Origin of the sequence: Thermosinus carboxydivorans Nor1, assembly GCF_000169155.1 — a bacterium.
Taxonomy (GTDB): domain Bacteria; phylum Bacillota; class Negativicutes; order Sporomusales; family Thermosinaceae; genus Thermosinus; species Thermosinus carboxydivorans.
The window spans coordinates 171,334-229,004 of record NZ_AAWL01000003.1 but is presented as its reverse complement, the minus strand read 5'-3'; the positions used below and the strand labels follow the sequence as shown (position 1 = coordinate 229,004).

Genomic DNA, 57,671 nt, shown 5'->3' with positions numbered 1-57,671 from the left:
CATAATTCGCCTCCCGCTATGCTGGTTTTGTCATGGATATAAGTTTTGCCCAATGTTCTAACTTTTAAGTTTATTCTCTTCAAAATATATTCACCAAAAGTTGGAAAAATACTTTTATCCTTGAGGAAAACCGGCATCTAAAAATATGTTAAATATGTTCAATATTAAAAAAAACCACAAAGTCCACGGAGAGATAATTATCTCTGGCGCGATGAATCTCGCATCCTCCGCGTCCTCTGCGGTTCAAAAGCGTCGTCATAAATTATTTGCCTTACAGCCGGTCCAAAGTTAGCTAAAGGGCTCAGCATCAAAGAGTATGGTCGACATGACATTTATCTTTCATAGCCATTAACTAGAACGGATAATTCGCCGGTATTCGGTTCAAAAATCAGGCCATGAACAGGAATATCAGCTGGAATCAACGGGTTGTTTTTGATTTTTTCAACTACTTGTTTTACGTTCTCATGGGGGCGGTGGAAATTATCCAGCCATAATTCAAATTCCTCTTTTATCATTTTAATCGCGTCATGTGATATGCCTCTTCGCAGCATTTTATCAATAATTGCCTGCGAAGTAGAATGAGCAACCCCACAATCTTCATGGCCTATTACCATAATCTCCTTAATATCAAGCTCAAAGATGGCGATTACAAGGCTTCTGATTGTAGCTTCAAAGCTGCCGGTAATAGAATTGCCGGCGTTTTTGATAACTACCGCTTCCTGCCTTTTGATGCCTAGCGCCGGTTCTAAAAAATCAACAAGCCGCGTATCCATGCAGGTAAATATGGCTAATTTTTTTTGTGGAAACTTACTGACCTTGGGCGCGGTTTGTTTAAATTCTTCTGATACATTTTGAACAAAAGATTGGTTTACCGCCAATATTTGTTCCAAAAGCGTCATAATTCGCCTCCTACGGTAATTGTTTTATTACATATTATGGTTTAAACGCGCGAAGCATTCAAGAACAGGACGTTTGTCAGGTCAACGCCAATGATGTTATTTAATAAAGAGCAGGAGGCCACCACCTTCCCGCTCTTTATTGTTAATATAATATCATATATGCTCTATGACTGGCAGTATTTATGGCAACAATAAATGATTAATCTTTAACGTTTGCTAAACTACTTTCCATTATTACCATTAGCGAATTTAAAATCATTTTTTTCTAATAATAGCGAAGTTAAAACCCCAAAAATAATAGCCCAGAAAGGAGCACCAATATTCAAGATCGACAAATTGGTAATAGCGACGAAAAAGGCTACAACCGCACCCGACCGGAACTGACCGGAGAAGGCGCCTTTAAAGGCGCTGCCAAACACGTCAAACATTGCAAGTCCTGCCAATACGGCGGTAAATTCAGACGGAACAAGTTTGACCGCGTCTATAGCCACTTTTGCGGAAAGCGCAAATAAAAACCAGAATACCCCCTCAAAAAATGCCGCAATAAACCGCATATCTTTTCTTTCCCCAGCGGCCGAGCTGGAACAAATTGCTGTACTTGGCCCGGCAGTAACAGCCGGATGAGCACCAACCAAACCATTGATAAAAGCACCGATACTGGGAACCAAATACATGGCATTGATCGGCGGTTTATAGCCTTCTGCCATAAGCACGCCAACCGCTTGAATGTTCTGCACGCCAATAACCAGGAAAAATAAGGGAACACTAATGTTCAATATGGCTTTAAGGCTAATGTCAGGAATAACAAAGACAGGTTTAGCCAATTGCAAATTTAATGATACCGGCTTAACCAGGCCGAAAGAAGTCAACAAAATGGCGCCGGCAATCATGGCGATCATAATGGGCGGTATTTTCTGCGAAAAACGCCGGAACGTCATAGTGATAAAAAAGACTACCAGCATGACGCCATAAATCGAAGGGGTTTTAATTGCCGCGGAAAACATGCTAACACCGAAACTTAACAGCACGCCACCGACCATGCCAAGCATTATCGGAACCGGTATATGGTCAACAACCTTTTTAATGGCTCCTGTGGCAGTAAGAGTAAATGTTGCCAAGCCAACGAGCATATAAGCTCCGACAGCTTCATTAAGCGTAAATTGTGGCAATACTTTGCCTAAAAGCACTGCACCAGGTATACTATAAGCAATAACGACTGGAATACGATACCGCAAAGACATAAACATCGTTGAAAGACCGCCGAAAACATAAATACCAAACAACCACGAAACCGCCTGGGCATCTGTCAGTCCGCCCTGTTTGGCGGCATTCATCACGATTACACCGGGCCCAAGAGTGCTGAATAAAGTAGCTACCAGACCCGTTCCCACACCAGCTGCACTAATATTCGCCCATAATATTTGCAAGCTTTCTCTTAAGCTGTAGCCTTTTTCCATTATCATGCTAAATCCCTCCCTGCAACGAGTTATTAAGTTTGAATTAAGTCCCTTGGGTATTGTGTTAAAATCTCATTGTTTTTCGCACCGATAAAAATGCAGTCCGTAACTCTTGGGCCACCAATGCCTTTTTTGTATATTGTTGGCAACAATACATCCACTACCATTCCCGCTTCAAGCAGGTCAGCTCTACCTTTCCCAATAATGGGATAAAATTCAGACTGCCTTAAGCCAACACCATATCCAATAATATCCAAATAATAATTTCCAAAACCTGCCTCTTCGATAACCGCCCGAGCAACAGCATCAACCTCGGCAGCAGTAACCCCTGGTTTAAGGGCATTTATTGCAGCATCTTGGGCTTTTAGTAGCAATTGATATACATCCCTATAACCAGTAGCAACACTACCAACCGCTACGGTCCGGCACATTTTAGCACAGTACCCTTCATATGTTGCCCCTAAGTGGACGACAACAATTTCACCTTCGTTAATAACTTTATTGCTCGCGCACGGATGGGTCAACAACGCCCGTTCTCCGGAAACTACTTGCGGGCGAAAAGGCGAACCGCCGGAACCGGCCTTTAACATAGCGTATTCAGCCTCGGCCAGGACTTCCACTTCCCGTATCCCTGGTCTTATCGACCTCACGGCAGCTTCCATCCCGGCACATACAAAACTGCTTGCTTTTCGGATTTTCGCTACCTCTGACGCTTCCTTTACAGCCCTAATCCTGTAGAAAAGCTCACTTGCATCCACGAAGCTATTTTCTGAAAACGCTTTCCGCAAACCATCGTAAACCGCAAACGGCACAAAATACCGTTCAAAACCTATCCTTGCCGGCCTAGGAGTTACGGCCTTGATAACTTCCACGCATTTTTCCGCAAGGTTTTGCCGCGGGAAATGATAGCCATATGTTTTCAGCCCCGTTTCTTGCCTCACGTATTCCGCGTCAAGCCAAAGCGTAACTGCACACGGCTCGCCTTGTTGCGGTATTATGACTGCCAGACATTCAATTTGGGTAAGCCCGGTGTAATAAATAAGGTTTTCCCGGTTATTGACAAATAAGATGTCAATATTACAGTCGGCCATCATTTTTTGGGTTTTTTCAAATCTATGCACGTATTCCGGCGGCATCGCAAATCACCCTAGACAGTCCGCGCTTTCTTATTTGCCAACTCTATGGCCACATCAATTATCAGATCTTCCTGACCACCAACGGTCTTAAGTCGTCCCAATTCAATCAAAATATCCCTAGCATCGACTCCAAATTTCTCCGCTGCACGGTATGCATGCAATAGGAAGCTGCTGTATGCTCCTGCATAGCCTATAGCCAACGCTTCCCTATTTATAATCTGCGGCCGTTGCATTAGCGGCGCTAAAACGTCCTCGCTTAGGTCCATTACCTTATAAAGATCTATTCCGGTTTCATATCCCATGCGATTGAGAACAGCTACCAAAACCTCCAATTGGGCATTCCCCGCGCCAGCGCCTAAACCGCGAACCGTGCCGTCCAGTATCGTTGCCCCAGCCTCAATCGCTGCAAGATTATTCCCAATCGCAAGACCCAGGTTATTATGAGCGTGAAAACCTACGGGAAGCGATACAGCAGATTTTACGGCAGTAATTCGAGCCTTGACATCTTCCGGCACCATTGCTCCAGCAGAATCGGCTATATAAACAACATCTGCCCCATAGCTTTCAAATAGTTTAGCCTGTTCAGCCACTTTTTCCGGAGACGCCATATGCGACATCATTAAAAAACCGATAGCTTCAAGCCCATTCTTTTTGGCAAAAGCAATGTGCTGCTCGCCAACATCAGCTTCTGTTACATGAGTTGCGACCCGAACAGTCTTCACCCCATATTCCATTGCAACCTTCAAATCTTCAATCGTACCGATTCCCGGAATTAGCAATACATCAAGCCGCGCTTGCTTTACCGCTTGCGATACAGCCTTAAAATATTCCCGATCTGCCGCCTTGGCAAAACCATATTGCATTGAGGATCCACCAATACCATCGCCATGGCCAAATTCAATTGTCCCCACGCCGGCTTCATCCAAACGCGAAGCAATCAAGGCCATCTGCTCCGGCGTTAATTGGTGGCTAACAGCATGCATCCCATCCCGTAATGTAGTGTCAATTATTCTAATCCGCTTCACCTAAAACACCGCCTTTTGCTTAAACTGAGCATAACGCTCCCCAACTGCGACGGCAGCTGCAGTAATAATATCAAGATTGCCAGAATAAGTTGGCAAATAATCACCAGCCCCTGTAACTTCAATCATTGCTACCACCCGTTCGCCATCGGCATAAGGGGGAACTTTGAGCCGATATCCTGGTACATAACGTTGAACTTTCGCAACAATTTCATTTACACTTTTCACAATATCGTCAATCCGTCGTGTATCACACTTGGCATAGATGGTATTGCGCATCAAGATCGGCGGTTCTGCCGGGTTCAGAATAATTATCGCCTTAGCGTCTTTGGCACCACCGACGGAGATTAGGCCCCGCCGGGTCGTTTGCGTAAATTCGTCAATATTTTTCCGCGTGCCAGGTCCAGCACTTCGACTACTGATAGTCGCCACTATTTCCGCATATTCTACCTCGGTCACCCGGCTGATACCGTACACGATCGGGATCGTCGCCTGTCCGCCGCAGGTTATTAAGTTGACATTTATGGCACTGTTTAGGTGCTGATCCAAGTTTACGGCCGGAACGACATAAGGCCCCACCGCCGCCGGGGTAAGGTCTACCGTGAACAGACCGGCCTCCTTTAAAAGCGGCGCATGCTTGAGGTGTGGCTTAGCTCCAGTAGCATCAAAAACGATGTCCAGCTGATCCTTTATCGCCAATACGCCGTCAATCCCCTCCAGGGAAGTAGGAATCCCTTTGGAAGCGGCGATTTTCAACCCTTCTGACTGCGGATCAATTCCTGATACCAACGCCACTTCATGATAAGGACTCCTTAAAAGTTTTAACATTAAATCAATGCCGATATTTCCCGGCCCCAGCACCGCTGCTCTCAGTTTTTTCTGCATCTTTTGGTCCTCCTTTTAGATAAACCGGGCACTGACGCTGCCGATATGGTCGAACGTCGCCCTGATGTTGTCCCCCGCGGCTACCGGACAGGCGGCGGTTAGTGATCCGGACATGATTATATCTCCAGCTTTGAGGATAATTCCGTACTGGGAAAGTTTATTAGCCAACCAGGCCACGGCATTTGCCGGATGCCCAAGTACGGCCGCGCCAGCCCCGGTAGCAACGATTTCGCCGTTTTTCTCCAGTACCATCCCCATGTAGCGCATATCTAGCGCCCCGACAGGCAGCAACTTGCCACTGAGGATGACTTTGCCAATGGAAGCGCCGTCGGCAATGGTGTCCTGAATTTTAATCTTCCAGTCTTTTATGCGGGTATCAATAATTTCCAGCGCCGGCATAATTCCTGCCGTAGCCTCAAGCACCTGCGCCACGGTGACGCCGGGACCGGCCAAGTCGCGCTTCAGCACGAAAGCAATTTCCGCCTCCACTTTTGGGGCGATGAGCTCGTTCATGCTGACCGCATCGCCCTCCAGCGCCATCATGCGGTCAGTGATGTAGCCATAATCCGGTTCAAACACGCCGAGAGCGGCTTGCATGGCCTTGCTGGTCAGGCCAATTTTACGGCCTACGACAACATGCCCATCGCTTTCCCGCAATTTTTGGCCTACAAGCTGTACCTGATAGGCATCTTCGTTAGTGATGTCCGGATAACGCGCCGTTAGCGCTTCAATAGGTGTCCGCGTCGTTTCCGCTTGGTAAAGTTCTTTAGCTAGTTGTTCTATGATGGTTTTTTCCATGATCTTCCTCCCCGCTAGTTTGATGGGTATGATGCTGCCAGTGCTTACCGCTTAGCTTCTGGCGTAAGATTTGCGCAATTTCTTCCGCCAGCGCGACTTTATCAATCCGCCCCGTCCGGCAATATCGCCTCAAGACAGCGCTGCTCGCCACCACCTCGTCGTGGGGGCCGGGAAGATTAATAATTGTGGCGATACCGCACTGTCCTACACCAATGCGTACCCCGGCTTTAACATGCCGGCCGCTGCCTTGCTGAAACTTGACAATCCACGGGGTTGCCGCCGCCGGATCAATCGCAGTTGTTGCCTCAACGCTGAAGTCTTTGTCTTCGGCACCGACACCGCCCGTGGTAATTATCAAACCAAAGCCACGGTCAATAGCATCCTCAATTTTTCTTTTAATTACTACAGCATCGTCATCAAGGATACCGCCAAACTCAACGTTGTAGCCTTGTTCGGTTAAGAAGCGCATGAGATAAGGTGAATTGGTATCTTCAATCATTCGCTCTTTCACTTCAAATCCGGTGGCAAACACTATTGCGCGTCGTAGTACCGCCTGCTCAATCTCGGTAGCCAGCTGTTCCGTACGCGCAATAAGTTCGCTGGCCTGCTGTTCATCAAAGGCGATAAGTCCCATTATACCTGACGAATCCACATAGGCGTCAGCGGTAACGGTAAGCCCGGGCACTGTGGCTAGTTTGGCAAGAATAGCCTGCTCCTTGCCGGCAATTTGGCTCATGTCCAAACTCTTTTCGAGGATGTCTAGGCAAATATGGTCAGGCCTTACATCTACCACCAGCACGCTGGCCGGGGGGATAGCTAACGCCTCAGCCACTTTCTCCGCTGCGAGACTTAAATTGGTATTATCCAAAACAAGTCCAAAAATACGCAGCTCAGTTTTTTCGAGCAAATTCAGCTGCATGCCGCTGCCTCCCCACAAACCTCGAGCTTCATATCAAGAAGCGGGGCATCAATAATGGCGACGCCAATGTCCAGAATATCAATGCCCCGGCCTTTTAGTTCAGAAATGGCTTCTATCTTGATGCCTTTTGCAAAAGCAATTTGGACTCTGTCGCGCCAACCTTTGGCCATGAGCGCCTCGTGCACCGCTGTTACGTCCTCCAGCCGCCCGGTATCCACCATAATGATGTCCGCGCCGCATTTCACCGCCGTGAGTGCTTCCTCGACGACAGGGCCATAATACCCTTTAAGCTGGATGACTTTTTGTTTGTCATCCATGTCTCTCACGGCGGTGAGGGTAGCTTCAATGCCACCTAACATGCGAACAAAGTTTTTATCCAAGTAGAGAAACGGCTGGTCGGAAATCCGGAAAGCGGCCTGGCCGCAGGCCACCGCTTCCCGGACAATATGTTTAATCTCGGGGGGCATTTTTTTCCATGCTCCGCAAACAATGCGGAGGTCAGGCCCGGCCGCTTGAACGGCCTTTTGCGCTGCCGTTGCTATCCCAGATGGTTTAGCCATTATACCGATGACGATTTCTTCGGCCATGGCAATCTGTTTGGCCTGACCCGTAATGGTGGCTATTACTGCGCCCGCGTCAACGGCGGCGCCGTCGCCTAGCAGCTGGTTGACGGTGACGCCAAGGGACATTAAGGCCTCGGCCAGCCGCTTGCTCCCTGCGATGATGCCGCTCGATTCGGTGATAACTTTGGCCATAAACGTGCGATTGCCAACCGAAGCAAAGATGGCATCTCTTATATCGGGTGGCGTCTGAATTTTTTGCTGCATTTTGCCTTCCTCCGCTTTTTCGAAACCTTACAGAGAAACACCGCGCTGCTTAAGCCACTTGGGCATTAGTTCCTGATCGACCCGGGCCGATACTTCGGGAGCCTTACGTATCAGCAACTCAGCCAATGATTTACTTACATTTATACCGCCCATGGCGCCGTCAAAGATAATAACCTTGTCAGTCTTGGCCGCTTTGTAGGCAAAGTGCATCGCCTCGTCCAATTCATTGGCCACAACCGCATATTTCATGTACGACAAATTTTGCGGGTCGGAATTGAACAAGTCTGCTTGCTCCTGGCCAACCACGATGGTGGGCACATGCTCGGAGAAGAAAGCACTTGGATAACCGCCCCACGCGTAGTTGTGCACAACCATTTTAATCGCCGGATTGACGGGTAGCACACCGTCAATCAAGGGTTTGCCGTCTTTACGATAGAAAGCCTCGGTATACCAGGTATATGGCGGCAGCCCTTTGTCGAGGTCAAACAAGTCTTGATTCGCACCGGCAAAGTTGGCATAAATCACGCCAGCAGCGAACACATAGGGCACCGGGCAGGGGAAGTCGAGACCGACGATACACTCATCAATTTCGCCCAGCAGCGTCATAATTTTGCCATAATATTTGAGACCTTCGACCGTTATCTGGTCATTGAGAACATAGAGGTCATTTTCGGCGCTTACGCCAACTACGCCGCTCGGCGACATATTCAAAAAGGCAGCGAAAGCAAATTTATTTTTAACAAACTCCGACTCAAAGATGGCGCGGGCAGTAAAATTCGCTCCCCGCGGGCCCATGTTCCAATGATAGGTAGAGCGGGTTTCAATCCGCGCGTAGGACATACCAAAAGGTTTAACCGCCCGGTCGACCTGACGGTGGAAATGCACTTCCCGCACATCACTGTTATGCACATGGACAATCCAGTCGGCATCATAAACGGCTTTGATACCATATAAGGTGCCAATTTCAGTCTGAATGGCCACCCCTTCATCAATAGGAGCTATGCCACGCGCCTTACCTTTATAATGCTCGTCAAGCCCATACCGCTTAATATACTCTTCCGTCTCACGGAACCGTAGACCTACGCCCGCCCGCAACCGGATATCCGATGCACCGGTTCGTTCAGCAATAATATCGCGCACCGCCCGGAGCAGTTCAGCATAAGGCTCACCGCCAAGAAGAGTAAAACCGTGGTGGGAGGCGAGCACATTTACCGAATCCCCTGGTTTAATCATGGACATATCGACCTTACGGAGCGCAGCTTCCGCCGCTTGGCGAATAGCGGCTATGCCATTCTCACTGGGGTAGATGACGTCCGGCGTATCTTCAAAGAGGTCTTTAATCAGCAGGGACGTCATTTCCGGGTATTCGGCCATCCGCTTTTTCACGAGTTCCGGGGCAATGCCATACTGCGAGGCCCGCGGAGCCATGGGAGTAATTGGTTTACGCATCATTCGGAATCCCTCCCGCTCGGTTTAGCTTCAACGACTTTGTCCAAAAGTTTTATATCTTCATCGAAGTAGAAGCCGCGACTATTGTACTTGGCTTTAACTTCTTCCGGAATATCCCAAACGGTTGGCGTAAGACCATACCACTGGTAGCCGGACGGGCGCTCAGGCGTAATGCCGGCTGCCTTGAGCAGTCGAAGTACTGGCTGAATGCATTCCACTTTGCAACCCATGCGGATGCCGGTCTGGCGGGAAATCTCCTCCGGTGTCTTAGCCCCTTTGAGGATAGCGCCGGCTACTTCCTCCGCCCTGGTTGCCGTACAGTAACAAATAATTTGCTCTGGATTAAGTTTAGCTTTGGTACACAGAGCAGAAATCTCGTTATAATCAAGATCGGTAATATCCACCTTCACCGTGTACGGTTTTTCCAGTTTTTCCATGGTAATCGCATAAACGGGACACCGTTGATTGCATGCGCCGCAACCACGACAATTATTAAGGTCAATTTCTGCTTTGCGCTCTTTAATCGTAATTGTTTCAGCAGGGCAAACTTTGGAACAAACGCCGCAGCCAATACATTTGTCCTTGTCCACAACAGGTTTCAGGGATACAAGTTTCACACTTTAAACCTCCTTTTCTACCTTTCATCTTGGTAAAAATCAATAAAATTAAGAAGCAATAATTTATATACACCTCCCCTATTGTCCTATATTATCGGACAGTGTTCATATTTTATGTTTTAGCAATCATATGGTAATATGTTTAAACTTTTTTTATTCTTTGCAACCAAATTCAGCCGAAATAGTGCGGGACATTTCTACCACATCGCGAATAATCATATTTAATTTTTCGTTCATCCGCATCGTCGGCCCCGAAATACTAAAAGCAGCAATAACCAGTCCCCGGTGATTTTTAATTGGCGCCGCTACGCAAGTGAGACCAATTTCAAATTCTTCTTTATCTAAGGCATAGCCACACTGGCGAATTTCAAGCAAATGTTGTTTTAATTGTTCATAACTGGTAATGGTATTGGAAGTAAATTTATGCAAAACCCGTCCGGCCATCACTTTTTCAAGCTCAGTATCGCTTAGCCAGGCAAGCAACACTTTACCTACGCCAGTACAATAAGCCGGGTTACGCCCACCAATTTGTGATGCAATACGAATTGAATGTGGACTATCCACTTTGTCAATATATATTACTTCTCCTTTGGATAATACGGCTATATGCGCCGTTTCGCCATATTTTTCCACAAGCTTCCGGAGATGAGGAATTGTAAGTCTTCGAATATCCATACTCGAATAAACGACTTGTCCTAATTCAAAAAGCTTCATCCCTAAAGAATATCGGCCTGTCGACTGATCTTGGTGCACATACCCCAGTTGTTCCAGTGTAGAAATTAGACTATGCGTAGTGCTTTTACTAAGACCGATGGCACGGCTAATATTACTAAGACTGTCTTCATTACCGGACGCAGCTAGATGTTCAAGTATTTTAACCGCTCTAGCCACAGATTGAATCTGGCGACCAGAGTTACTTTCTGACAGCATTACATCACCTCTTTGAATTATCAAAAAACAAACCAGTCTTAGCAGTATTTTAGATATCCCCTATAACAACTCGTCGGTGAACATTTTGCATCTTCCTAACACATAAGCATGAATAGCTTTTAGAGGGATATTATGCTTTTCGGCAATCATACGGCAATCCTCATATTCGGGAGCTACATTAATTATTTGCTCATCCATTTTGCCGATTTTTACGCGCACCTCTCCCCAGGGCGTATCAACTTTAACTATTTCCCGTGCAACATGAAATGAATCACACTCAAAAACACGAACTCCCAGGGTGCTAGTTTCTGTTAAAATTATGCGAATAATTTCATTCAACTTATCAGCCGCTGTTATCACTGTTAGCTTAGTCCCTGGCCGGTTCTTCTTCATGTTTACGGGCGTAAGGTATACATCGTAGGCCCCAACGGCAAACAACCGCTCCATGACATAGCCATAAAGCTGCGGGTTAAGATCATCTATATTTGTCTCCACTAACTTTGCCTTTTGCCCTTGCGCTAGCATCTGGACTGTACCAACATAGACACGCAGCACGTTGGGAATATCGAGATCCATGCTCCCCGCGCCATACGCAACACGCTCTGTTTTCATATATACTGGCAACGTACCAAATTCCTGGACTAAGCTAGCAACTAAAGCCGCTCCAGTAGGCGTGACCAATTCGCCTTTGATTTTATCACTATAAAACGGAATTCCTTGGAGAAGTTCAGCGGTGGCAGGTGCTGGGACAGGCATTAATCCATGATCGCACTTTACATAGCCAGAACCAACATGTAATGCCGAAGCAAACACATGTTTAATTCCAAGATATTCAAGACCAATAACTGTGCCTACAACATCAATTATCGAATCTATTGCTCCCACTTCGTGGAAATGCACCTTATCAACCGAAGTGCCATGAACTTTGGCTTCAGCCTCAGCTAAACGAGCAAAAATCGCCTCTGCCTGTTCCTTTATCGATGTAGCTAAGCTACTTTTTTTAATGATTTTCTGAATATCGCCAAAATTACGCGAAGGTTGAAACCATTGACGAAATTCCACATTGAAGTATCGAGCCCTTATACCCTTCTTGACTATATCTTTATTAATTAGCTTATAGCCAGAAATATCTAATTTTGCTAACTCTGTCTGCAAATGCTCGATTGGTAATCCGGCATCAAGCAGGGCGCCAATCATCATGTTACCACTAATGCCGGAGAAACAGTCAAGATAGATGGCTTTCACTTGTTCACCTCTAAGTTAATCCGATATAATCGGATGGCGTTCGTAAAATTCCATAAACCAACTAAATTGATATGCTGATATTATAATTTTGATATTTTTTTGTTTTTTCCTGCTGCTATTTTTAAAAATTTTTAATTCCAAATTCTTTTTTCAAAAATAAAAAAATCCTTGCTCTATACAAAAAGCAAGGATTTTTAACAAGCTATATACTTACCAGCAAGTAATCGGCTCGATATCGGCCATTGTTCTGAGGCCCGGCCGGGCTTTGGCGACCACCGGAATGGCGTTGACAAGAATGGCGCAGGTGGCTACGTCGCCATTAACGCCGCCATTGATGCAACTATCAATCGCCGGCTCGCCGTCAATGACAATACGGTCGCGCGCACCGGGCTCACCGATCGCGGCGCGGAAGATAAGGGAAATGACCTCTTCCCCGCCCATGACGCCGCGGCCTAACTGCTGCACGCCGAGAACATTGCCGGGCTCAATGACCATACTGTCGGTTGTTACCCGCCGCTCGGCGATAATGGGCGTGATAATATCTTCGGTTTTATCAAGCTGCCAGCCTAAACGGGCAGCAATCAAGTGCATCGACTCGGTTAGGCCCACATGCCGCAGGGTGCCTTCCTCCACCTTCTTATAAAACTCTTCTACCGTAAGCCCGGCGCCGATTTTCTTTTGGAACGGAATGCGCCGGAACGTGGCGTCCTGAATGCGCTCGACCGTTACCTTGCGCACCTTGCGGCATACGCCGGTCATGGCCGCCGGCAAAAAATCCATGAGAAATCCGGGATTGACGCCGGTCGCGAGTACCGCCGCATTGCTCTTTTTAGCGGCCCGGTCAATGCTGGCCGCCAGTTCAGGCTGGGTTTGCCAGGGATAACTAAGTTCCTCGCAGGAAGAAACAACACTCACGCCGTAAGGCAAGATCCGGAGAAGCTGATCGTGAACTTTCGCCAGGCTGGACGCAGTCGTCAGCACGACAACATCGGCCCTGCCGCCCCCCAGCACCGCATCGATATCAGCCGTTACGGTGACGCCAAGCGGCGCCAGACCGGCCAATACGCCGACGTCTTGTCCCACCTTGGCCGGGTCGGTGTCAATAGCCCCGACAATTTCAAGGCTAGGTCGCTCTGCCAAATACTGCGTCACCTTGTTACCAATCGGACCTAGCCCCATCTGCGCGATTCTCAGTTTTTCCGCCATTTCTCCTCTCTCCTTTGGTTCAGGGTAATGAAAAAATAAAAAGACCAAAGAACAGATGCGCCTGCCTCGCAAGTTCCTTGGTCTTACTTATCTCAGTGGCACGAAGGACGTTCATGCACCAATAAATAAGACAATATTTTATTACTATTTTATTACTTTCATTATAACATAACTGCCGGAAAATTCAACCACCAAGATGCAACTGCTGTTTTTTCACCATCATATATTTATTATGAGCATCCTTTAGGGCAACAATGAGCGCTTTCTGCACCAGGCCGAAAAAGCGACGGCGAATGGCATCGGTCATTTCGCCCACTCCCGCAGCCAAGTTGTGGCCGATGAGCAGTGAACGGATAAAGCCTTCGGTCATCGGACTGGCGGTATTGCAGGCTGCATCGACGATCTGGTCGGTCCGGGCATCTACGACCATGCTTACAAAAAACACCTGATAGATGCTGGCAATCGGGTCGTCTTTGCCCGGTTTGGCTACCCCGGTAACGAAGACGGTACTTGACCCATATCCAGACATCGTGTTAGGCCTCCACCAGCCGGAGGGCCGTACGGACCATAATCTCTACCCCGTACCCCAGGCTGCGTTCATCAATATCGAATTTGGGGTGATGATGGGGATAGACAATCCCCTTTTCTTTGTTGCCAACACCGACGAACATAAAGCACCCCGGCGCTTGCTCTTGGTAATAGGAGAAGTCTTCGCCCACCATTGCTGGGCTTAGCTCAATCACTTTATCGCCGCCCAACACTTCCCGGCCGACGGTGGCAACGACTTTTGCCACCGCGGGGTCGTTGACAACCGGTGGGTAGCCGAAATATTTTTCCAGTGTGAAGCTAGCGCCCGCCGCCGCACAAATGCCTTGGCAAACCTGCTCAATGCGGCTGAAAACTTTTTCCCGCACATGGGACGCAAAAGTACGCACCGTCCCCTTTAGCAACGCCGTGTCGGGAATGATATTGAAGGCGTCGCCGCTCTTAAAGACGCCAATAGACAATACTGCTAGTTCGTTGGCATTAATGTCGTTGCCCGTAATGGTCTTGAGCGCAAGAACAATTTGCGCGCCCACATACAGCGGATCGATCGTCTCATGGGGCATCGAACCATGGCCGCCTCGGCCTTTGATGGTAATGGAAAACTCGTCAGGCGACGCCATCATCGGGCCATAGGTAATGCCCAATGTGCCGACGTCGAGCGGTTGCCAAAGATGGGCGCCAATGACGGCATCCACGCCTGCCATGGCGCCGTCTTTAATCATAGCCAACGCCCCGCCGGGGAACCGTTCTTCACTCGGCTGAAACAGCAAACGGACATTGCCCGGCAGTTCTGCTTGCAGCCTGGTAAACACCTTGGCAACGCCTAGCAGCATGGCCGTATGACCGTCATGGCCGCAGGCATGGCAAACACCGGGTATTTGCGATCGGTACGGCTGCTCAACTTCGTCCTGAATAGGCAAGGCGTCCATGTCGGCGCGGATGGCCACCGTCTTACCTGGTTTGCCGCCTTTAATTTCGGCAATAACGCCAGTGCCCGCTGCCGGCCGGGGCTCAAGCCCCATTGCCTTTAGTTCAGCCATGACTTTTTGCTGGGTCGCAAACTCCTGACCGCCAATTTCGGGATGGGCGTGAAAATGGCGCCGCAACCCGACAATATATTCATGGTTTTCTTTAACCAGCGCATGTATTTTTTGTTCCATATCAATCACCCTTTCATGCATAAACTACTTTTATTGTGTATACCATTCTCTTGTACATACCATTCTCTGCCAAAGCCGCAGTTCCTTCCTGAAAAGCGCCCGTAGTTGTATATTCCTGCCGGCAGTGCTAGTATATATTTAAGATTGGCAACAACCTGGCTCTAGCAGATTGCGGAGGTTAACGTGAACGGATACCGAAAAAAAGACGACCAGTACTATCGCCTTATTACCGAGGCGCGTAAATGCTTTGAGCGGCAGGAGCGGGAGAAAGCCTGTTATTGGTACGCACAGGCCGGCCTCCATCAGCGGCCGGACGCCGAAATGCGCGATTTGGCTGACTTTTTGGTCGTGGCCATCGAATTTCGGCCAGAACTGGCCGGCGACATCGCCCGCCTGCTTTTGGCCAAAAGCGAGCCCCTGCCGCCCCTTTATATCCAAGATCTATTCTTTTGTGCCTTGACCATCGCTGACCACGTTTTGGAACAAGAAGTGACAAAGAGAGTGCTGGCCGGACCGCTTACCCCAAATCTGTGTGTCCGGATCGCCGATATGTATTTTGAATACGCCGCCGACCGGCGCCACCAGGTCAGAGCGGCCCAGTGGATCCGGCGGGCGACCGAAACCGCCCCCCTAACCTTTGACGACTGGGCAGCCAAAGCCTACGCCTTTTATCTTTTGCTCGACGACGAAAAAGCGCCACTGGCCGTTCTCGGCTGCGCGCAAAGGTGCGTGGAATTGGCCGAAACCACGCCAACGATTGACCTTGACGCCCTGCAGGACTTAGTGGAAGCCCTCAGCATCCTTGATGACGGCAGTATCATTACGAAGCATCTCTATGATAAAATCCTGGCCAACAACCTTATTCCCCTGCCGGACAAACACCGCATCTGGCAGGAGATTAAAGGCAATCAGGGCTACTTATAACCCACCCTGAAAATCGGCTATTTTAAGCCAGAATATTAGGAACCACAGAGGACACGGAGGAATATTTTTTCTTTAATATCTTTAGCGCGATGAATATCGCGCCTGGCGTGTTCTCCGTGGTTAAAAATATTTTTCATTATTTGTGGTGCCAAATGTATTGGCATGATTATCTTGGCGAGTTTTTAGTCGCAGCAACGAAAGGGGGACGAATGCCATGAAGGAAAAGCTTAAGCAGTTTTGCCGTTCGCTAGGACTAGACCTCGTCGGCATCGCCCCCCCTGGCCCATATCACGAACTCGCGGCGATACTTTATGACCGCATGGCCAAAGGCCAGAGCACCGCGTTTGACGAGCCCGACATCGCCAAACGCATTGACCCCCGTCACACCATGCCTGATGTCCAGTCCGTGATTGTCTGCCTGTTCCCCTATTACACCGGCGAACAAAGGCCAACCAATCTCGCCAAATACACCCACGGACTTGACTATCACCATATCATCCGCCGCAAGCTGGACGAGATCGGCCACTACCTGCAGGCGAACATTCTGGACTTCGCCTATCAGCCGTTTGTGGATACCGGACCGCTGGTAGACCGCTATTTGGCTTATCTGGCCGGTCTGGGCTTCTATGGCATCAATAGCCACATTATTACTGAAAAATATGGCTCCTATGTGTTTATCGGCTATCTTCTCACCAACTATCCCTTTGCCCCAGACCAGCCGCTAAATCGTACCTGCATCCAATGCGGTCAATGCGTGAGGATGTGCCCCGGCCAAATCATTCTCGGCAATTTTGCCATCGACCCGCGAGGCTGCCGCTCTTATTTGACGCAGAAAAAGGGCGAATTATCCCCGGCCGAAATCAGCATTATTCGAAAGACCAGCCTTGTCTTCGGCTGCGACGTCTGCCAAGATGTTTGCCCCCATAACCAGGGCGTCAACCTAACGCCCCTTGCCGAATTCAAAGACCAACTTCTCCCGTGGCTAGACGAAAATGAAGTCGCCGCCCTATCCAATAAAGAATTTACCCGTCGCTACGGTGACCGCGCCTTCAGCTGGCGAGGAAAGAAAATACTCCTGCGCAATTTTGCGTATACCCAAGGCCAGCAGTGCCGCTAAAAACAATGCCCCCTCCCGACTACAGGAGGGGGTAAAAAATTAGCAGTATAAGTACCGGTTAAGGCATGCGGCCGCACAGCGTTTGCCGCGGCCATCCTGCTGATATTTTGTTTTATAGTAGTCCCGCTTCTTGGCAATTCGCTGCAAACAGTCAATGAGCACATCCACTTCGCGGCAATCGTTGTACAAGCCGAAACTCACCCGCACCAAACCGGGAACAAGAACATCGTCATGAGTCTGATAATAAGCCACCGCCTCGTCGCTTAGATTCAAGAGCTTTTCCACATAGGGGTGAGCGCAGAAGAGGCCGCTGCGGGACGCAATCCCCGCTTCCTGGGCGAGAATGTCGGCGACTACACTGTGGTGCAACCCTTCAAGCGTGAAGGAAATCAAACTCACCCGGTCTTCGCTTTTATCCCGGCGACTATACAGCGTCAGCCCCGGCACTGTGGCCAAACCTTCTATGGCATATTCGATCAATTTTCGTTCGTAGCCGGCAATTGCCTTCATATCCAGGCTCAGAAGCGTCTTAATCGCCGTCGCCAGTGCCAGCACCCCCATCATATTCGGGGTGCCGGCTTCAAAGCGGGCTGGCGGTTCATCCCATTGTACAGACTGAGAGGAAACCAGCCCGACTGCCCCGCCGCCTTTGTAGACCGGTGCGGCATTTTCAAAGGCGTCCCGCGGGCCAATGAGGGCACCGGCGCCGAAGGGGGCATACATCTTATGGCCGGAAAAGGCCAGATAATCAATATGTTCCAGCGAGTTAACCGGCTTCATATCCACCGGAACATGGGAAACAAGTTGCGCGCCATCGACGAAAATTTTGGCGCCATACTTGTGTGCCAGGCGGGCAATCTCATAAATAGGGTTAATATACCCCGTAACATTGGAAGCGCCGGTAACGGCAACCAGTTTAACCCTGCCCTGATACTTAAGCAGTTTGGCCTCCAAATCCGGCAGTGACAGTCGGCCATATTCGTCGATAGCGACATAATCGGTCGTAAACCGCTCCCGCCATGGCAAATCATTGGCCAAATGCTCCATCTGGGTGGAAAGCACGACCTGGTCACAGCCGGCCGCGGCCAAAACATGGGCCAGTATGTTGATTGACTCGGTTGTATTTTTGGTAAAGATGACCACGTCATGGCCAGAGGCGTTGACAAACCGCCGGACAACCTCCCGCGCCGCTTCATAGAGCTTAGAAGTCAAAACCGACTTGTAGCCTTTTCCCCGGTGAACAGACCCATACCAAGGCGCGTAATTCATGATCTCGGTCATCACCGCGCGGAAGGGCGGAGTCGTCGCTGCATTGTCGAAATTAATTGCTGTCACATATTGGCCGTCAGCCAAGGGTACCTTGACGTCCACCCCGGCAACCACGTTCCGTAGATAAAGGCCGATATTCGGACAACGCATTTGAAATCACCACCACACGCCAAATTCTGACGCCGCCGTCTGCAAATCCTTAGTATTATAATGTATGTCGCCGCACGCCGTTTGGCACTCCCTTTGCCGAACGTCAGGTGGTGGGTTAGCGCAAAACAGTTTAACTTACGGTCCGCTCGCGCGCTGCAAGAAACCTCTTGCCGGCAATTCCCGGTCTGGTCATTTCCGCGGGCACTAATATTGCCTCAAGCTGTTCCGCACTCATCAGTTTTTTGGCAAGAATAAGCTGTTTTACTGATTTTCCCGTACTTATAGCTTCCTTGGCGATCAGTGACGCCTGCTCATAGCCGAGATGCGGCAACAAGGCCGTAACGATACCGATGCTGTTATTTACCATATCCTGACAGCGTTCTTTGTTGGCGATAATGCCGACGATGCATTTTTCATTAAAAACTTTTATTACATTAGTGAAAATATTAAAGGAATTAAACAAATTGTACGCAATCACCGGCCCCATTACATTAAGCTCAAACTGCCCGGCCTCGACTGCCAGGCCAATAACATGGTCATTGCCGATTACCTGGAAGGCGACCTGGTTAACCACTTCCGGCATAACCGGGTTTACTTTTCCCGGCATTATTGACGATCCTGGCTGCTGCGCCGGCAGTTGGATTTCATAAAGCCCGCATTTGGGCCCAGAGGCCATAAGCCGTAAATCGTTAGCGATTTTTGACAAGGCCAGCGCCGCGATTTTCAGCATGGCTGACATTTCCGCCAAGTCGTCCGTATTCTGGGTAGCATCTACCAGATTAGCGGCCGAAACAAATTTTTCACCGGTTAACCGGCTAATTTCAGCTACCACCCGCTCAATATATTCCAACTCGGCATTCAGCCCGGTTCCGACTGCCGTTGCGCCCATATTGACGGTGCGCAGCCGCTGCGCGGCGCGTTCAATGCGGCCGGCCGAGCGCTTGACCACGTCGGCATAGGCCTGAAATTCTTGTCCCAACGTAATCGGTACAGCATCTTGCAGATGCGTGCGGCCGATTTTCACCACATCCTCAAACTCTTTAGCCTTGTTTTCCATGCTTTCTGCCAGTCTGGTCATTTCCTGCACCAGCAGCCTGGCTTTTTTTAGGGCGGTAATGCGTATCGCCGTGGGAACAACATCATTGGTCGACTGGGCCATGTTTACATGATTATTCGGGGAAACCAACGAATAATTACCCTTGCGGTTGCCTAGCAGTTCCAAGGCCCGGTTAGCGATCACCTCATTGGCGTTCATATTCATCGACGTTCCGGCGCCGCCCTGAATACAGTCAACAACAAACTGGTCATGCCATTTACCGGCAATTATTTCGTCACAAGCACTAATAATAGCTTTACCTATCCGGCTGTCGAGACGCCCGGTGCTCATATTGGCCACCGCCGCAGCCCGCTTAACTATCGCTAGGGAAATAATAAAATCCGCTTCCAGCCGCTGGCCGGTAATCGGAAAATTGCGTACCGCCCGTAAAGTTTGAACGCCATAGTAATCATGGTCAGCCAACGCTACCTCGCCTAAAAAGTCTTTTTCCAGCCGCACTGTTTTCACCTCGTTTGTGATTTTTTTCACCTAATTGTATTGTATCATGGATTTTGTATTTTGTATACAAAAATTTTGTGAATAATTAGCAAAAATAGCAGTAAACCATAAGTCCTTTGCCATTTCCGGCAAAGATATTCATGCCAATAAATTGGCGCCACAAAAACATGAAAAAATATTTTTTATATTTTCTATTTTAAAGTTATCGGTTTTCGGAGCAGGACTTGTGGGTTATGTTCGCGGCCGGACACGGTGGGTCGGTGTGGCGGCAAGCGGATCGTCGGGCCAGTAGTGCTTCGGGTAACGGCCGAGAAGGTCTTTGCGCACTTCGAAATAAGCGCCGCGCCAGAAGCTGGCTAGATCCCGCGTCACCTGCACCGGCCGATGCGCCGGCGACAATAGGTGCAAGGTAAGCGGCACGCGGCCGCGGGCAATCCGCGGCGTTTCGGTTAGTCCGAACATTTCCTGCAGTCGCACGGCCAGAACCGGGGCGGCCGGATCGCTATAATCAACCGGTATGCGCTGGCCGCTGGGAACAACGATATGGGTCGGAGCACACTCGTCCAGTTCCCGGCGCTGGTCCCAAGTCAGCGTCGATTCAATAATTGTTACAAGGTTCAAGCGTGCGAGACCGTCGCGGCCGCTGATGCCGTAAAGGTAGGGACCAAGCCAACTGTCAAGAGTTTCAATGAGAGCCTCATCACTCATATCAGGCCAGCCTGGCTCCAACCGGTGCATGAAGTTAATGCGCTGCCGCAGCTGGCTGGCCGCCCGCGTCCACGGCAAAATGTCCAGGCCGGCTTCGGCGATGCCGGCAAGCAGCGCTGCCAGCACATCTTCCGGCGCCGGATCGGCCACAGGAACTTCCCTAAGAATCAGCGCACCGAGCCGCTCGTATTTGCGGGCGCGCACGGCCTGCGCCGCCCGGTCCCAAACGACGGTAACCGTTTCTTCAATCTGGTCGGCAAAATGCTGTTTTAAAGTGGCGAAGTCAACCGGCGCCGCCAGTAAAATGCGGCTCTCCGTCCCCTGGTCGTCCAGTTCGGCCGCAACTAAGTACGGCGCGTCGGCCAAAGCCTGCATCCCGGCTACGGCGGCGCCACGGCCGCTCGCCAGGAGAAACCGGCCGTTTTCCCGGCGCTGGCCGATCCGGTCCGGGTAGGCAAACGCGAGCAGTAAGCCACAAGCATTAGTATCGCCCGCTTCTTGCCCGGCTATGCCAAATAAGCGCCGCAAGTAGTCAAGCTCGGCCCGCAGCCGCCGTACCGCCGCCCAATCAACCATATGGGCCGGATTGTCCCGTTCGGCTTGACCGGCAAGGCGGAGGGCTTCGACGCGCAGCCTTAGGTCCGCGTCGGAAGCGCCCCCACTGCTGCGCAGTATGTCCCGTTCGCTTAAAAGTACCGCCAGCTCGCAGGCCAATCCGCCCAAGCCGAGCGGTATGGCCCGGAGAACCATATGCGCCAGCCGGGGATGCAGCCCCATGGCGGCCATACGCCGGCCATGGGGCGTAACAGCGCCGTCCCGCCCCAGCGCGCCGAGTCGCTGCAACAGTTCCCGGGCTTGGGCGAAAGCGGCGGCCGGCGGCGGGTCAAGCCAGGAAAGTTCGGCCGGGTCGGCTACGCCCCAGACGGCCAGTTCAAGCGCCAGCGGCGCCAGATCAGCTTCCAAAATCTCCGGGGTATTGCGCGGAGCCAGCCGTGCATCTTCTTGTTTCGTCCAAAGCCGGTAACACACGCCGGGAGCGAGTCGCCCGGCCCGCCCCCGCCGTTGGTCGGCTACCGCCCGTGATACCATAGCGGTCTCCAGGCGGGTCATGCCCGTCCGCGGCGAAAAACGGGAAACGCGCATAAGCCCGCTGTCAATAACCGTCCGTACTCCCTCAACCGTTAAGCTGGTCTCGGCGATAGACGTGGCCAGCACGACTTTGCGCTGCCCCGGCGGACTAGGCGCAATCGCCAGGTCCTGTGCCGCCAGGGGCAGCATCCCGTAGAGCGGCGCCACGCGCACATTTGCGCCCAGACCGCGCGCGGCTATAGCCGCTTCAACCCGGCGGATTTCCGCCGCACCCGGCAGAAAAACGAGAATATCGCCCGGCGCGGCCGTAAGCGCTTCGATAATTGTATCAACAATGACTGTTTCGCGTCGTCCTTCTTCAACCGGGCGATCGAGGTAGCGGGTCTCGACCGGATAAGCAGCTCCCGTGCCGGTCAAAACCGGCGCGTCGCCTAAAAGCGCCGCCACCGGCGCCGCGTCCAGCGTGGCCGACATAACCAGCAGCCTTAGGTCGGGCCTGAGCACGGCTTGCGCCTGCAGACACATGGTCAGCCCCAGGTCAGCATGGATGTTGCGTTCGTGGAATTCGTCAAAAATCACCAGGCCAACGCCTTCGAGGGCCGGATCGGCCTGCAGCAGACGAGTCAACACCCCTTCGGTGATGACTTCGACACGGGTATTGGCGCCCACCCGGGTATCGAGCCGAACCCGGTACCCTACCGTCTCCCCTACCTGTTCCCCTAGAGACGCGGCCATATAGCGCGCGGCGGCCCGCGCCGCCAAACGGCGAGGCTCCAACATTAGAACGCGCTGTCCGGCCAGCCAGGGTTCGTCCAGTAAGGCCAACGGAATGCGGGTTGTTTTTCCGGAGCCTGGCGGCGCGACCAGTACCGCATTGGTCTGGCGGCGCAGTGCCTCCTTCAAGTCCGGGATGACCGGTTCGATAGGTAGATGCAGCAAAGAAGTCACCTCGTTGCCAGCAATTAACAGCAACCAGCCCTGGCCGCTTAGCCGAAGGCTGGTGCATTGGGGTCACAGCATATTGTTGAGAAAGGCCTGCGTCCTGGGATGGGCCGGACGGCTAAAAATTTCGGCCGGTGTTCCCGCCTCAATAATTTCGCCTTTATCCATGAAAACAACACGGCTCGCGACTTCCCGGGCAAAGGCCATTTCGTGGGTCACGACCAGCATCGTCATATGTTCTTCGGCCAGCTGCCGCATGGCCCGCAGCACTTCGCCGGTCAGTTCGGGATCCAAGGCCGAAGTCGGCTCGTCAAAAAGCATGATGTCCGGTTTCATGGCCAGCGCCCGGGCAATGGCCACCCGCTGCTTTTGGCCGCCGGAGAGCCTAGACGGATAGCTGTCCCGTTTGTCGAGAAGTCCCACCTTGCGCAGCAGTTCTTCCGCTTCCGGCACAATGTCCTCCCGTTTAACCCCTTTTACCACCAGCGGCGCTTCGATGACGTTTTCCAATACCGTCAAATGGGGGAACAAATTAAACTGCTGAAACACCATCCCCATCTTGCGGCAAATCCGCCGTGCCTGTTCTTCCGGTGCGTAGCAGATCTTACCGTCCGGGCCGGGGGCGGCCAGCACTTCCCCTTCGATCTCGATCGTCCCCCGGTCAATGGTTTCTAACCGGTTAAGACAGCGCAGAAAAGTGCTTTTTCCCGAACCGGACGGCCCGATAATGGCGACAACTTCGCCTTTTTGCACTTCCAGCGAAATACCTTTTAATACTTCTAATTTATGAAAACTTTTATGAATGTCGTTGACCTTAATCATCTGCATGGCTGCTAACTCCTATTCATCATATACCGCATACCGCTGCTCCAGTTTCTGGAACAGCCAGGTGAGCACCAGCGTCATAACCAGATAAAACACGGCAGCCACAATAAAGGCCGTTGTATTGAAATCACGCTGAACGATGGACCGAGCGGTTCTGAGCAGGTCATTCATCGCCAGGACGTAAATCAGGGATGTGTCCTTGACCAGGGTAATGGTCTCATTGCTCACCGGCGGCAATACCCGTTTTACTACCTGCGGCAAAATGATGCGGCGCATGGTCTGGACATAGGTCATGCCGAGGGCCTTGGCGGCTTCATACTGTCCGCGATCAATCGATTGGATCCCGGCGCGGAAAATCTCGGCAAAATAGGCGGCATAGTTGAGAACAAAGGCCACCACCGCCGCCGGAAAGTCAGGCAGCCTGACGCCGATATAGGGAATAAAGGGCAAGCCAAAATACACAAACAGCAGCTGGAGCATCAGCGGCGTTCCCCTGAGCAGCCAAATATATACCCCCACCGCCCCCCGCAGCACTCCGAACCGGGAAATACGGGCCAGGGCCAGTAGTAGTCCCAGCGGCAAGGAAAGAACAATGGTCACAAAAAACATCTCAAGCGTCACCGCTGTCCCGGCCAGCATGGGATCCAAAATTTCCATCACATACGTCATCAAAGTCTCTCCTGTCTAAGCTACATGGCATAAATATTACCACAAAATACGAAAACATTGAAGTGTATCCACAGAGCTATCCTTGCCAATAAATTGGCACCACAAACGATGAATAAGATATTGAAGCAGTTCTAGCGCGACAACTGTCGCGCGCGTAGCCTTTTGCGTTCTTTGCGGCCTTCGCGGTTTTGTGCTTTGGAAAGCATAATATCCACGCGGCCATCCTGCATAAGAAAGGCCAATGGCGGGAAACCATCGGCCGTTTTTATCCATAACTATTTTACAATATCAGCGCCAAACCATTGCTTGGAAATTTTTGCCGCCGTACCGTCCTTTTTCATCTCGTCCAGCACTTTTTGCAGCTTATCCAGCAGTTCTTTGTCATCTTTTCTGAGACCTACGCCATACTCTTCCGAGCCAAAGTTGTCAGCAAGGATGGCATATTCGCCCGGCTTCTTGGCGATATAATAGCGACCGACAATTTCATCCACCACGACCGCGTCAAGCCGCCCGGCTTTTAAGTCCATGAGCGCCGCCACATTATCAGGGTACTTTTTCAGCTCTTTAAAGCTCTTAAGGGCAGCCGCATCTTTTTCCACTGCCTCAACGCTGCTGCTGCCGTCCTGCACCCCTACGACCTTGCCGGCCAAATCGGCCTTGCTCTTAATCGGCGAGTTGGCATTTACCACGATAATTTGGCGGTTTTCCATATACGGTTTGGTAAAAGCGATATTTTCTTTCCGTTTCTCGGTAATGGTCAGACCGTTCCACAGCACATCCACCCGTTTGCCGTTCAGCTCGGCTTCCTTGCTGTTCCAGTCAATCGGCTTAAATTCTACTTCCATGCCCAGCCGCTTGGCTGCTTCCTTGGCCATATCCACATCGAAACCAACAATATTGTTTTTGTCATCGCGGAACCCCATCGGCGGGAAGTTGTCATCAAGCCCGACAACAATCTTTTTCTTCGTCGCGCCGCCGCAACCGGCCACAAGCAGGCCAACCAACAGCAGTACAAGCAGGGATTTAACAAGTTTTCGCATTGTTTATTCCTCCACTCCCAAGCAATCTCACGTCCCATTTTACTTTAATATATTAAAATATAGAAGCAATAAAAACTGGCTTCCTGACAAACTAGCCCTGCCGTGTATAAAAAATCGCGCGTTTTCGTCCAAAATCATACGTTTACTTTTCTTAGCCGCGTAGCGGCCGAATTCCTATAAATAAAACTTCGCTGTTCCGGGTTTTATAGCGCTGATGAATTTTCAAAATTTTTTCTTTGAAAAAAGGAATTCTGACAAAAACCACCGAATTGTAGAAATAATTTACAAAATATGACTCTCCGTCAGGAGGTAAACAATGGCGCCGACGGCAAATTGCATATTCACTCGACCGTCTGCGGACAAGGCGATGCTTCGGCAGCAATTTATCGACCGCCTTGCCGCCCTCTATGGAAAAACATTGGACGAAGCCAGTGAACTTGATATTTACAATGTCATTGCTAGCATGGTGCGCGAAGAAATCAACCGCCGCTGGGCAGTGACCAACCGTTACTACAAAGAACGCAAAGTCAAACAGGTTTATTATTTTAGCATGGAGTTTTTAATTGGCCGCCTGCTGACCGCCAACATGTTAAATCTCGGCATTTATGGTCTGTACAAGGAAGCGCTGGCCGAACTCGGCGTTGATATCGACCGTATCGAACAACAGGAACAGGACGCGGGGCTGGGCAACGGCGGATTAGGCAGGCTGGCGGCATGCTTTTTGGATTCGCTCGCCTGCATGAACTACGCCGGTCACGGGTGCGGCATTCGCTACAAATATGGGCTGTTTGAACAAAAAATTATTGACGGTCACCAGTTTGAACTGCCCGACAACTGGCTGAAAGAGGGCTACCCCTGGGAAGTGCGCAAAGCTGACAAAGCGGTCACCGTACGCTTCGGCGGCCAAGTCCGCCTGGAAGAAAGCGGCGGACGGCTTGTTGCCGTACACGAAAACTACGAAGCGGTTAAGGCCGTGCCCTACGACATCCCGGTGGTGGGCTGCAACAACAAAACAGTGAACACCCTGCGGCTGTGGAGCGCCGAAACCGATAAACCCGATTTTGACTTTTCCACTTTTAGCCGTGGCAATTATTTAAAAGCCATGGAATATAAATACGCCGTTGAAGCCATTTCCCAAATCCTTTATCCTGACGACACCTACCAAGAAGGCCGCCTGCTCAGGCTCAAACAGCAATATTTCCTAGTCTCCGCCGGTCTGCAAAGCATCGTGCGACGCTATAAGAAGCTGGGCGAAAACTTGCACTTTTTGCCCGACTATGTCGCCATCCACATCAACGACACCCACCCGGCGCTAGTCGTGCCTGAACTTATGCGCATCCTCATGGATGAGGAAGGTCTCGGCTGGGACGAAGCTTGGCGCATTACCACGGGCTGCGTGTTTTACACCAACCACACTGTTATGCCGGAGGCGCTGGAAAAATGGCCTACGGATATGCTGCGTTCGCTGCTGCCGCGCATTTACATGATTATCGAGGAAATAAACGAGCGCTTTTGCCGCGAACTGTGGCGCAGCTATCCAGGCGACTGGGAACGGATCCGCCGCATGGCAGTCATCGCCGACAATATGGTGCATATGGCCAATCTTGCCGTTGTCGGCAGCGCCAGCGTCAACGGCGTGGCCAAAATTCACACCGAGATCCTCAAAAAAGACGTGTTTAAACTCTTTTATGAATATTGTCCTCATAAGTTCAACAACAAAACCAACGGCGTAACCCACCGGCGCTGGCTGGCCAAAGCCAATCCGCTTTTGGCGCGGCTGCTTGACGAAACCATCGGTCCTGCCTGGCTCAACCATCCCGAGGATTTAGTATTTCTCCATCCGTATGCATCCGACCCTGCCTTTCAGGCCAGGTTCGCCAAGGTCAAACAGTTCAACAAAGAACGGCTCGCTGCATATATCCAAGACCGGTTAGGCTTGGCGATCGACCCCTGTTCAATTTTCGACATCCAAGTCAAACGCATTCACGCTTATAAACGCCAGCTGCTCAATATATTGCACATTCTTCACTTGTATGACCGTCTGACCGCGCAACCGGATCTTGATATAGTGCCGCGCACCTTTATCTTCGCCGGCAAGGCCGCGCCCGGCTACTATTTCGCCAAGCGCATCATCAAGCTTATCAACGATGTGGCCGCGCTGGTCAACAGCGACAAGCGGATTTGCGACAAGCTCAAAGTCGTCTTTCTGGAAAACTACAATGTATCGCTAGCTGAGCTAATTATCCCTGCCGCCGACCTTAGCGAGCAAATTTCCACGGCCAGCCGTGAAGCCTCGGGTACCGGCAACATGAAGTTCATGATGAACGGCGCCATAACCATCGGCACGCTGGACGGCGCCAACATCGAGATTAAAGAGGCGGTCGGCGACGACAACATTATCATCTTTGGCCTGACGGCCGGCGAAGTACTAAACTACTACAAAAACGGCGGCTACAACGCCTGGCAGGAGTATCATGGCGACAAGCGCGTAAAAGCGGTGCTAGACAGACTGCTTACCTGGGAAGATTCGCGGCTAATATACGACACTGTGCTCAACAACAACGACGAATTTTTCGTGCTTAAAGACTTTTCAACATACATCGAAGCCCAAGAACGCGCCGCCAAGTATTATCAGGACAGCGGTAAATGGTGGAACATGGCCATCCATAACGTAGCCTATGCCGGCTATTTTTCCAGCGATCGCACGATCGCCGAATACGCCATCGGGCTCTGGCGCCTCAACCGGGCCGTCATTGTCGACTCAGGGGGGCAGTGACGTGCAAGTATTGCCGCTGGACGACAACAATTTGTATCTATTCAATGAGGGAACGCACCATTTTGCCTACCGCTTGCTTGGGGCCCATCTTGTCGAACAAGACGGTCAGCACGGCGTGCGCTTCGCTGTGTGGGCGCCCGCAGCGCGCGCGGTGAGCGTTATCGGCTCCTTTAACAGCTGGAATGGTGACAAAAATCCGCTTACGCCTGTCGGCAATTCAGGCGTATGGGCCGGCTTTGTCCCTGCCATCGGGCCAGGCGAGCTGTACAAATACCGGATTGTAACCCCGTCAGGCGCGGCCGTATTAAAGGCCGACCCCTACGCCTTTCAGGCGGAGCTTAGACCTAACACGGCTTCGATAGTGTGCGACCTGTCAGGCTACCACTGGCAAGACAGCGACTGGCGCGCCCAGCAAGTCGCCCGACCGCTGTACGATCGGCCGCTTTTGATTTACGAAGTTCACCTCGGCTCTTGGCGGCGAAAAGCAGGCGGCAAATGGCTTAATTATCGCGAACTTGCTCACGAACTGGCCGATTACGCCGCCGGTATGGGCTACACCCATATCGAGCTGCTGCCGCTTGCCGAACACCCATTCGATGGGTCATGGGGCTACCAGGCTACGGGCTACTACGCGGTCACCAGTCGCTACGGCACACCCCACGACTTTATGTACTTCGTTGACTATTGCCACCAAAAAGGCCTAGGCGTCATCATTGACTGGGCGCCAAGCCATTTTTGTATGGACGAGCACGGTCTGGCGGCCTTTGACGGCACTAGGCTGTATGAAGGCGATTGGTGGCGTCGGGAAAATCGCCAGTGGGGCACGGCCAACTTTGACCTGGGCCGGCCGCAGGTAGTAAGTTACCTTATTGCCAATGCCGTATTCTGGTTTGACGTTTATCACGTCGATGGCCTGCGCGTTGACGCTGTCGCCAACATGCTGTATCTGGACTATGGCCGCGGCCATGGCGAATGGCAGCCTAACCGCTACGGCGACAACTGCTACCTTGAGGGAGTGGCGTTTCTCAAAAAACTTAACGAAACAATTTTTCATTATTTCCCTTACGGTCTGATGATTGCCGAAGAATCTACCGCTTGGCCGCTGGTATCGCGGCCGACCTATCTTGGCGGACTAGGTTTTAATTTTAAGTGGAACATGGGTTGGATGAACGATGTCCTAAAATACATGCAGCTAGACCCTATCTTTCGCAAGTACCACCACTACCTGCTTACCTTCTCCTTAATGTATGCTTTTGCCGAAAACTTTATCCTGCCCTTTTCCCACGATGAAGCAGTACATGGCAAAAAGTCGCTCCTTGATAAAATGCCAGGCGACTACTGGCAAAAATTTGCCAACTTGCGTTTGTTATATGCTTATTGGCTGGCTCACCCCGGCAAAAAACTATTATTTATGGGCAGCGAGTTTGGTCAATTCAGCGAATGGAAATATAATGACAGTTTGGACTGGCATCTGCTAGGTTACGATATGCACCGCAAGCTCCATGCTTTTGTGTCCAGGCTCAATTGGTTTTACCGCCAACACCGCGCGCTGTGGGAATGCGACCATGTAATGCAAGGGTTTAAATGGATAGACTGCTGTGACAGCGAACAAAGCGTGCTCGTATTTTTGCGGCAAGACCAGCATGGCGATTTTATCATCATCGCCTGCAATTTTACGCCGGTCGTGCGGTGCAATTACCGTATCGGCGCGCCGGCGCCGGGAATTTATCAGGAAATTTTTAACAGCGATGAAGAAGTGTTTGGCGGTTCAGGGCAGACCAATCCGCCCCTTACGGCTGAGGCACTGCCCTGGCACGGCGAGCCGTACTCGCTGACTGTTACGCTGCCGCCGCTTGCCGCCATTTTTCTAAAACCAGTTCCCGCATAGATATTCATGTCAATAAATTGGCGCCACAAGCACTGGAAAACATTAGTCCTCCACTTTCCGCTCACCACTTTCCTCAGGTAGCCCACAATAACGGGAGGTGTGAATCCATGCGCCGTATAAACTGCGTCGCCATGCTGCTAGCCGGCGGCCAAGGCAGCCGCCTGGGCGTGCTCACCCGCCATCTCGCCAAACCTGCCGTCCCGTTCGGCGGCAAATACCGCATTATTGACTTTACGCTCAGCAATTGTGCCAACTCCGGTATCAAGGTCGTCGGCGTGCTCACTCAGTATAAGCCATTGGCGCTGCACAGCTACATCGGCATTGGCAGCGCCTGGGACTTAGACCGCATGGACGGAGGAGTATTTATCCTGCCGCCATATTACCAGGAAAGCGGCGGCGAGTGGTATAAAGGCACCGCTGACGCCATCTACCAAAATTGGAATTTTATCGAGCACTTTGACCCCTACCTTGTCCTGGTATTATCCGGCGACCATATCTACAAAATGAATTACGCCGACCTTATCGCCTACCACCTGCAAAAAGAAGCAGAAGCGACCATCTCGGTACTTACGGTGCCCTGGCACGAAGCCAGCCGGTTTGGCATCATGACCACGGCAGCTGACGGCCGCATCACCGCTTTCAGCGAAAAACCCGCCCGGCCAGACAGTAACCTGGCATCTATGGGCATATACGTGTTTAATGCCGCCGTGCTAAAAAAACACCTTGACCTCGATGCGCACGACAATACTTCCAGCCATGATTTCGGCAAAGACGTCATCCCGAAAATGCTTGGCGACGGTCGGCGTATGTTTGCTTATCATTTTCACGGCTACTGGAAAGACGTCGGTACGGTGGAAAGCCTGTGGGAAGCCCACATGGACCTGCTGACCGACCGGCCGGCGCTTGATCTTTATGACCCTGCTTGGCGCATTTACGCCAAAACTTCTGTCCGCCCGCCGCATTATCTAGGGCCGGGCGCCCGCGTCAGCCGCTCAATCATTGGCGACGGCTGCCAAATCTTTGGCGAAGTGGAGCAATCGGTTATCTTTCCTGACGTATATATCGCGCCCGGCGCCAAAGTCAGCCAGGCGGTAATCATGCCGAACGTCAAAATTGAAGCAGGCGCCGTCATTACTAAGGCCATCATCGGCCGCAAAGCGATTGTCGGTCAAGACATGATCATCGGCGACGGCCGCACGGTTGCCGTCGTAGCAGAAAATCTAGCGGTGGCGCGTGGTCTGGAAATGATTGCCGCCTCACGGGAAACGGAGGGATAACAATGGCAGACATGGTCGGACTCATTAATCTCCATGAGCCAGAAGAAAAAGCGCTGGCCGAACTGACCGGGCACCGTCCGCTGGCCGCCGTGCCGTTCGGCGGCCGCTACCGCCTGATTGATTTTGCGCTGTCGAACATGGTCAACTCCGGCATCCGCAATGTTGGCATTCTCTTTAAACAAAAATACCGCTCGTTGTTTGACCACCTGCGGTCAGGCAAAGACTGGGACCTTGCGCGCAAGCACGGCGGCCTGATTATGCTGCCGCCGTCTGACCATGCGGACGATCGCGGCGACCTTGGCAATTTTTTTGCTAATCTGGAGTTTATCCGCCGCAGCCATGAGCCTTATGTCGCCGTTTCCGGCACGGCGACAGTATGCAACATCGACTTGCGCGAGGCACTTGCCGTTCATCGCGCCCATAGCGCCGATCTTACCATCGTTTACTGCGAACAACCGCGCCCAAAAGACTGCGCTGATACTACTTACGAACTGACCATTGACGCCGACGGACGCGTAAAAGATGTTGCGCTGGCCACTTCTAGCAGCGGCAAGCGGATCAACATCCCGCTGAACATGTTCATTTTGACGAAAGACGTACTTATCGACTTGGTGACTGCCGGCTCCGCCCGCGGCGATTACTGTTTTTTCCACCATGGCATTATTCAAAAGCTGCCCCGCCTTAAGGCGTATGCCTACCGCTTCTTGGGCCATGTCGCGCACATCAGCGGCATCGCGAGCTATCTTGACCACAATCTGGCGCTGCTTGATCCCGCTATCTGGCACGAATTGTTTTTCGCTTCCGGCGCCATACATACCAAATCTAAGGATGAACCGCCGACTAAGTACATAAACGGTGCCCTTGTCCGCAATTCGCTGGTCGCCAGCGGCTGCCTTATTGCCGGCCGCGTTGAAAGCAGCGTTTTATTCCGCAACGTAAAAATCGGCGCCGGCGCTGCCGTCAGCCGCAGCGTCATCATGCAGCGCTGCGTTATCGAACCAGGCGCCGTACTGGAAAACGTCATCTGCGACAAAGACGTGCACATCACCGCCGGCAAGCTGCTAAAAGGCGAACCTTGTTATCCGCTGGTGATCAAGAAAGGAGTGACTGTTTAGTCATGCTCAAGGTGTTGTTTGTGGCTTCTGAAGCCGCCCCGTTTGCCAAGTCCGGCGGTCTGGGCGACGTCGCCGGATCGCTCCCCAAAGCGCTAAGACGCCTCGGCATCGATGTCCGGCTTATGCTGCCCAAATACGCCGCTTTGCCGGCATCGTGCCGCTGCCAGCTCAACCACCAGGTGAGCTTCACTGTCAATGTGGGCTGGCGCCGCCAGTACTGCGGTCTGGAAACGCTGGATTACGGCGGATTGCCTGTGTATTTACTTGATAACGAATACTATTTTAAACGCCCCTCGCTGTACGGCTATTATGACGAGGCCGAACGCTTCGCTTTCTTTTGCCGGGCGGTTCTGACCAGCGTGCCTTACCTCGGCTTTGCGCCCGACATAATCCACCTCAACGACTGGCATACCGGCATGGTCGCGCCTATGCTGACGCAATACCGGCATGATACTATGCTCAAAAACACGCGCACCATTTTCACCGTCCATAACTTAACCTATCAGGGCATCTTCCCGAAAGAAATCCTTGCCGACTTATTGAACCTTGGGTGGGAGCATTTCACCATAGACGGCGTGGAATATTATGATAAGGTAAATTTTATGAAAGGCGGGTTATGCTATGCCGACTATCTTACCACCGTAAGCCCTACTTATGCCGAAGAAGTCCAGTATCCGTTCTTTGGCGAAGGATTATACGGCGTTATTCGGCGCCGCCGCGACAAATTTGTTGGCATCATTAACGGCATCGACTATGATGAGTACAACCCGGCTACTGATAAAAGTCTTGCTGTTAACTACACCGATGCAACGCCAGAGTTAAAACGCGAAAACAAGGTTCGCCTGCAGCAAATGCTTGGCTTGCCGGTGCGTGGCGACGTGCCGCTAGTGGCTATCGTTTCCCGCTTGGTCGCCGCCAAGGGTTTTGATCTGCTTGGCGCCGTGCTTGACGAACTAATGGCCATGGACATACAGCTTGTCGTCCTTGGCACAGGCGATACGCAGTACGAACATTTGTTTAGCCAGGCCGCCTGGCGCTATCCGGGCAAAGCAGCCGCCCACATCGGCTTTGATGATATTTTAGCCCGCCAGATTTATGCTGCCGCCGACTTGTTGCTCATGCCGTCGCTTGTTGAGCCTTGCGGCATCAGTCAGCTTATTGCGATGCGCTATGGCTGCCTGCCGCTGGTGCGTGAAACAGGCGGTCTGAAAGACACGGTTCAGCCGTACAATGAATATACCGGTGAAGGCTGGGGCTTTAGTTTTACCAATTACAACGCCCATGACATGCTCTATACCATCCGCCGCGCCCTTAATTTCTACCAGAATAAACAAGTGTGGACCAAACTTGTCCGAGCGGCCATGCAGCGCGACTATAGCTGGGATGCTTCCGCTCGCCGGTATACCGAGCTTTACCTGCAAGTTTGCGCGGGAGGCCAGCTATGAGCAGCGAAGCGGTGCTGCACGATTCGCGCGATCCTTTTTTCCGCAGTCCGCGCGGCGCGGTAAGCTGCCAAACGTGCGTCACCCTTCGCCTGGCTGTTTCGCCCGCCGACCAGCCGGACGAAGTGGTCTTGCGGCTGTGGCGCGACCACGGTGGCGAGGAGCTTATCCCCATGGCGCCTGCCGGAACGCGCAATGGATGGCTGATCTATGAAACCAGCATTACCACCCCTTCCTCGCCTGGTATTATCTGGTATTGCTTCCGGCTCGCTTCACCCAGCCGCATCTATTACTACGGCGACAATGCCGCTGCGCTGGGCGGCATCGGCCGCCAATACGACGTGCTGCCGCCGTCTTTTCAGATCACGGTTTACCGCCGCGACTTTTCTGTTCCTGCCTGGTTCAAACACGGCATTATCTATCAAATTTTTCCTGATCGGTTTTATAACGGTAATGCAGACGGCCGCGTGACCGGCGCCAAACCGGGCAGCCTTATCCATGCGCATTGGGACAACACGCCGTTCTACATTCGCGACGTTGGCAGCGGACACATCGTTGCCTATGATTTTTTTGGCGGTAACCTGCTGGGAATAATAAAAAAGCTGCCCTATCTGGCAGAACTTGGCGTAACTGTGCTGTACCTTAATCCAGTGTTTGCTTCGCCGAGCAACCACCGCTACGATGTTGCCGATTACCGTCAGATTGACAGCATGCTTGGCGACAATGACCTGTTCGCCAAGCTGTGCCAGGCCGCCCGCGCCCACGGCATGGCGATCGTACTTGACGGCGTATTCAGCCACACTGGCAGCGACAGCGTTTATTTCAATAAAAATGGTACTTATCCCGGCGTAGGCGCCTACCAATCCCCTGCTTCGCCGTATTTTCGGTGGTACCGCTTTCGCCGGCATCCCGACGACTATGAGTGCTGGTGGGGCATTGATACTCTTCCTAACGTCAACGAGCTTGAGCCGTCCTACCTCGACTTCATGGTAACCGGCGACGACAGCGTCGTCAAATACTGGCTGAAACTGGGCGCCAAAGGCTGGCGGCTAGATGTTGCCGATGAGCTGCCGGATGAGTTTATCAGACAGCTGCGCCAGGCGGTTAAAGCGGTCGATGCCGACGCGGTAATTATTGGCGAAGTGTGGGAGGACGCTTCGCGCAAGATAAGTTACGGCGCCCTGCGCGCCTATTTGAGCGGCGACGAATTGGATTCGGTCATGAACTATCCTTTTCGCGCAGCAGTAATCGGTTTTTTGCTCGGACATTTTACCGCCGCGCAGGCGCAGCAGCAGCTAGCCAGTTTATGGGAAAACTATCCTCCCGAACATTTTTATGCAGCCATGAACTTGCTCGGCAGTCATGATACTCCGCGCATCCTCACCGTTCTTGGGGAAGCGCCGCCGCCAGAAGCAATGTCCGCCGCTGCCCAGGCTAAATACCGCCTGCCGGCAGACAAGCGGCGGTTAGGCATCAGCCGCCTCAAGCTGGCGGTGCTCTGGCAAATGACTTTTCCTGGCATACCGTCGGTTTATTACGGTGATGAGGCAGGGGTTGAGGGCTATGCTGATCCCTTCAATCGCGGCCCCTTTCCATGGGGCCGCGAAGATGGTGAACTGCTTGCCTGGCACCAAAAACTTATTAATCTGCGCCGGCGTCATGCCGTGCTGCAGAGTGGCGAGTGGCTGCCACTTGCTACCGGCAACGACGATGTATATGGTTTTGTCCGCCGCATCACCGGTGGGTGCGATATATTCGGCCGGCCGGCACGCGACAACACAGCTATCGTGCTCATCAACCGCAGTTTATCAGCACCTGCTGACGTAACGCTCCCCGCCGGCCAGTGGACATCGGCCAGCACGCTTGTTGACGTTTTGGCTGGCGAACAAGACCTTCCGCTCACACACGGGGCAACAACCATCCATCTGCCGCCGCTTTCTGGCAAACTGCTCTTGTCCGATCTGGCCGCACCGTTTGAACGGGGCTGCGGCGTCCTGCTGCACATAACGTCCTTGCCGTCCCGCTACGGCATTGGCGACCTGGGACCGACAGCCCACCAATTTGTCGATTTCTTAGCCGATGCAGGACAAAAACTGTGGCAAATACTGCCGCTTAATCCTCCCGGCTATGGATATTCGCCATATCAAGGGACATCAGTTTTTGCCGGCAACCCGCTCCTTATCTCCCCCGATTTATTGGCCGATCAGGGACTAATCACCCAGGCCGAGCTTGATGCTGTCCCGTCGCTGGCTGACGACCGGCCAGACTTTGCCTGGGCTTTTGCGAACAAAGACCGGCTGCTCCGCCGCGCGTTCGCTAGATTTCGTGCGGCCAAACCCACTTTTGACTTCGAAGACTTTCTCGCTGGCAATGCTTTTTGGCTTGAAGATTTTGCTTTGTTTTCCGCCCTCAAGGCCAAATTCGGCGGGACCGCCTGGCATACCTGGCCAAAGCCTATTGCCCGCCGCAATAGGCAGGCGCTGGAGCGCTGCCGTCGCGATCTGGCTGAAGAAATCTCCTTTCACCAGTTTGGCCAATATGTTTTCTGGCAGCAAGCCAAGCTGCTTCGTCATTATGCCAACCAAAAAGGCATTATGCTGATCGGCGACCTTCCGATGTTCGTCGCCCACGATGCAAGCGATGTATGGGCTCAACCTGAGCTCTTTGCGCTTGATACACAGGGGCGGCCGACCAAAGTCGCTGGTGTACCGCCTGATTATTTCAGTGCCGATGGACAGCTATGGGGCAACCCACATTACAATTGGGACGCCATGGCCGTCGACAGCTACCGCTGGTGGCGCCGGCGTGTCCGCCACCTGCTCTCCTTGGTTGATATCATCCGTCTTGACCATTTCCGCGGGTTTGAGGCCTATTGGGAAGTGCCGGCCGACGCCGCCACCGCCCGCGACGGCCGCTGGGTAAAAGGTCCCGGCCATGCCCTATTTACCGCCTTGGCCGACGAACTTGGCGAACTGCCGTTTATCGCCGAAGACCTCGGCGTTATCACACCGTCAGTAATAGCCTTAAAAGAACGATACAACCTGCCCGGAATGAAAGTGCTGCAGTTTGCCTTTGACGGCGACGACAACGGTAAATGCTGGGCCTGTACGACCGAAAAAAATGTCGTTGTCTATACCGGAACGCATGACAACGACACCATTGTCGGCTGGTACCGCTCGCTGGCAGCGTTATCCCCGTCAGTTGCCAGCCACCTCCACCGCTGCCTGGGCCTAAGCGACCAACTTAGCAACAAGGACATCGCCTGGCAGTTTATCGAGCTTGCCTATCGCACCAACGCCAACACCGTAATTGTTCCCCTGCAGGACATTTTCGCGCTGGACAGCCGTGCGCGCATGAACATCCCTGGTACGGTCGACGGCAATTGGCAGTGGCGGTTCAGGCGCGATTGGCTCACGCGAAACCTGGCGCAGCAGTTGGCAGCCTTGGCAGCAAAATACCGTCGCTAGCTGTGCCGGCTTGCAGCCTTCAGCCGGCGCAGCTACTTTTTTTCCCCACAGACCGGACAGCCTTGCAGCCTTAGCGGCTTTTCCAATTGACTGCGCGCGAGCAACGCCTCATCATTAAACACTTCCATGGTAGGACCATCGGCAATAACCTTGCCCTCACTCAGTACGATCGTCCGCTCGCACAGGTCCAGCACCAGATCCAAATCATGGGTAGCGATAATTTTCGTATGATAAAACGACTTGAGGAGATTAATCAGCTGCCGTCTGGCCAGGGGATCGAGGCCGGCGCTTGGCTCGTCCATCACCAGGATATCAGGTTGCATGGCCAAGACGGTCGCGATCGCCACCGACCGTTTCTGGCCACCCGACAGTTTATAGGACGGGCGGTCTTTAAGTTCCACAGCGCCAACCGTTTCAAGCGCGGCGATGACCCGGCTTTCCACTTCCGCAGGCTCCAGTCCCAGGTTTAGCGGCCCAAAGGCAACGTCATCGTATACCGTTGGCATAAACAGCTGGTCGTCGGCGTTTTGGAAAACCAGACCGACACTGCGGCGGATAAACTTCAGGGTCTCTTTATTTACCGGGTAATCGCCAATCCGCACCGTCCCTTTGGTTGGCGCCAGCACCCCCGCCAGGTGCGACAAGAGCGTCGACTTGCCGGCGCCATTCGCGCCAACGATGGCGACCGCTTCGCCGTGGACGATTTTGAAAGTGATGCCGCGCAGCGCCGGCGTGTTATCAGGATAAACGTATTCAAGATCTTTTACTTCCACAATGTGATGGCTCATCAGTTGCCTCCCGTCAGCAAAACACCTAACCAATAAGAAATATTCACCAAGCGAACAGCCAGGAAAAAGGTAATCCAAGCACCGAGAAAAACAAGGTCCCGCAGCCGCAAGGGGTGCGACCGCAGGCCGCGAATTGTCCCGTCAAAGCCCCGGCACAGCATGGCCTGGTAAATGCGTTGGGCCCGGTCAAGGGTACGCAGCAGCAATACCCCGAGCAGCGACCCCCAGACCTTATAACCTACGCCGTTATCGGCCGATGCGCGTAAATTGTGGGCACGCAGCATGCGGATAAACTCATCGGTCAGTACATATAAGTACCGATACACAAATAAAATCTGGACAATAAACACGCGCGGCAGCCGCAGCTGTGCCAGCGCCATACAGATTGCGTCGATGCCGGTCGTGGCAATTAGCAGTAGCACGGCCGCCACGGCCAGGCTAAACCGAAGCAAAATAGAGAGAAAAGAAATCCAACCGCCGGACACGACGAGCGGCCCGGCCTGGACAAGCGGCATTTGGTCAAAGAGCGGATTGAAAATACCGATAAACACCACGAAGGGAAGGGCAAGGAGCAGCCTTTTCAGCAGCAGAATTAGCGGTATGTTACCAAGGCTCATTACAAAGACAGGGTAAAACACCATTGGCGCCAGGCTGGCAATGGCGTATTTAGGAAAAGAGGCAACCGTGACGACAAACACTAAAGCAGTAACCAGCTTGGCGCCAGGGTGAAGCCGGTGAATAAGGGAATCTTGGGCAGCCAGTTCATCCAGATGCCGCAGCTCAAGCCAACGCTTTTCAATGCTCGTCATGTAGCACTCCTACTTCCGCCTGCCCGCCGCCAGCTGCAGCGCCTTGCCAAACATCGCCGCCAGCAGCAGCGTCAACACCGAGCCGGCTACCCCCGCCAGGGAGGCGCCGAGGTCAACAGCCGGCCAGGCGCTCACCGCCTTGGCACTGACAGAGGCATTACCAGCTTCTTTTACGTTATAATCGGGAAACACCGCGATTTTTTGCTGCCACTCGGCAAGGACGCTGTGAATAATCCCCTGGGGCGCCGCCAATTCTTCCTGCCCGGTAGCCTTAAGGATTGACCACTCCAACCCATCCGGGTCGGCGGAAGCAAACCAGGACAATATTCCGCCGGTCACCACGGCCGCGGCAAAAATAGCGATTAGAAGAGGTTTTAGTGAGATGTTGTTCAGCGACTGGGCCTGGACCGCTTTTTGCAGAATTTCCGGCCGCTCCTTGGCAATGAATAAAACGACCGCGGTGGTTATCAGTCCTTCAACAAGACCAATCGCCAGATGAATCGGTTGCATCAACAGGACAAAGGAGGCGAATGGCAGTGCCGAAATCCCCGAAAAAACGGTTTCCAAGACCACGCCAAAGGCGCCGAGCTGGAGACCGATGACTGCCGCAATCATCGTCCCGGCGACAAGGCGCCCCTTGCCCGGATTTGCTCCCACGATTTTCTTGTAAATGAGCGGATAAGCAATATAACAAGGGAAAAACCCTAGATTGAAGATATTTGCGCCTAGAGCCAGCAGCCCACCGTCAGCGAAAAACAGAGCCTGAATGATGAGAATTGACGCCATGGTCAAAAACGCCGCGTGCGGCCCCAGCAAGATGGCGAGCAGCAAGCCGCCGCCCAGATGTCCGCTCGACCCGGTCCCCGGGATCGCAAAGTTTACCATTTGGGCGGCAAACACAAAAGCGCCCAATACCCCCATCAGCGGCACTTTGCTGTCGTCTAAGTCCTTCTGCAGTTTTTTCGCTGCATGGGTCGCCACACCGGCTGTCGTCGCCCACATCACTCCCCCCACCGCCGGGGAAATCAGTGCATCAACCATATGCATTCCGATCACTCTCCTTGTAACACCCAAAAATACCGGTAAAATAAAAAACCACGAAAGTACCCTTATTCGTTAAGGGATATGACCTTCGTAGCCAATTCAATTTAATTCACTTCGCTTGCCTAATTAATTAATACACTGCCGGCCTTCAGACCTGCTCATTTTTATTCGTTTTATTTTTATTCGCGATAAGAAAATACTTTCCTGCCGGCAGAAAAATTATTTTTCGCACATCGCCTCGTAACTAATCGTGGTGATGCCGGTGGAGAAAATTCACTCTGCCAGGCTATCCGACTGGAGCCGGTGTTTCAAGCGATAGGACGGTCCATGGGTATCAATGACGTGCGACTTATGGATCACGCGATCAACTACCGCAGCAGTCAACATTGGGTCACCGAAGATTGTTGCCCACTGGCTCAACTCAAGATTGCTGGTGATAATAAGACTTGCCCGCTCATACCTTGATGCGATAACTTGAAATAATAGTTCGGCGCTAGGCCGGGACAACGTGAGGTATGACAGCTCATCAATAATTAATAAATCGATCTGGCCGAGTAGTTGCGCCAATTTTACATAGCGGCGCTGTTCTTGCGCTACTAAAAGCTTATGTATCAACTCCGAAGCAGTATAAAATTTCACCCTGTAACCCCGGTTACAAGCCAGCAAACCTATAGATATGGCCAGATGGGTTTTCCCTGTTCCCGGATTACCGATCAAAACAATATTCTCTTTACGGGAGATGAAATCACCCTCACCAAGCTGTTCAACCAGAGAGCGGTTAATCCGAGGCGAGTGTTTAAAATCAAAGGTATCTAATGTTTTGATTGCAGGAAATCCAGCTTTACGAATTTGGCGTTTTGGGGGTCGTTCTTTTGCTAAGCTACTTTTATTCCGGCCATTAGCGCCTGATGCTACTAAGTGCAAATTGGCCTTCGCAAGCGCAAGCAGCGCAAAACTGGTATGAACAACTTCAGTGGATTTTTTATCCAATTCACTTGTCCAACGGCCATCAGGTTTTTGGAGAGCTACCAATGTATCGGCCATATCGGTGTACCAGTCATTCGTCCCAATAAAAATAATGTGCGGCTCGATAACGCAACCACTGGCCATACTGTATAAATAATAATAGTACCAACTATCACGAATACCTGGCGATAACTCGATAATGTAGTTGGTATTTAACCAGTCCAAAGCATGGCCAACCAGACTTTTAACCTGCGCCTGGTCATCCGGATCGGCAGCAAGCGCGTTAATCGCTTTAAGGCCTGCTAGCGCCGCGGCCGTCATACTATGCCGAATACCGCCTCTATTGAACCAGGAATAATCACCCAAACCATACGTGTAACTTCCGTCATTATTAATATCATGGTTTCGCTGATACCACCTGACCGCCCTGCTCCACGTTTCCCGCGGCGCCGCTAGCCCCCACGCGGCGGCGGCATATAATGCCAATAGAGCATATTGCGTACTGGAACCGTCGGCCGCTTCTGAAACACTGGTAAAACCCCAGCCGCCATAGGACAATATTTCGTCCGGATTATGGCCCTGCGCCTGAATCAGCCACTCAGTGTCGGATTGTACCCTGCTTACAATATCCGGCGTTTTTTCCCCGTTGGCGACCAGCGCCATAACAGTTAACGAACGGAAATAGCCATTGTCCACCGGGGCAGAATTTAAGATGTAAGCGATCGCCTGTTTAACCGCCGCGTCTTGATTTGCTACATTGTTATAAAGCAGCGCCATTACGGCTAAACAAGTTGAACCGACCCCCCATTTGCCATAACTACCATCGGCGTTTTGCTGCGCCATAAGCCATAGTACGCCATTTTTTATCGCTTTATCTATCTGCTGCCGGGTAGCCATATAACTTCCCCCCTTTTTCGCCCTATTTAAGCTTATGTTTGAAGTAGGAATTTAAGCGAGTGCACCAGCCGCGCTCGCTTTTTTACAGCATAACGTGCCCTGCGGCAAACTTTTTACATTTTCACGCGCTGACACACCTCCACAACAAACAGCATAGTCTGTATTAAGAAAATAACCACCTTATGTTCCAAACAACATGGCCGCAAAAATTCTGCTTTTTTTCGATAGGTTCGCACCTTTCGCGATAATAAGCATATTATGTACTAAGAAAATAACTACCTTATGTACCAACAACATAAAATTTACGATATAACCTCGAGGGAGGGGGGATAACCGGTAACTAAATTCCTTTGCTTACCTAAACCTGAGTGATAAATTAATTAGGAGGTCGTATTATGACAGAAGAATACAAATTAGAAGTACCCGCCTTTGCCAGTCTCAGACCCGATGGTTTACTTTGTGACCCCCTCCTAGGACCTTGCAACGAGTGCTGCGCCAAGAGTCAAAACGCAACTTGCAATATTGCGACAGGAAGGACAGTGCCAGGCAATGTGCCGAACCATCCTGAGACCAATTGCAGCTGCCATGATATTTGCGTCCAGGAAGTCACCCATCTTTGTACCCATGTGGTTAACGTCGACCTTCCCTATCCACCTGTCGGCAGATGCCGGATAAATTTGCCGCCAGGTGTTAACTTTCCGACACTTACCCCAAACCAAGTTTGCCAAGTTGTGCTTACCTGCGCCGAGGAAGAACTGGCTAGCGACTGTAAGTCTGTTAATGTCGAAGTCGGGCTAATGATTATCTGTCCGTCCGGTCAAGGGGCAGTAGCCCTGCCAACCTGTGTCAGGTTTACCTGCGATGCCAGCAACACCTTCAGCTTCGCTACCTGTACCAAAGTTCCCGATGCAGATGCAATGAAAGAAATTATCAGCAAGACCGACGGTTCCTGCATTAAAGTCGTACTACAAGCCAATGTCAACGCCACCGGTGATAAGATCGAGCTCAGAGGCAAAATCATTGACAAACTATGGCGCCACGAAAACCTGTGGGTCATGGCCGTCCAGCCCTATCCTGAAATTCCGAACTTTACACAGTTCACGGTCAAAACTGAGATTACCACCTTCAACCATAACTTTGGGCCTTGTAACAGCGTCACCTGTCCATAGAAAGGTTAGCGCCAAGAGAGTGCAGACTGCAGACTGCGGTCTGCACTCTCTTGTTTTAAGTCGCCTGTCATTAAAATTTCGCCAACCGCGCGAGCTGGGCTTCGATAACCCGGAGGCGCTCTGCTATTTCCTCCAGGAGAGCCTCCTGTTTCTTCTGGTCGGTAGTCATGACCGGTTTTTGCCACAGCCGGTTCTGGCTAAAGTTTTCCGCGCTGCTGCCTGACAATTTGTGTAGGAAGACGTCGACAGCAGCAGTATTGGGCAGCACGTAAACTTCCTCCCCGTATTGCCAAACTACATCAGCATCACCTTGAAACTGCGCCATATCTTTGTCTACGGCGGCTGACGGCACAGGCGAGGCAGCATCGGGCATGGCCTGCAGCCGGGCTGCTATTTCCTGCAACAGGACGTTCTGATCATTTTCGGCCTCCGTGTCCGTCCGCCGCCACACCCGGGTCAGAGTGAATTCGCCCGGTTCAGCGTCAGGAAAGCCACGCAGTAGCTGCTCGCCAGCCTCTGGCGGCAATATATAAATTTTTTGCTCCCCATCCTGCCAAGCCAAATACTCATCCCGCAGCAACTGAGCCTCCAGTTCTTTAGCCGCCGATTCCGGGGAAGGTAGTTCCCGGCTATGATGTTCATCCCCGGATGCCAGTTTGCGAAAAGTTTTACCCTCAGCGCTCATAGCTGATTTAACCTCCTCTGCTTCCGCCTGTTTCAGCATCTGTCAATGGATTATCCCTGTGGTAAAAGGTAATGTAGTATATGCAGCAAGCCGGAAATGGTGTAGCCATTTCCGGCTTGCTGCTTAAAAACCTCCCTGTTCTTTTGGGTCCCGGTACTCATTAACAATTCGGGTTAAGGCTGCCTCAAAGGCCGGCTGGGCCGCGGCGCCATTAAACAGGACGCTTGTGGCCCGCTTGCGTATCTGGTCCCTGACCCGCCGGCGCAGTTCTCCATCTTGGGCAAACCGCACCGCCCAGTCAACATATTCAAGCTCATTGGCGGCAATGCCTTCCTGGATACCCAAAGCCCGCAGCATATGGGCCCCCCAACGGCTGCGAGCCATCTCGCCTTCCTGGGTGACAATCGGCAGACCCATATACAGTGCTTCCATGTTGGTTGTCCAGCCGCCGTAAGGATAAGTATCAAGTTGTACATCGGCAATGGCTAATAGGGCCACTACGTGCTTAAGCGGCGGAATAATAAACAAGCGGTTGTCTACGCCTGCCTCCCGCGCTTTCGCCATAATACGGCTAGTCAACGGATTATCTACATTGGAAACATGATAGGGTTTAAGTACGATACAGGCATTAGGCGCCTTTTTCAGGATATCAAGCAGGAGGGCGTCACGCTGAGGGCCATGCTTGATGCCGTTGGCACAGGAAACAAAAACGACAACCTCCTCGGGGATCTTCCAGTCCTTACGGGTAGGAAGGGGCTCCGGCGTGAACGGCGGCGGATACTGGGCCGCTCCCAAATTGGGCAGTCTTATCAGTGTTTCCCGGTAGTGACTATCGGCATCGGCCGGTTCAAAATCGCCGCTGATATAATATTGAATTGTCGGCATGCCGGTCGTCGTCCCATGGCCTACCATTGCGCACTGAACAGGAGCCAGCTGTAAACCGGCCAGCATGTAGGTAACGGGGTCCATACCAATGTCGGTATAGATCAAAATATCTAGTTGGCTGTCAACAATACTTTGGGCGATGCTTTCAATATCATATATATTGGGAAACCTTTTAAAATAATCGCTATGCTTGACGAATAACTCGCTTATCTCATCATGGCAGCTATCTAGCGCAAATACATATACTTCAAACTTGCTTTTATCATGGTGTATAATCCTGTTCACCATGTAGTAACTAACGGCCTGATGGCGAAACATTCTTGATATATAGCCAATACGAATTTTATCGCCTTTGCGGCGTTTCTTCCGGCTGCGGTCCAACGCTGCATATTGCGGGAAAAACCGCCGCATGTGGCTGGCGATAAAATCGCCAAACGCCGAAAGGGGCGCAACATTGTTGCCGCCGACATAGGAAATACGCCAGAAGCCGTCCATGACCGCACCGACAAAAGGGAGGAAAAACCGGCGTGACATAGACAAGCGGCACAAGTCGGTTGCGTATTGTAAAAACTTTCGCCGGTGTTGTTCTTCAATATTAAAGAACGGCACGTTAAGCAGCCAATAAGTAATGATAGCTTTGACGCAAAAAGGCACTACCGAATGGTTCCACAGCTCGGCCGCAGTAATGGGAACAGGTGGGACGGCAAAGGGATAATCCATACTGGCCACCATCAGCCGTGCATACCAATCAGCCGTACCTCTGGCAGCAACAAAATCTTCGCTACGACCAGGCGCGGCCGAAACATTGGCCTGCAGGTTGAGGGGGGAAAAAGCATCGAAGAATACTTGCCGCCAGATGATAAGGAGCAGCTGCTGCCGCTGTTCGTCTAGTTTGGCTAATTCGGTAAGCGGTGTATGGGTTAAATACTGGCGCATTTTCTCCCGCAAGATCTGGCAAAAAGACAAAAGCACCTGTTGTTCCGCCGGCGGCAACCCATCACAGCAGGACAGCAAGCGATATTTATGCCATCGTTCAATGATCTCCCAGAATACTGAGCTCTGGGCCGCCGCATTTATGAACTGAAGACAGCTGCTAAAGAACTGGTCAATAAAGAGGGCCCGTTGTGGCGCATCCTCTGGCGCAAAGGTATTATGAAGCTTCCGAAACTCCTGCCAGACTTGGTCCCAGCCTTGACTTTGGCTTTTTGCTATCAACCGGGGCAAACGTTCGAGGCCCACAGCTATCAAGTTTGGACCACCGGCAGTCCATAATATTTCTTCATAAAGATCAATATAGTCGTTTACCATGCGCTTAGCGCTGAATTTATCCAGAATTCTTAGCCTCGCCGCCTCGCCAGCGCGCTGTCTGGCAGCGGCATCGTCCAGGAAAAAAGCCATGCCGCGGACAAGGTCGTCACTATCGCCCGGTTCTGCCAGATACCCTGTTTCCCCGTGTACCACAATTTCCGGCGTGTCGCCGACGGCAAAGGCCACAACCGGCGTACCGCAGGCCATGGCCTCACAAATAGTAAGGCTTAAGTTTTCCACTAGGGACGGTGAGACCAAAAGGTCAGCCGCCCCATAGTATTCGGCTAAGAGCCGCGGTTCATTGATGAAGGGAAGGTCTATACGCGGTGTTGGCAGTCCGGTGAGCGCAGAATTATCTATCGTGCCAATATTAAGCAAAAGCAGATCCGGATAGCGGTTATGTAGTTTTTGTAAAGCCTGGCATAAAAAAACGTCGCCCTTCACACTATCGTTACAACCGCCATGGGCGGCAAACATAATGATTTTTTTGTCCGCAGGCAGCCCCAGCTTTTTCCTCAGCTTGGCCCGATCTCCCGGACAAAAATGGTCGGTATCGATGCCGTTGTAAATCAATCTGATGTCATGTCCCTGCAAAATGCTGTCTTTGGCCTGCTTTTCCAGCCACGCTGACGGACAGACCACTGTGAATTTAGCTATTTTATATACCGACGCTTTAATTAGCTGCACTAACTCCCGCTGCCGCGGGTTCTTGCTATTTTCGTCCTGTGGACATTGTGCACACCAGTTCTGCCGCCATCTGTCGCAGGAACCGGAATTCAAACACCCGGCTGTAAAGGCAAGCGGATCATACAATGTCCATACTGTGGGTTTGGCTGTCAGAAACGGCAGCAGCAAAAAGGAAAAATAGCCACCGTTGATACAGTGCAGATGAACAATGTCCGCCTGATCAAACAAAGGGTGATTAAGCACATTGATTAGAGCAGCCGAGTATAAATCAAACATGCCCTCCTGGGATTGCTGCCTAAGCAGCTTTCGTTGCCATTTAGTCTCTGTAAATGGCATTGGTATGACCCGTGGGTCGTTAGTAGTACAGTGGTGGGCAAAAATATGACCATCATAGCCTAAGGCCGTCATGCCATCTATGAGCGTCCAGACAATCCGGGCCGCCCCACCCTGGAAATCAAAACGGTTAACATGGACAACCCGCAAGTTTCTCATCTCCTCACTAAAACAACCTTATCGGCTAATTTGGCTAACCACGCCAGCGGGCGCTGTCCTTGGCCGGGAACAAAAAAAGCGGCAATTCCGCTCTTTTCCGCTAATCTATTTCGTTGCAAACAGTTTTTGCCACCAGGCGGACTGCTGCCCTTCAACTGTTTTCCCCAGCATGGCCCCTATTTCTGCCAGCAACCGGCGGTCCCGCTCAGCCAGTTCTTGCTGCCATTCGACCTCAACTTTTTTTCGCTCGCTTTCTTGGTCCTCCAGTGCCTGGCGCAAAATAGCCACAAAAGAACTCTCCATCAGCTGCATCCTTTCCTCAATAGTCTGGAGATGAACGGTGATTTTCTCCATCGCGCTTATTCGTTCGTTTTCCTGGTCCTCTAATGTCTGGCGCAGAACAGCCGCAAAAGAACCCTCCATCAGCTGCAGCTTTTCCTCAATAGTCTGGAGATGGGCGGTGATTTTCTCCAATATCTCGCTTTGACTTTTAACATTCGTTACCTCAACTGATTCGTGGGCGTATTCATCAAGCGGCTTGTTGCGCAGGTTCCGCACCAACTTGGTCACATCGTCGGAATTAGACAATATGAACATTCCGTTTTGGTACTCTATGTTCTTTGGCCTCATCTTATTTGCCCCCCTTTCAACACCCAGGCTATTACACTATATGTCAAAGAAATCTAAATTGTGAGTTTCAGGTGCAATAAATGTCTTACACGTATTGCTCACCAGTTAAAAAACCAGTGAATACAATACCTAAAAAGGAGGTTTTAAGAACATGGACGGGTATGGCTCGCCTGCAGACCAGCTTCTTTCCAGTGTAGTTCGCTCGCCCAAGGTTTCTGTCATTCTGCCTGTTTATAACTGCCAGGATTATTTGCACAGGGCAATCGACAGCATCCTTGGTCAAACCTTTACTGATTTTGAATTTATAATTATTGACGACGGTTCCAGTGATAATAGTTTAAAGATAATTGAAGCTTACAATGACGCCCGCATTGTACTCATTCGCCATGAAAAGAATATGGGGCTAGTCGCTTCTCTCAACAAAGGGATTGATGCCGCCCAAGGAACGTATATTGCGGTAATGCACGGTGATGGCATTAGCAAACCGGAGCGATTAGCCCGGCAAGTAGAATTTATGGATTGCCATCCGAACATCGCTGTATGCGGGAGCTGGGTAGAAACATTTGGCGAATGTGCTAAGACCGTTTGGGGTTATCCCATTGACCCGGGGTTAGCCAAGTGTTCATTGTTATTTCGCAATATCATCGCCCATCCTTCTGTGCTTATGCGGAGAAATATTCTCATATCAGAAGGAATGCGCTATTTAGACCTTTACCCCCATGCCGAAGATTACGCGTTATGGGTAACAATCGCTAAAAAATATGATATTACCAACCTACCGCAAGTACTGCTTAAGCACCGGATTACCAGTAAATTCAAGCAGCAGCAATTAGCGGCAACGGCCAAAATACAGCTAGAGCAAATTAACGCCCTAGGCATCACGCCAACAGAACAAGAATATTCACTGCATCAAGCCATCAGCCTGGGTAAATTCCCTAAGAGCGACGCTTTTTTCGAAGCGGTATTGCTGTGGTTTACAAAACTAAAACACGCTAACCTGACCCGCGGTTACTATCCAGAGCCGGCTTTTACCTATGTTCTACGTCAATATCTGGCGGTTGTCTGCAAAGCAACAAAGGCCAATGGCTGCGAAAATGCTTTACAGTATCTTTAGCAAGCTAAGAAGTCCCTGGTCGTGCAACCAGCACGCCCAAGGACTTCTGTTTTTTTTATAGAAACCGCCTTTATCGCCACAACAGTCCCCCGTTCGCGTACATGATAATTGAAAAACTCCTTCGCTTGCTCCCCCATTAAGGATCCAGTTCCCCCTTTGTATTCTGGCACCTTGATACTCATAAGCATTATTGTTTATGGTCGTCGACTGACTTATCTGAATTTTTAGCGTTTCTTCGGCAATGGTCTCTGGTACTTACTTGCCTGTTCCCGCTCCGGCGACCGGAAAATGCCTTGAACCATTTAGAGGATAACTTATATAATGTTCCATAGAGGTGTATAAAAATGGCCAAACGGATAGCAATCGTCGATGACGATAAGAAAATCGTTGCCCTTCTTAAAACCTATTTTGAAAAAGAAGGTTTTGTCGTGTATGAAGCACATGATGGGGCCGAAGGCTTGCGACTCATCCAAGATAAAACACCGGATATCGCGGTACTGGATGTAATGCTTCCGCAGCTGGACGGTTTTGAAATATGCAGGAAGCTACGAAAAGAAGGCAATATACCGATAATCATGCTTACGGCAAGGGACGAAGAAACCGATAAGTTGATTGGCCTTGAACTAGGCGCCGACGATTATGTGGTAAAACCGTTCAGCCCCAGAGAAGTGGTAGCCAGAGTGAAGGCTATTCTGCGACGGTCCGGCAAAGGAACAGAAGACACTAGCGACGTCATAACTGCCGGCAGGCTCGCGATTGATAGAACCAGACATGTGGTAAAAATCGACGATATTCCGTTAGAGCTAACGCCCACAGAATTCAAGCTCCTTGCCCTGCTCGCCAGCAATCCCGAGAGGGTTTTTTCCCGCCTTCAGATTATTGAGCATATACAAGGCTACTCGTTTGAAGGGTACGAAAGAACGGTGGATGCGCACGTGAAAAATTTGCGGCGAAAACTCGGCGATGCCCAGTATATCCAAACAGTCTACGGGATTGGCTATAAGTTCCTGCCGGCGGAGGCAGAAAAATGAGTGTTACTAAGAGAATAACCGGTCTTGTGTTCCTCCTCCTTGCCGTAACTGTAGGAGTAATGATATGGCTGACTGACTGGCAGATGACAACGCATTTCCAAGCCTATGTCACTGCCGTGGGCGCCGCCGACCACGAACACATGATGGGCATGTACGGCGTGCACGAGCTGGCTTATCTGTCGTCGGTTCACAGGGGACTAGCCTGGGTAGGCGCCGGTATGCTCATTGTCGGATTGGCTGCCAGTTACGTCCTTGCCAGGGGAATTTCGGAACCGCTCAGGCGGCTCTGCTTCGCTGTGGCGGAAATCCAAGAAGGAAAGTACGGCCAGAAGGTAGAGATCACCACCGGCGGCGAATTGGCAAGTCTGGCCGAGGCTTTCAATAGCATGAGCGACCGGCTGGCCACCAACGAAAAACTGCGCAAACGTCTGCTCGCCGACATCGCCCATGAACTGAGAACCCCGATTACCATAATCCAAGGCAACCTGGAGGGAATGATTGACGGCATCATCGAACCGAATAAAGCACAACTTATTTCGCTATATGAGGAAGCGGTCCACCTTAGCCGGCTGATTAAGGATTTGCGGGATCTCTCGCTGGCCAATGCCGGACATCTGCCGCTGGAAAAAACCAAAGTATCCCTCCTGCAATTGGCAGGCAGAAGCATTGCACTGCTTAACCCTATTGCCGAAGAAAAAGGAATATTGCTCTCTTATTCAGGTTCAGACGCTATCGTCGAAGCTGACCCAGGCCGGACGACGCAGATTATCCAGAACTTATTGTCCAATGCGCTGCGCTACGCGCGAACCCGCGTAACGGTGACCGTAACGGAAGAAGACGAGTGGGCAGAAGTAGCGGTAGCCGATGATGGCCCGGGCATACCGCCGGAACATCTTCCGCACATTTTTGATCAATTTTATCGGATCGATGAAGCACGTGACCGGCAAAGCGGCGGCTCCGGCATTGGCCTCGCAATCGTAAAAAGCCTGGTAGAAGCGCACGGCGGCACAGTGAGCGTCCATAGCGTCCCAGGCGAAGGCACTACCTTTATGGTGCGGTTTAAGAAGTTGTCCGCCTGTTAATGCTGCAAACTAACAATGCAAAAGTATTCATAACATTTGTAAAAATATTGCAACCACAGGCGAAAAATTCGGGAAGGAGTTGGCAGCCATGACGCGACGGATGCAAAAGATTTTGGTTATTGAAGACTCTAATATCATCCGCATGGAAGTCAAGTTAATTCTTGAAAAGCACGGATTTACCGTTTTGGAACTAAACAATGCGGAAGATTTACTTAAACACATATGGCGTTACTATGATGTCGATCTCTTAATTCTCGATATAACTTTGCCGGGAATGGACGGGTTAACTGCGCTCCAGCAGCTGCAGCACGATCAACATTTTGCTTACATACCGGTTATCATTTTGACCGGTCTTTCCGACCGGGATACAGTCCGCCGGGCCATTGCCGCCGGTGCTGTAAATTACATAAAAAAGCCTTTTGCCCGAGAAGAACTGCTTGAGCGCGTACAGCACGCATTAGGAATTTCCCCGCTGGAACAAAACCAGCCTCCCTTAGCAATCGAAGATGTAGTTCGCCTGGAGATTAACCGGGCGCGCAGAGCAAAAACAAAGATTACCCTCCTCGGGTTATACTTGCCGCCTAAATTGCGGTCCATTGACAATTCACCACAACTTTTTGCCGCTAAAGACACGATTAAGTCATTGATCCGGGAGATAGACTCGGTCTTTTTAACCGAGCAACGTAATTTATTGCTTATCTTGCCCTTTACCGGTGTAGAAGGCATAACCGTCGTACTAGATAAACTGAAAAGTCAGCTGCCCATGCTAAAAGATGAAGGCATTTTAACGGTTAGTGCTACCTATCCCGACGACGGGGAAACGGTCCACGATTTGCTGAACGTACTGGAGAAAAAACGCAGTAGCGCGTCAAACACCAGCCTTCCGGATTGACCAGCCCCATTAACCATAGACAAGTTAGCAACCATTCATACCATCCAGGCAGGTTCTTTTGAAAGCAGACGCGCTTTTTAGCAAAACCGCAAAGGGCTACGCGCGCGACAGTTGTCGCGCGAGATTAGTTCAAAAACTTACTTTTCATCGCTTGTGGTGCCAACTATTGGCATGATTATCTTCGCGGTTAAAAAAATATTCTTTCCTGATATAATAACAGAGGCCGGGAGAAAAAGCCCCCGACCTCTGCTTTTATTTTATGCACAAATCCTCGCCATTAAGAATTTTTTTCATATTCTTCATCGGGCACATTTTGCCGCACATGGTACAGGTATCCTCGTGTTCCGGTCTGGACGATTCCCGGTAGCGACGGGCCTTTTCCGGATCAAGGGCCAATTCGATCATGCGCGGGAAATCCACGTTCGCCCGGGCCTCACTCATCGCATTGTCCCAATCACGGGCTCCCGGAATGCCCTTCGCAATATCAGCGGCGTGAGCAGCAATCTTCGCCGCGATTATGCCTTCTTTCATGTCATCAAGATCAGGTAAGCGCAGGTGCTCAGCCGGCGTTACATAGCAGAGAAAATCAGCGCCGTGGGCCGCGGCGATCGCCCCGCCGATGGCGCTCGTAATGTGGTCATAGCCCGGAGCGATATCGGTAACGATCGGGCCTAGGACATAAAACGGAGCGCCATGGCACAGCCGTTTCTGCAGCATCATGTTTCCTGGTATTTCATTGATCGCCATGTGGCCAGGTCCTTCAATCATTACCTGAACGTTTTTCTCCCAAGCTCGTTTGGTTAACTCGCCCAGGACAATCAGTTCTTCGACCTGCGCAGCGTCGGTAGCGTCGTGAATAGAACCGGGGCGGCACGCGTCACCCAAACTTAGCGTAATATCGTACTTAACACAAATATCGAGCAGCCGGTCATAATATTCATAGAAGGGATTCTCTTGATTGTTCAGTTCCATCCAGGCAAAAAGCAGCGAGCCGCCCCGAGAAACAATATTGGTCAACCGTTTATTCCGTTTAACCCTTTCCGCCGTGGCCCGGTTGATCCCGCAGTGAATGGTCATAAAATCGACGCCGTCTTCCGCATGGGTCTCTACGACCTTAAAAAATTCGTCCACCGTTATGTCCTTGAGGTCCTTTTCTAACATCCCCACCGCATCATACATCGGAACGGTGCCAATCATCGCAGGTGACATCTCAACCAACTTTCGCCGAAATTCCCGGGTCTTGCCGTAGCAACTTAAGTCCATGATGGCTTCAGCCTTTAATTCAATTGCCTTTCTTGCTTTTTCCAGTTCCAGTTCAATATTGCAGCAATCCTTAGAAACGCCCAAATTTACATTGATTTTGGTCCGAAGCCCCGCGCCAATGCCTTCAGGATCTAAGTTGCGGTGATTTTTGTTCGCGGGAATTACCACTTGCCCGCTGGCTACCAGTTCTCGCAGCCGGTTTGGATCCATTTTTTCTTTAGCGGCGACGATTTTCATCTGCTCAGTTATTATCCCTTTTCGCGCCGCATCCATTTGGGTAGTGTACGTCACGTTAATCCCAACCTTCCTTATATTAGTGTAAAAAGAAAAAGCAAGCGCAGAAAAGCTTGCTTCGTATTGTTCGATGAAAGCTTCCCTACGGTGGTGCTAACCACATCAGGTTCCAAGGGTCAGACATGCCGTCTTCTCAGCCAACAGGCCCCCCCAGCTCTCTGTCTATTCATCTATTTACATTGTATTCCAGATTAGGAGTAATGTAAAGTATCCCTGTTTAATTCTTTATCCCCAGACTTTTTTGAAGGTACCAAGACGACCGGGATCCCCTCGCTCGCCATTAACCGGCCCCGCGCCCAAACCTGGTTGATGTTCAGATCAGAGGCAAGAACTACAAAGTCCGCGTCAGACCCACTTGGATGCTGCCTTTGTTAGGCCACTGCTTAAGAGCCTTGGCTACGTTGGCGGTGACTACCTGGATCGTCTCCGTCAGCGGCAACCCTTCCTCTTGGACCAGGTCGCGCAGGTTTGCCCGGAATGAGTCTTGATTAGCTACCATGCCAGAGCGCCATAAAAAATCTCATCCCTACGCATTGCGCAAGAATTAAGATTAAAGCTAAAATAAATTTATCGAGGTTTTAGCACAGCGGAGGTGCCGAGTGTATTGGTGCGTTTTTTTAACACTGAACAAGGCGTCTATACTTTGTTGACGATGACGGCAGTACTTTGGGGAGGTAACGCGGTAGCGGCCAAGTATACAGTTGGCGAGTTGCCGCCGGTTACGACCGCATTTTTACGCTTCGCCGCGGTCAGCGTCATTTTAATTGTTCTGGCGTTTTATATTGAAGGTAAAAAATGCCTGCCCCGCCGGGAACAGCTGCCTGGCATCATTGCCATGGGGCTAACCGGGATAGCCCTGTTTAATTTTTTAATTTATAGCGGCGTCAAATTATCGACGGCTACCAACATGAGCCTGCTAAACGCGGTAGGCCCGGTGACTACGGCCTGTCTGGCAGCGCTCCTGCTAAACGAACGCTTAACCTTGCGCCAGTTGGCAGGGGTAGCCATATCTTTTTTCGGGGTTATTATCGTAGTCGCCAAAGGCAGCCTGGCCGTGTTGACCGGGCTTAGCTTTAACATCGGCGACATTATGCTGGCGCTAGCGCAGGTGAGCTGGGCCGTTTACTCCGTCATCGGCCGCAAAGTAATGCGCACCATGTCAGCACTGGCGGCAACCGCCTGGGCGAGTGTAGTGGGCTCGCTCATCCTGTTCATAATTGCGCGCATGGAGGGATTTAACGGCACTATTGCCCTGAGTTTCTTCGGCTGGGTTAGTATGGCATACATGGTACTGGGAAGTGGCTGTTTAGCCTTTTTCTGGTGGAATCATGGAGTATCGGTTCTCGGTCCCCATCGGGCAGCGATATTTATGAATATCGTGCCGGTAGCGGGGACGATCTTGGCCGTCTTGTTGGTAAATGAAGCGGTTTCCTGGCAACAAATTGCCGGCGCTATGTTAATTATCGCCGGGGTTTATCTCACGACCCAGAGCTCTGATTAGTGGAGGAAAAAATAACCAAAGAGCGAACTATACCTTTAAAAACGCAACTAAGCGAAAGGGGTTATTACTATGGCAACCGTACAAACGAAATATCTAGGCGGGCTACGCACCGAGTCGGTACATCTCCAGTCCGGAAGCAAACTAATTACCGACGCCCCCACCGATTATCATGGCAAGGGGGAAGCATTTTCGCCTACTGACCTTCTGGCTACGGCTTATGGGGCCTGCGTGTTAACCATCATTGGCATTGCCGCGCAAACTCACGGCTTTAACATCGATGGCGCAGAGGTGCATACAACGAAAGTAATGGGAACCGATCCCCGCCGGATAGTAGAATTAATTACCGAAATTATTCTGCCCCATAATAATTACAGCGCCAAAGAACGAAAGATCATCGAGCTTGCGGCTAAGGAATGCCCGGTATACAACAGCCTCCACCCTGACATGAAGAAAACGGTGACATTCAAGTACCTTGGCTAACAACTGCCTTGCAAACTCGTTTACTATTGGCGCAGTTTCGTCGAAGTTTTAATTTTCAGATGCGAATTTGTTATTGACACATCCCGATCGGCATAGTATATTTATTGGCAAATAATATTTCTTGGCAATGAAGCCTTCGCACAACGCGAAGGCTTTTATGCTTAATAGGACAATGGCGTCCTAAGGCTTTGGCCTTAGGACGCCTTCCTGTTTTTCACGGCGAAAGGAGGAATACGGCAATAAAATGATTTCTACCATCCATGGAATACCTAATTAACTTAGCAGAAGGAAGGGATAAGGATGAAAAAGTTATGGACCATATTAAGTTTGTGTCTCCTAATGCTATCCATTTTTATGCCGGCGGCGTTTGCCGATGGCGCCACTCCTGAACCAGCCAAAATTGACACCGGTGATACTACCTTTGTCCTAATTAGCGCCGCCCTTGTCATGCTCATGACCCCGGGGCTTGCCTTATTTTACGGCGGCATGGTCCGAACCAAAAATGTATTAAACACCATTATGCAAAGTTTCTTCATTGTCAGTCTGATCTCTGTCCAATGGGTGCTATGGGGTTATTCGCTAGCTTTCGGCCCAGACGTCAACCACATTATCGGTAGTTTGGACTGGATTGGCCTCAAAGGTGTCGGCCAGGAGCCAAACGCCGATTATGCCGCAACCATCCCCCATTTCGCGTTCATGATCTTTCAAGCAATGTTCGCCGTTATTACCCCTGCCCTTATTACCGGCGCATTTGCCGAGCGAATGAAATTTCCGGCATTCGTTGTCTTCACCCTAATTTGGGCCACCGTTGTGTATGACCCGGTTGCCCATTGGGTATGGGGTGTAGGCGGCTGGATGCGTGAGTTAGGCGTCCTTGATTTTGCCGGCGGAACCGTCGTCCATATTCTTTCCGGTGTTTCCGGCTTGGTTATTGCTTTAATGCTTGGCAAGCGCAAAGGTTATGGTTCAGAGGCTATACTGCCCCACCACCTCCCCATGACCGTAATCGGTGCCTCTCTTCTTTGGTTTGGCTGGTTCGGGTTCAATGCCGGCAGCGCCCTTTCGGCCAACGGCCTTGCCGCCAGCGCTTTCACAGTAACAAATACCGCAGCCGCCGCTGCCACCGTTGCATGGGTCTTCACGGAATGGCTGTTTCATGGTAAGCCTACCATATTAGGCGCCGCCAGCGGCTGTATTGCCGGCCTGGTTGCCATCACTCCGGCCGCCGGTTTTGTCGGAACACTACCGTCCGTAATTATTGGCCTGGTTGCCGGTATTTTCTGCTTCTTGGCTGTAAGTGTGGTAAAAACCAAACTTGGTTACGACGACGCGCTTGATGCCTTTGGCGTGCACGGCATTGGCGGCACTTGGGGAGCTATTGCAACCGGCCTTTTTGCCTCCAAAGCAGTAAACCCCGCCGGTGCCGACGGCCTGTTCTTTGGCAACCCTGAGCAATTAACCACACAGCTCATTGGTGTTGCGGCAAGTTGGGCGTTTGCCATTGTCATGACGTTCATTATTCTCAAAGTCATGGGTATGTTTATGCAGCTGCGGGCCAGTGAAAATCAAGAGGTTATGGGCCTCGATCTCACTGAACACGGCGAACGCGGCTATGCTTATCAAGACCTGATTACAGGTTCGCCCATCAGTTATGACTTACCAGCGGGAAAAGCGGTGGCAGCAAATACGTCCATTAGTTTAAATTCGTAAATAAAAAAATTCATATTGTGCCGGAGGAAAACAATGAGAAAGATGACTAAAATTGAAATTATTACCCGTCCGGGCAAACTGGATGAACTCAAGGAGGCGCTAAACGCCATCGGGGTCACCGGCATGACGGTGAGCCAGGTGTTTGGCTGCGGACTACAAAAGGGATATACCGAAATATATAGGGGAAAAGAATATAATATTAATCTTTTACCCAAAATTAAAGTAGAAATTGTCGTATGCGAGGTACCGGTAGAAAAGGTGCTGGAAACCGCTAAACAGGTGTGTAGAACAGGCAATATCGGTGATGGCAAGATCTTTGTCTATCCTATAGAAAACGCCGTGCGAATTCGCACCGGCGAAGAAGGCGACATCGCAATCATGGATCCAAAGGACGTACCAAAATAAGGAATATTTAATAAAATAAGGCTAATTGTATATTTAATCTTAAATTCAAGCTTACAATTTTGTTATTAAAAGGGTGGGTTTTTATAGCTAACTGTTACAAAAATCCAAGGAGGAGGTCTGCTAATGAAACAGTATCAAAAGCTTTTATTGGGCTTTATCTTAGGCATTGTTGTTGGCTTAATTGGCTATT

49 protein-coding genes and 1 riboswitch (2 of these 50 only partly in view) are annotated in these 57,671 nt (G+C 51.1%); of the genes, 18 read left to right on the top strand and 31 right to left on the bottom strand.

Annotated features, from left to right (window positions below; all coding sequences use genetic code 11):
• The 16 genes from TCARDRAFT_RS03985 to TCARDRAFT_RS03910 form a co-directional block, all read right to left on the bottom strand.
• Positions 1-3, bottom strand: the beginning of a protein-coding gene (locus TCARDRAFT_RS03985) for a beta-class carbonic anhydrase (RefSeq protein WP_007288717.1). It extends 567 nt beyond the left edge of the window; 3 of the gene's 570 nt are visible here — the first part of the coding sequence; it begins with the start codon at positions 1-3; its stop codon lies beyond the left edge, outside the window.
• A 329-nt stretch (positions 4-332) separates the two neighbouring features.
• Positions 333-899: a beta-class carbonic anhydrase gene (locus TCARDRAFT_RS03980; RefSeq protein WP_007288716.1), complete on the bottom strand. Its 567-nt coding sequence runs from the start codon at positions 897-899 to the stop codon at positions 333-335.
• Between the two features lie 221 nt (positions 900-1,120).
• On the bottom strand, positions 1,121-2,356 hold the full coding sequence (locus tag TCARDRAFT_RS03975; RefSeq protein WP_198003888.1) for a benzoate/H(+) symporter BenE family transporter: 1,236 nt from the start codon (positions 2,354-2,356) through the stop codon (positions 1,121-1,123).
• 32 nt (positions 2,357-2,388) lie between these two features.
• Entirely contained in the window at positions 2,389-3,492 is a 1,104-nt protein-coding gene (locus tag TCARDRAFT_RS03970) for a M24 family metallopeptidase (protein WP_007288714.1), read from the bottom strand.
• 11 nt (positions 3,493-3,503) lie between these two features.
• Positions 3,504-4,517: a 4-hydroxy-2-oxovalerate aldolase gene (dmpG, locus tag TCARDRAFT_RS03965; protein ID WP_007288713.1), complete on the bottom strand. Its 1,014-nt coding sequence runs from the start codon at positions 4,515-4,517 to the stop codon at positions 3,504-3,506.
• Positions 4,518-5,399: an acetaldehyde dehydrogenase (acetylating) gene (locus TCARDRAFT_RS03960; RefSeq protein ID WP_007288712.1), complete on the bottom strand. Its 882-nt coding sequence runs from the start codon at positions 5,397-5,399 to the stop codon at positions 4,518-4,520.
• Positions 5,400-5,414: 15 nt separating this feature from the next.
• Positions 5,415-6,197, bottom strand: a complete 783-nt coding sequence (locus TCARDRAFT_RS03955; RefSeq protein ID WP_007288711.1) for a 2-keto-4-pentenoate hydratase — start codon at positions 6,195-6,197, stop codon at positions 5,415-5,417.
• A complete protein-coding gene (locus tag TCARDRAFT_RS03950) occupies positions 6,166-7,116 on the bottom strand; it encodes a molybdopterin-binding protein (protein ID WP_007288710.1) in 951 nt (316 codons plus the stop codon). The genes TCARDRAFT_RS03955 and TCARDRAFT_RS03950 overlap by 32 nt, the downstream gene beginning before the upstream one ends.
• A complete protein-coding gene (locus TCARDRAFT_RS03945; RefSeq protein ID WP_007288709.1) occupies positions 7,107-7,943 on the bottom strand; it encodes a beta/alpha barrel domain-containing protein in 837 nt (278 codons plus the stop codon). Before TCARDRAFT_RS03945 ends, TCARDRAFT_RS03950 begins: the two co-directional genes overlap by 10 nt.
• A 27-nt stretch (positions 7,944-7,970) precedes the next feature.
• Entirely contained in the window at positions 7,971-9,395 is a 1,425-nt protein-coding gene (locus tag TCARDRAFT_RS03940; protein ID WP_007288708.1) for a hypothetical protein, read from the bottom strand.
• Positions 9,392-10,009 (bottom strand): 4Fe-4S binding protein, encoded by a 618-nt coding sequence (locus TCARDRAFT_RS03935; RefSeq protein WP_007288707.1) that lies wholly within the window; start codon positions 10,007-10,009, stop codon positions 9,392-9,394. Before TCARDRAFT_RS03935 ends, TCARDRAFT_RS03940 begins: the two co-directional genes overlap by 4 nt.
• Before the next feature lie 153 nt (positions 10,010-10,162).
• Positions 10,163-10,939 carry an IclR family transcriptional regulator gene (locus TCARDRAFT_RS03930; protein WP_007288706.1) on the bottom strand — a complete coding sequence of 259 codons (777 nt, stop codon included), beginning with the start codon at positions 10,937-10,939 and terminating at the stop codon, positions 10,163-10,165.
• A gap of 60 nt (positions 10,940-10,999) precedes the next feature.
• Positions 11,000-12,184, bottom strand: a complete 1,185-nt coding sequence (gene larC / locus TCARDRAFT_RS03925; RefSeq protein WP_007288705.1) for a nickel pincer cofactor biosynthesis protein LarC — start codon at positions 12,182-12,184, stop codon at positions 11,000-11,002.
• A gap of 210 nt (positions 12,185-12,394) precedes the next feature.
• Positions 12,395-13,390, bottom strand: coding sequence for an NAD(P)H-dependent amine dehydrogenase family protein (locus TCARDRAFT_RS03920; protein ID WP_007288704.1), 996 nt, complete (start codon positions 13,388-13,390; stop codon positions 12,395-12,397).
• A 184-nt stretch (positions 13,391-13,574) separates the two neighbouring features.
• The gene (locus TCARDRAFT_RS03915; RefSeq protein WP_007288703.1) at positions 13,575-13,919 is read right to left on the bottom strand and encodes a DUF3870 domain-containing protein; all 345 of its coding nucleotides are present in this window, start codon (positions 13,917-13,919) and stop codon (positions 13,575-13,577) included.
• A 4-nt stretch (positions 13,920-13,923) separates the two neighbouring features.
• The gene (locus TCARDRAFT_RS03910; protein ID WP_007288702.1) at positions 13,924-15,096 is read right to left on the bottom strand and encodes a M20 metallopeptidase family protein; all 1,173 of its coding nucleotides are present in this window, start codon (positions 15,094-15,096) and stop codon (positions 13,924-13,926) included.
• Between the two features lie 183 nt (positions 15,097-15,279).
• Between TCARDRAFT_RS03910 and TCARDRAFT_RS03905 the strand changes: the two genes are divergently transcribed.
• Complete coding sequence (locus TCARDRAFT_RS03905) at positions 15,280-16,020, top strand: hypothetical protein (protein WP_007288701.1); 741 nt, start codon at positions 15,280-15,282, stop codon at positions 16,018-16,020.
• Positions 16,021-16,234: 214 nt separating this feature from the next.
• A complete protein-coding gene (gene queG, locus TCARDRAFT_RS03900) occupies positions 16,235-17,137 on the top strand; it encodes a tRNA epoxyqueuosine(34) reductase QueG (protein ID WP_007288700.1) in 903 nt (300 codons plus the stop codon).
• Positions 17,138-17,176: 39 nt separating this feature from the next.
• Here queG and TCARDRAFT_RS03895 read toward each other — a convergent pair whose 3' ends face one another.
• From TCARDRAFT_RS03895 to TCARDRAFT_RS03870, 6 genes are all read right to left on the bottom strand, one after another.
• On the bottom strand, positions 17,177-18,556 hold the full coding sequence (locus TCARDRAFT_RS03895; protein ID WP_007288699.1) for an aminotransferase class V-fold PLP-dependent enzyme: 1,380 nt from the start codon (positions 18,554-18,556) through the stop codon (positions 17,177-17,179).
• A gap of 130 nt (positions 18,557-18,686) precedes the next feature.
• Complete coding sequence (locus tag TCARDRAFT_RS03890; RefSeq protein ID WP_007288698.1) at positions 18,687-20,111, bottom strand: aspartate ammonia-lyase; 1,425 nt, start codon at positions 20,109-20,111, stop codon at positions 18,687-18,689.
• Between the two features lie 231 nt (positions 20,112-20,342).
• Positions 20,343-22,856: an ATP-dependent helicase HrpB gene (gene hrpB, locus TCARDRAFT_RS03885; RefSeq protein WP_232199089.1), complete on the bottom strand. Its 2,514-nt coding sequence runs from the start codon at positions 22,854-22,856 to the stop codon at positions 20,343-20,345.
• A 63-nt stretch (positions 22,857-22,919) separates the two neighbouring features.
• The gene (locus tag TCARDRAFT_RS03880) at positions 22,920-23,678 is read right to left on the bottom strand and encodes an amino acid ABC transporter ATP-binding protein (RefSeq protein WP_007288696.1); all 759 of its coding nucleotides are present in this window, start codon (positions 23,676-23,678) and stop codon (positions 22,920-22,922) included.
• Positions 23,679-23,690: 12 nt separating this feature from the next.
• Entirely contained in the window at positions 23,691-24,344 is a 654-nt protein-coding gene (locus tag TCARDRAFT_RS03875; protein ID WP_007288695.1) for an amino acid ABC transporter permease, read from the bottom strand.
• 275 nt (positions 24,345-24,619) lie between these two features.
• Positions 24,620-25,384, bottom strand: a complete 765-nt coding sequence (locus TCARDRAFT_RS03870; protein ID WP_007288694.1) for an amino acid ABC transporter substrate-binding protein — start codon at positions 25,382-25,384, stop codon at positions 24,620-24,622.
• A gap of 316 nt (positions 25,385-25,700) precedes the next feature.
• Between TCARDRAFT_RS03870 and TCARDRAFT_RS03865 the strand changes: the two genes are divergently transcribed.
• The 6 genes from TCARDRAFT_RS03865 to TCARDRAFT_RS03840 all read left to right on the top strand — a co-directional run bounded on the left by TCARDRAFT_RS03865 (position 25,701) and on the right by TCARDRAFT_RS03840 (position 37,349).
• Positions 25,701-28,160 (top strand): glycogen/starch/alpha-glucan phosphorylase, encoded by a 2,460-nt coding sequence (locus tag TCARDRAFT_RS03865; RefSeq protein WP_007288693.1) that lies wholly within the window; start codon positions 25,701-25,703, stop codon positions 28,158-28,160.
• 1 nt (position 28,161) lies between these two features.
• Entirely contained in the window at positions 28,162-30,048 is a 1,887-nt protein-coding gene (gene glgB / locus TCARDRAFT_RS03860; protein ID WP_040683011.1) for a 1,4-alpha-glucan branching protein GlgB, read from the top strand.
• A 107-nt stretch (positions 30,049-30,155) separates the two neighbouring features.
• The gene (locus tag TCARDRAFT_RS03855) at positions 30,156-31,325 is read left to right on the top strand and encodes a glucose-1-phosphate adenylyltransferase (RefSeq protein ID WP_007288691.1); all 1,170 of its coding nucleotides are present in this window, start codon (positions 30,156-30,158) and stop codon (positions 31,323-31,325) included.
• A gap of 2 nt (positions 31,326-31,327) precedes the next feature.
• The gene (gene glgD, locus TCARDRAFT_RS03850) at positions 31,328-32,440 is read left to right on the top strand and encodes a glucose-1-phosphate adenylyltransferase subunit GlgD (protein ID WP_007288690.1); all 1,113 of its coding nucleotides are present in this window, start codon (positions 31,328-31,330) and stop codon (positions 32,438-32,440) included.
• 2 nt (positions 32,441-32,442) lie between these two features.
• Positions 32,443-33,885 (top strand): glycogen synthase GlgA, encoded by a 1,443-nt coding sequence (glgA, locus tag TCARDRAFT_RS03845; protein ID WP_007288689.1) that lies wholly within the window; start codon positions 32,443-32,445, stop codon positions 33,883-33,885.
• Positions 33,882-37,349 (top strand): bifunctional glycogen debranching protein GlgX/4-alpha-glucanotransferase, encoded by a 3,468-nt coding sequence (locus TCARDRAFT_RS03840; protein WP_007288688.1) that lies wholly within the window; start codon positions 33,882-33,884, stop codon positions 37,347-37,349. The genes glgA and TCARDRAFT_RS03840 overlap by 4 nt, the downstream gene beginning before the upstream one ends.
• 32 nt (positions 37,350-37,381) lie before the next feature.
• Here the strand turns inward: TCARDRAFT_RS03840 and TCARDRAFT_RS03835 are convergent, their stop codons facing one another.
• The 4 genes from TCARDRAFT_RS03835 to istB all read right to left on the bottom strand — a co-directional run bounded on the left by TCARDRAFT_RS03835 (position 37,382) and on the right by istB (position 41,853).
• Complete coding sequence (locus TCARDRAFT_RS03835) at positions 37,382-38,137, bottom strand: energy-coupling factor ABC transporter ATP-binding protein (RefSeq protein ID WP_007288687.1); 756 nt, start codon at positions 38,135-38,137, stop codon at positions 37,382-37,384.
• Positions 38,137-38,946 carry a cobalt ECF transporter T component CbiQ gene (gene cbiQ, locus TCARDRAFT_RS03830; protein ID WP_007288686.1) on the bottom strand — a complete coding sequence of 270 codons (810 nt, stop codon included), beginning with the start codon at positions 38,944-38,946 and terminating at the stop codon, positions 38,137-38,139. Before cbiQ ends, TCARDRAFT_RS03835 begins: the two co-directional genes overlap by 1 nt.
• Before the next feature lie 9 nt (positions 38,947-38,955).
• Positions 38,956-39,993, bottom strand: a complete 1,038-nt coding sequence (locus tag TCARDRAFT_RS03825; protein ID WP_007288685.1) for an energy-coupling factor ABC transporter permease — start codon at positions 39,991-39,993, stop codon at positions 38,956-38,958.
• Positions 39,994-40,263: 270 nt separating this feature from the next.
• Positions 40,264-41,853 (bottom strand): IS21-like element helper ATPase IstB, encoded by a 1,590-nt coding sequence (gene istB / locus TCARDRAFT_RS15230; RefSeq protein WP_007288684.1) that lies wholly within the window; start codon positions 41,851-41,853, stop codon positions 40,264-40,266.
• A 395-nt stretch (positions 41,854-42,248) separates the two neighbouring features.
• Between istB and TCARDRAFT_RS03815 the strand changes: the two genes are divergently transcribed.
• Positions 42,249-43,022, top strand: a complete 774-nt coding sequence (locus TCARDRAFT_RS03815; RefSeq protein WP_007288683.1) for a hypothetical protein — start codon at positions 42,249-42,251, stop codon at positions 43,020-43,022.
• A 70-nt stretch (positions 43,023-43,092) separates the two neighbouring features.
• Here the strand turns inward: TCARDRAFT_RS03815 and TCARDRAFT_RS03810 are convergent, their stop codons facing one another.
• The 3 genes from TCARDRAFT_RS03810 to TCARDRAFT_RS03800 form a co-directional block, all read right to left on the bottom strand.
• Positions 43,093-43,707, bottom strand: coding sequence for a hypothetical protein (locus TCARDRAFT_RS03810; RefSeq protein WP_007288682.1), 615 nt, complete (start codon positions 43,705-43,707; stop codon positions 43,093-43,095).
• Positions 43,708-43,830: 123 nt separating this feature from the next.
• Positions 43,831-47,079: an O-linked N-acetylglucosamine transferase family protein gene (locus TCARDRAFT_RS03805; protein ID WP_007288681.1), complete on the bottom strand. Its 3,249-nt coding sequence runs from the start codon at positions 47,077-47,079 to the stop codon at positions 43,831-43,833.
• Between the two features lie 105 nt (positions 47,080-47,184).
• Positions 47,185-47,709, bottom strand: a complete 525-nt coding sequence (locus tag TCARDRAFT_RS03800; RefSeq protein ID WP_007288680.1) for a hypothetical protein — start codon at positions 47,707-47,709, stop codon at positions 47,185-47,187.
• Between the two features lie 151 nt (positions 47,710-47,860).
• On the opposite strand from TCARDRAFT_RS03800, the gene TCARDRAFT_RS03795 reads away from it, so the two are divergent.
• The 4 genes from TCARDRAFT_RS03795 to TCARDRAFT_RS03780 all read left to right on the top strand — a co-directional run bounded on the left by TCARDRAFT_RS03795 (position 47,861) and on the right by TCARDRAFT_RS03780 (position 51,828).
• Positions 47,861-48,823, top strand: coding sequence for a glycosyltransferase family 2 protein (locus TCARDRAFT_RS03795; RefSeq protein WP_007288679.1), 963 nt, complete (start codon positions 47,861-47,863; stop codon positions 48,821-48,823).
• 344 nt (positions 48,824-49,167) lie between these two features.
• A complete protein-coding gene (locus tag TCARDRAFT_RS03790) occupies positions 49,168-49,854 on the top strand; it encodes a response regulator transcription factor (RefSeq protein WP_007288678.1) in 687 nt (228 codons plus the stop codon).
• Positions 49,851-50,936, top strand: a complete 1,086-nt coding sequence (locus tag TCARDRAFT_RS03785; protein ID WP_007288677.1) for a sensor histidine kinase — start codon at positions 49,851-49,853, stop codon at positions 50,934-50,936. The genes TCARDRAFT_RS03790 and TCARDRAFT_RS03785 overlap by 4 nt, the downstream gene beginning before the upstream one ends.
• 88 nt (positions 50,937-51,024) lie before the next feature.
• On the top strand, positions 51,025-51,828 hold the full coding sequence (locus TCARDRAFT_RS03780; RefSeq protein WP_007288676.1) for a response regulator: 804 nt from the start codon (positions 51,025-51,027) through the stop codon (positions 51,826-51,828).
• A 252-nt stretch (positions 51,829-52,080) separates the two neighbouring features.
• On the opposite strand, the gene thiC is transcribed toward TCARDRAFT_RS03780, so the two are convergent.
• The gene (gene thiC / locus TCARDRAFT_RS03775; protein WP_007288675.1) at positions 52,081-53,382 is read right to left on the bottom strand and encodes a phosphomethylpyrimidine synthase ThiC; all 1,302 of its coding nucleotides are present in this window, start codon (positions 53,380-53,382) and stop codon (positions 52,081-52,083) included.
• 65 nt (positions 53,383-53,447) lie between these two features.
• Positions 53,448-53,547: riboswitch (TPP riboswitch) on the bottom strand.
• A 169-nt stretch (positions 53,548-53,716) separates the two neighbouring features.
• Positions 53,717-53,884 carry a hypothetical protein gene (locus TCARDRAFT_RS15440; RefSeq protein WP_156784633.1) on the bottom strand — a complete coding sequence of 56 codons (168 nt, stop codon included), beginning with the start codon at positions 53,882-53,884 and terminating at the stop codon, positions 53,717-53,719.
• Positions 53,885-53,992: 108 nt separating this feature from the next.
• On the opposite strand from TCARDRAFT_RS15440, the gene TCARDRAFT_RS03770 reads away from it, so the two are divergent.
• The 5 genes from TCARDRAFT_RS03770 to TCARDRAFT_RS16175 all read left to right on the top strand — a co-directional run.
• The gene (locus TCARDRAFT_RS03770) at positions 53,993-54,886 is read left to right on the top strand and encodes a DMT family transporter (protein WP_007288674.1); all 894 of its coding nucleotides are present in this window, start codon (positions 53,993-53,995) and stop codon (positions 54,884-54,886) included.
• Positions 54,887-54,955: 69 nt separating this feature from the next.
• The gene (locus tag TCARDRAFT_RS03765; RefSeq protein ID WP_007288673.1) at positions 54,956-55,366 is read left to right on the top strand and encodes an OsmC family protein; all 411 of its coding nucleotides are present in this window, start codon (positions 54,956-54,958) and stop codon (positions 55,364-55,366) included.
• Between the two features lie 300 nt (positions 55,367-55,666).
• Positions 55,667-57,076, top strand: a complete 1,410-nt coding sequence (locus tag TCARDRAFT_RS03760) for an ammonium transporter (RefSeq protein WP_007288672.1) — start codon at positions 55,667-55,669, stop codon at positions 57,074-57,076.
• 33 nt (positions 57,077-57,109) lie between these two features.
• The gene (locus TCARDRAFT_RS03755; RefSeq protein WP_007288671.1) at positions 57,110-57,481 is read left to right on the top strand and encodes a P-II family nitrogen regulator; all 372 of its coding nucleotides are present in this window, start codon (positions 57,110-57,112) and stop codon (positions 57,479-57,481) included.
• Positions 57,482-57,604: 123 nt separating this feature from the next.
• On the top strand, positions 57,605-57,671 hold the 5' portion of the coding sequence (locus TCARDRAFT_RS16175) for a hypothetical protein (RefSeq protein WP_007288736.1). Its footprint extends 59 nt past the window's final position; only the first 67 of its 126 coding nucleotides appear in the window; its start codon is at positions 57,605-57,607; its stop codon lies beyond the right edge, outside the window.

Coding starts and splice junctions, on each gene's coding strand:
- TCARDRAFT_RS03980 (WP_007288716.1), bottom strand. CDS start 899: ATGACGCTTTTGGAACAAATATTGGCGGTAAACCAATCTTTTGTTCAA.
- TCARDRAFT_RS03975 (WP_198003888.1), bottom strand. CDS start 2,356: ATGGAAAAAGGCTACAGCTTAAGAGAAAGCTTGCAAATATTATGGGCG.
- TCARDRAFT_RS03970 (WP_007288714.1), bottom strand. CDS start 3,492: ATGCCGCCGGAATACGTGCATAGATTTGAAAAAACCCAAAAAATGATG.
- TCARDRAFT_RS03960 (WP_007288712.1), bottom strand. CDS start 5,399: ATGCAGAAAAAACTGAGAGCAGCGGTGCTGGGGCCGGGAAATATCGGC.
- TCARDRAFT_RS03955 (WP_007288711.1), bottom strand. CDS start 6,197: ATGGAAAAAACCATCATAGAACAACTAGCTAAAGAACTTTACCAAGCG.
- TCARDRAFT_RS03950 (WP_007288710.1), bottom strand. CDS start 7,116: ATGCAGCTGAATTTGCTCGAAAAAACTGAGCTGCGTATTTTTGGACTT.
- TCARDRAFT_RS03945 (WP_007288709.1), bottom strand. CDS start 7,943: ATGCAGCAAAAAATTCAGACGCCACCCGATATAAGAGATGCCATCTTT.
- TCARDRAFT_RS03940 (WP_007288708.1), bottom strand. CDS start 9,395: ATGATGCGTAAACCAATTACTCCCATGGCTCCGCGGGCCTCGCAGTAT.
- TCARDRAFT_RS03930 (WP_007288706.1), bottom strand. CDS start 10,939: ATGCTGTCAGAAAGTAACTCTGGTCGCCAGATTCAATCTGTGGCTAGA.
- TCARDRAFT_RS03920 (WP_007288704.1), bottom strand. CDS start 13,390: ATGGCGGAAAAACTGAGAATCGCGCAGATGGGGCTAGGTCCGATTGGT.
- TCARDRAFT_RS03915 (WP_007288703.1), bottom strand. CDS start 13,919: ATGTCTGGATATGGGTCAAGTACCGTCTTCGTTACCGGGGTAGCCAAA.
- TCARDRAFT_RS03910 (WP_007288702.1), bottom strand. CDS start 15,096: ATGGAACAAAAAATACATGCGCTGGTTAAAGAAAACCATGAATATATT.
- queG (WP_007288700.1), top strand. CDS start 16,235: ATGAAGGAAAAGCTTAAGCAGTTTTGCCGTTCGCTAGGACTAGACCTC.
- TCARDRAFT_RS03895 (WP_007288699.1), bottom strand. CDS start 18,556: ATGCGTTGTCCGAATATCGGCCTTTATCTACGGAACGTGGTTGCCGGG.
- TCARDRAFT_RS03880 (WP_007288696.1), bottom strand. CDS start 23,678: ATGCAGATGATTAAGGTCAACGACATTCATAAAAGTTTTCATAAATTA.
- TCARDRAFT_RS03875 (WP_007288695.1), bottom strand. CDS start 24,344: ATGACGTATGTGATGGAAATTTTGGATCCCATGCTGGCCGGGACAGCG.
- TCARDRAFT_RS03870 (WP_007288694.1), bottom strand. CDS start 25,384: ATGCGAAAACTTGTTAAATCCCTGCTTGTACTGCTGTTGGTTGGCCTG.
- TCARDRAFT_RS03865 (WP_007288693.1), top strand. CDS start 25,701: ATGGCGCCGACGGCAAATTGCATATTCACTCGACCGTCTGCGGACAAG.
- TCARDRAFT_RS03855 (WP_007288691.1), top strand. CDS start 30,156: ATGCGCCGTATAAACTGCGTCGCCATGCTGCTAGCCGGCGGCCAAGGC.
- glgD (WP_007288690.1), top strand. CDS start 31,328: ATGGCAGACATGGTCGGACTCATTAATCTCCATGAGCCAGAAGAAAAA.
- glgA (WP_007288689.1), top strand. CDS start 32,443: ATGCTCAAGGTGTTGTTTGTGGCTTCTGAAGCCGCCCCGTTTGCCAAG.
- TCARDRAFT_RS03840 (WP_007288688.1), top strand. CDS start 33,882: ATGAGCAGCGAAGCGGTGCTGCACGATTCGCGCGATCCTTTTTTCCGC.
- TCARDRAFT_RS03835 (WP_007288687.1), bottom strand. CDS start 38,137: ATGAGCCATCACATTGTGGAAGTAAAAGATCTTGAATACGTTTATCCT.
- cbiQ (WP_007288686.1), bottom strand. CDS start 38,946: ATGACGAGCATTGAAAAGCGTTGGCTTGAGCTGCGGCATCTGGATGAA.
- TCARDRAFT_RS03825 (WP_007288685.1), bottom strand. CDS start 39,993: ATGCATATGGTTGATGCACTGATTTCCCCGGCGGTGGGGGGAGTGATG.
- istB (WP_007288684.1), bottom strand. CDS start 41,853: ATGGCTACCCGGCAGCAGATAGATAAAGCGATAAAAAATGGCGTACTA.
- TCARDRAFT_RS03815 (WP_007288683.1), top strand. CDS start 42,249: ATGACAGAAGAATACAAATTAGAAGTACCCGCCTTTGCCAGTCTCAGA.
- TCARDRAFT_RS03810 (WP_007288682.1), bottom strand. CDS start 43,707: ATGAGCGCTGAGGGTAAAACTTTTCGCAAACTGGCATCCGGGGATGAA.
- TCARDRAFT_RS03805 (WP_007288681.1), bottom strand. CDS start 47,079: ATGAGAAACTTGCGGGTTGTCCATGTTAACCGTTTTGATTTCCAGGGT.
- TCARDRAFT_RS03800 (WP_007288680.1), bottom strand. CDS start 47,709: ATGAGGCCAAAGAACATAGAGTACCAAAACGGAATGTTCATATTGTCT.
- TCARDRAFT_RS03795 (WP_007288679.1), top strand. CDS start 47,861: ATGGACGGGTATGGCTCGCCTGCAGACCAGCTTCTTTCCAGTGTAGTT.
- TCARDRAFT_RS03790 (WP_007288678.1), top strand. CDS start 49,168: ATGGCCAAACGGATAGCAATCGTCGATGACGATAAGAAAATCGTTGCC.
- TCARDRAFT_RS03785 (WP_007288677.1), top strand. CDS start 49,851: ATGAGTGTTACTAAGAGAATAACCGGTCTTGTGTTCCTCCTCCTTGCC.
- TCARDRAFT_RS03780 (WP_007288676.1), top strand. CDS start 51,025: ATGACGCGACGGATGCAAAAGATTTTGGTTATTGAAGACTCTAATATC.
- TCARDRAFT_RS15440 (WP_156784633.1), bottom strand. CDS start 53,884: ATGGTAGCTAATCAAGACTCATTCCGGGCAAACCTGCGCGACCTGGTC.
- TCARDRAFT_RS03765 (WP_007288673.1), top strand. CDS start 54,956: ATGGCAACCGTACAAACGAAATATCTAGGCGGGCTACGCACCGAGTCG.
- TCARDRAFT_RS03760 (WP_007288672.1), top strand. CDS start 55,667: ATGAAAAAGTTATGGACCATATTAAGTTTGTGTCTCCTAATGCTATCC.
- TCARDRAFT_RS03755 (WP_007288671.1), top strand. CDS start 57,110: ATGAGAAAGATGACTAAAATTGAAATTATTACCCGTCCGGGCAAACTG.